Source organism: Mycobacterium sp. 852013-50091_SCH5140682 (assembly GCF_001665685.1).
Classification (GTDB): Bacteria; Actinomycetota; Actinomycetes; order Mycobacteriales; family Mycobacteriaceae; genus Mycobacterium.
On the sequence record NZ_LZTB01000026.1, the window covers coordinates 1 to 41,542 of the forward strand.

The window sequence follows — 41,542 nt, forward strand, 5'->3', positions numbered from 1 at the left end:
CCGCGGGGCCGCCCCCGCCCGGCGCCGCGCCCCCGCGCCCCGCCGCCTCCCGGGCGGTGGGGGGGGGGGGGCGGCCCCCCCCCCCCCCCCCCCCCCCACGACTGCTGGCAGAGAAGGGCGACGAAGCGGCCTTCGCCGAACTGGAACAGATGCTCGACGAGCACATCCCGAAGGATTACCAGTCAGACCGACTGGCCCAGACCACCGGAGATTTTCACCGCCGGGTGGTGGAGCTGTCGGGCAATGCCACCCTGGGCATCATCGCCGGCATGCTGCACGAGATCACCGTGCGCCACCACGCCTTCCTGTTCAAGGAGCGCAGGCCGGTCGCCAAGAACGACTACGACAAGCTGATGCGCTCCTACCGCAAGCTGATTCAGCTCATCCGCTCGGGCGACGGCGACGCCGCCGAGGCGCATTGGCGCAAGCACCTCGACACCGCGCGCGTCCTCATGCTCAAGGACATCGAGAGCGTCAAGGTCCGCGACGTCATGCGCTGAGCGCCGGCTCAGTCCGGCCAGACCGCGAGCCGCGCAGCGGTATCCCGCCAGCCGTCGGCGGTCTTCCATCGCATCGGCAGCAGCCGGTAACGCCAGCTGCCCGGCGGGCCGCCTGCGCCCACATGGTCCACACTGATCGAGATCATTTCGGCCGCGATGAGTTTCGCGTGCGTCTCCAGGTAGATCCCGGCCTCGTCGTCGAGCTCGGACATCAACTCGCCGAACAGCAGTCGCGGCCCCGGCGGCCGATGCACCAGGACGCACTGCGGACGCTGAGCACAGTGGCCCGCCCGAACGGTCGCGTGACATCCCGTGTCGACAGCGCCGAGGTCGCTCATGAGCCGGCCGGCCTCGTCGCGCCAGACCGCAACGGGCTCAGGCGGAGTCATGTCGATCGTCGTACACCGGCACGTCGTCGGCCCACGGCTGGCGCGTCACCATGTCGGCGACCTTGACGTACCCGCTCTCGAACTCGCCGGTCGCGGCGTCGACCAGCCGGTACCGCTGGGTCTGCCGGTGGATGGGCTGGGCGTCGAGCATGACGATGCGGACTTCGCCGGGCTCAAACCCGCACCGCTTCTGCAGCGCGGCAACCAATTGTTCGTTGCTCATGTGCCCGTCGCCGAAGTTCCAACCGATGGCGGTGCTGACGATGCGCTCGCCGTCGGTCAGGGTGTAGTCCTCCTCGTTGTGCCCGGCCATCGCGCGGTGGGCCAAGGTGAACAGCGCCCGGCCGTGAGTGTTGAACGCGCGGAAGGCATATCCCATGTACAGCGGGATCTGCGCGGCTTCCTTGCTGCCGTAGAACCGCTCCAGTTGCGCGGCGGGCATGCTGGCGATCGCGACGATGCCTTTGCTGATCTTCTCGTCGGCCGAACCTTTGATGCACCACAGCGACGTGTCCCAGTTGCCCGCGTAGTACCGCATGCCCGGCAGGAAAGAAACCTTGCGCGGGAACAGGTTTCCCACCACCACTGTGCCTGCCACGACGGCGAACAGCACGACCGGCCACGGCGTCGTGAGGTCACCGAGTCCGATGCCGGCGTGGCCGACGAACAGGGCCAGCACCGAGAACATCATGAAGACATTCCACTCCAGCGGCACCCCCATCGGGATCGAGGACAAGATGCCGAAGTGGAAGCACAGCATGACGAAGGCCGCGATGTACGTCGGCCAGCCTCCACCGGAGAAGAAGAGCACCAACGGCACGAGACCCTCGATCGCCGTGCTGAAATGCGCCAACCAGCGCGACAGCGGGCCCGGCCGCAGATCGTCGGGGAAGTGTTCGAAGAACCTGCGCTTGATCCAGCGGGGACGGAACACCGGATTGTTGCTCATCATCGTCGAGATGACGAACGGAAAGTGCTTGTTGAGCTTGGAGGTGGCCGCCCCCAACCAGATCACGAGGCAGACGAGTTTGGCGGCGATGACGATGTCGGCGCCGGTGAACAGGAAGCACACGGCCAGCGAGCCGTACACCTCACCGCGGGCCGCCAGGAAGATCACCTTGTCGCGCAGGCCGATCGACGCGAGGAGCCCGACGATGGTCGCGGTCTGCCAGACCGGCAGCACGCCGATCTCGGTGCCGAGCGCCGGAATGGGGCCGGTGCCCTGCGAGAACAACGCGACGAGCAGCACAAGCAGAAGCGCGGCGTAGAGCAGCACATCCACCGGTGTGCGACTGTCCCCCGCGGTGAGCGGGATCCGGTTGGGCCAGGGTGGCAACCGAATGGTCTTGGGGCGCAACCAGTACAGCGCCGAGCCCATCGGCGGGAAGAACCGGTTGTTCAGCGGCCCGAAGCCACAGCCGAACCCGACGACCTCGAACAGCATCGTGAAGAACACGACCTTCTGGTACACGATCGGTTCGGCATACCAGTGGGCGACGTTGGTGAAGCCGTTGATGCCGTCGGTGCTGAGGGCGATCAGCCAGGCCACCAGGATGTAGGCGGCGATCTTCGCGACGTAGAACAGGTGCAGTGCGACGGGGGTGCCGAAGCCGACCTCGGCCCAGTGCCGGGCCATCGGCACGATCTTCTCCGCCCGCGTGCCCTTGCTCCACTGCTCGAAGTCGATCTGTGGGGTGTCCTGCTTGAGAAATCCCATGCCGGCAAGACTAGAACGTGTTCTATTCTTGCCTCACGCGAACGCCGAAACTACGGTTTTTGACGCGAAAACACCGAGAATCCAACAAAAACCGTAGCCTCGGCGCTAGGCGCTACCCGCTTTGACCGGCGGACGGAAGAAGATCGCCAATTGGCCGATGCCACCGGCCAACCCGAGCACCACGGCGATCGCCAGCGCACACCATCCATGCAGCAGGTGATAGAGGCCGGACGCGTGGAACAGGGCATAGTCCAAGCTGTAGCGCCCGGCGCCGGTGCCTGCGATCGCGACCGCGGTCACCGCGAGGATCAGGTTGTACTCCCAGCCCTCCTTGACGATGAAGAACCCGTTGTGTCGATGCACGGTCCAGGCCGCGACCAACATCAGCGCGACGAACCCGGCCGCGGGGATCGGCGTCAGCAGACCGAGCGCCAGGCCCAGGCCGGCGGCCAGCTCGGTACTGGCCGCGACCCGGGCATGGAAGGTGCCCGGCTTCATGCCGATGCTCTCGAACCAGCGCGCGGTTCCGGCGATCCGGCCCCCGCCGAAGAACTTGTTGTAGCCGTGGGCGGCCATGGTCAGCCCGAGAACCACCCGCAGAATCAGGATCGCAACGTCAGCAGCCATGTAACAGAATCTAGGTCATCTGTTAAACAGCCGCCCAGCCACCGTCCACACTGAGGATCGCGCCGTGGATGTTGGCGGCTTCGTCGCCGGCGAGGAAGACGATCGCGGCGGCGACCTCTTCGGGCGTGCTCATGCGCCGCGACGGGATGCGGGCCAGCACCGGTGCGACGTGGTCGGCGGCTTCGGCGGCCCGCTCTGTCGCGATCGGGCCCGGCGCGACGGCGTTGACCCGCACACCCGCGGGGCCGTACTCGGCGGCCCAGGATTTGGTCAGCGAATGCACGGCCGCCTTGGTCGAGTTGTACAGCGCGGACTGGTCCCCGCCGATGAGGCCCGTGATGGATCCGATGTTGACGACCGCACCCCGGCCGCGCGCCACCATGCCCGGCGCCAGCGCGCCCGTGAGCAGGAACGGACCGATGACGTTGGCGCGGTAGGACTCCAGCAGTGTGGCTTCGGAGATATCGGCGGTGGGTTCCGGGGAGGACCAGACGCCTGCGTTGTTGACGAGGATGTCGACGTCGCCTGCGGCGGTCGCGAGCCGACGGATCTCGTCCTCGCCCGCACCGAGATCGGCGGCGACGAAGTCCGCGGCCCCGCCCGCGGACCGGATGTCGGCGACGACGGCGTCGCCACGCACCTTGTTTCTGCCCGTGACGATGACGCGGGCTCCCTCGGCGGCCAGCGCTTTGGCGATGGCGACGCCGAGCCCTCCGGTAGACCCTGTGACCAGTGCTGTTCGACCCTGCAATTGCGTATTCTTTGGACTCATGAGTCCAGGTGTACTGCGATGAAAATGGACCTGCAAGTCCAGAAATTCACCGCCAAAGGCGAAGCGACCCGGCAGCGCATCATCGAGGGCGCCGCAGCCGAGATCCGCAGCCGCGGCGTGGCCGAGACCACGCTCGACGACATTCGCGCCCGCACGCACACCTCCAAAAGTCAACTGTTCCACTATTTCCCGGGCGGTAAGGAGCAGCTGCTGCTCGAAGTCGCGTCACATGAAGCCGACCAGGTGCTCGCCGACCAGCAACCGCACCTCGGCGCACTGACCTCATGGGCGGCGTGGCGGCGCTGGCGCGATGCCGTCGTCGATCGCTACCGCCGACAGGGCCAGAACTGCCCGATGAGCATGCTGATGTCGGAGATCGGGCGCACCACCCCGGGCGCGCAGGCCGTCACGGCGTCGCTCGTGCGGCGCTGGAACGACGACATCGCAGCAGGGATCACCGCGATGCAGGCCCAGGGCAAAATCCCGGCACGCGTCGACGCCGGCCGCGCGTCGGCGGCCCTGCTGGCCGGCATCCAGGGCGGCGTCGGCATCCTGCTGGCCACCGGTGACATCTCGTACCTCGAGAGCGCTCTCGACCTCGGCATCGAGAACCTGCGCCCCAGGCCGTAATTCAGTCGGCAGCGCCCGGTCGATGCCGCTTGCCCCACGCACACATGGCGTCGGTGACCGGGCGGAGCGTCTCGCCGTATTCGGTCAGCGAATATTCGACCCGCGGCGGAATCTCCGGAAAGACCTCCCGCCGCACCACGCCGTCGCGCACCAACTCTCGCAACTGGCTGGTGAGCACCCGTTCACTGATCCCCGGCACCTTGCGGCGTAGCTCGGCGAACCTGTGGGTGCCGCCGTGCATCAGGTGGAAGATCAGCACTGCCTTCCATTTGCCACCGATCACCGCGAGCGTGGTCTCCACCGGACACAGATCGAGAGGCTCGGTGGTTGCCGCAGCGCGCCCACTTACCTCCACCTCAGTAACCCACCTCGAAATGCGTTATTGCCGGTCAGTCATCAGAAACCTAGCGTAACGCTCATCATGATCGCGATCATCGGAGCAGGCAATGTCGGTCGGGCACTGGGGAATGCGTGGGCCCGCACCCATGACGTGAGCTACGGGGTACGGACGCCGGACGACGACAAATATGCCGATCTGGCCCCGGCCGTCACCACGAACGCCCGGGCGGTCGAGCAGGCCGACGTCGTCGCGCTGTGCACTCCCTGGCAAGCCACCCGCCAGGCGATTCTCGATTGCGGCGACCTGACCGGCAAGGTGCTCATCGACTGCACCAATCCGCTGACCCCCGATTTCAGCGGACTGGAGGTGGGCCACGACATCTCGGGGGCCGAGCAGGTCGCGCAGTGGGCGCCGGGGGCACTGGTCTGCAAGGCCATGAACCAGATCGGGGCGCCGATGATGGATCAACCGGCGGTGCCGTCCGTGCCGGTGATGTTCATCTGCGGCGACGACGCCGCGGCAAAGCGCCGCACCGCAGACCTGGTCGGTGAATTGGGTTTCCGGACAATCGATATCGGCGAACTCGCATTGGCGCGGCTACTGGAACCGTATGCCCTGCTGTGGATCCATCTAGCACTGCGTTGCGGGTTGGGACCGACGTTTGCGTTCGGGTTGCTGAGCACGCCATCCTGACGATCGTTCAACCACTCTGTTGACTATTTCGATCCTCCGTGCTGTGCTGGGTGGAGAATATTAAACAGAGTTGTTTAACGACTGAAGGGATGGCCCATGGCGACCGCCGACCCCGTCCACGTCTGGACCCTCTACCGCGATACGCGGCAGCGCATCGTCGACCTGATGACCGAGGACGCGTGGGAGGTCAACGTGCCGGCGTGTCCGCTGTGGTCGGTGCGCGACGTCGTCGCGCACATGACTGCGGTCGCCGAAGACTGGGCAGCAGGCACGTTGACGGTACCGCCGTCCGACGCCGAAACCGCAGCGCAGGTAGCACGTTTCGACGGATACGACACCACCGATGTGCTGGCCGCCTGGGACGCGGCGGCTAACCAGCTGCACCACCTCGCTGAGCGGGGAACCGCTCCCCCACTCGGCGACATCGTCGTACACGAGCACGACCTCCGGGGTGCCCTCGGCGCGCCCGGGGCCCGCACCGATGCCGCAGTGGTGCAGGCCTCCGATCAACTGCTCAATATCCTGAAGACGCCGGTGCCGTTACGGGTGACCGTCGAGGACGGCGACTACCGCACCGGTCCGCAGGACGGCAGTGAGATCGGCCTTCGCACCACCCGATTCGAGGTGTTGCGGTGGCGCACCGGTCGACGCAGCCGCGATCAACTCGCCGCCATGGATTGGTCAGCCGATCCCGCGCCGGTGCTCGAGCACCTGTACCTGTTCGGTCCTGCAGAAGCCGATCTCACCGAGTAGGAGGATCCGTGAACACCGAATCATCAAGCCGGCCGGCGATTGTGGACCGGTCGGTGTACGAAGCCGACGTCGCCGCGCTGCGGGTGCGCGAAAAGGCGCACATGCGCGAGGGCGACGCGATCGCCGCGGCGCGCCGACGGCTGCCCATGGTGGAGGTCGACGCGACGTCGGAGTTGATCGGGCCTGACGGTCCCACCACGCTGCTCGACGCGTTCGAAGGCCGGCACCAGCTGCTGGTGTATTACTTCATGTGGCACACCGGACATCCCGCACCGGAGCAGTGCGAGGGGTGCACCTGGGTGACGACGCAGGTCGCGGAACTGTCGTACCTGCACTCCCGCGACATCACCTACGCGGTCTTCGCCCAGGGCCCCTATCCCGAAACGGCGCGGTATCGCGAGTTCATGGGCTGGCAGGTGCCCTGGTATTCCGCGCTGCCCTCACTGGACACCCTCCTGGTCGGGCGCAGCGTCGGAATGATGCACATCGTCTGCTACCTGCGCGACGGCGATCGGGTCTTCGAGACGTACTGGACCACGCGCCGCGGCGTGGAAGCGATGGACTACAGCTACGCGCTCATGGACCTCACGGTGTACGGGCGTCAGGAACCGTGGGAGGACTCACCTGCGGGCTGGCCTCAGCACTGGCAGGTCGACGGTTCCAACACACGCATCGACGGCAGGCCGATACCGCAGTGGTCGCGGTTGGCCGCCGGCCGGTCCGACGACCTCACGGGAGCCGGTTAACTTCTGGCGACAAACCGACGCGGGCATTGCGGCGGTAACCGGACTCCCGGCATAGTGAAGCCCGAGCCTCGGTCGGACGGCTTCTCCTCAGGCGGCCCGCGGGTGTGCGGCCAAAAATGCTTCATATAGGCATGATTGGGCTCGACCCGGAAGGGGCGCGAAGCTGACATGACAGCGGTAGACACCACACTCGGCTCCTTGTCGGTGGATCGCCAAGGTGCGCCAGAACGGCCCGCCGCGTTGCTCTGGCCCAGCCTGTTCACCGATCACCGCATGTGGCGCCATCAGGTCGGCCCGTTGCTCGAAGCGGGCTGGCAGACTCTCGCGCTCGACCCACCAGGCCATGGACTGAGCCCTGGCCCCGGGCGTGGCTTCACCATGGACGAGTGCGCAGAGGCGGCTGTCCAAGTTCTGGACGCAATCGATGTCCGAGCGCCCGTGGTCGTCTTCGGTACGTCCTGGGGTGGATTCGTCGCGCCACGGATTGCGCTGCTCGCACCGAAACGCGTGCACGCGATGGTGTTGACCAACACTTCGGCCGAACGGGGTACCGCGTTTGAGCGGATCAGGGCCACACTGCTGACGCAGCTGTTGGCGATCCGCGCGCTCGACAAGGCGACGGCCGGCATGATCGTGTCGGGTCTGCTCGCACCTGAAACCCAGCGCCGAGAGCCGAGCCTCGGGACCGAGCTGTCAGAACAGTTCCTCGCCTGGGATCGCCGCCGCTTCATCACGACCGTGCGCTCGGTGCTCGTCGATCGCGATCCGATTCTCGACGCGTTGCCTGCGGTGACAGTGCCCGCTCTCATACTGTCGGGCGCGCAGGATCACACCCTCCCGTCAGTCCACAGCCGGCGAATGGCGCAGCAGCTAGCCAATGCTCATCACATCGAGGTTTCCGGCGCTGGGCATCTCGTTCCGCTGGAAGCACCGGACGAGGCCAACCGGCTCATCTTCGACTTCCTCCGAGAACTCCCTGCGGCATAGCGCCGTGGTCAGCGAGGGCCCAGCGCCCGCTCAAGCCGGGCCACATACGCACCGATATCGCCGACCGCCGACTCGGCGGCGTGGACGCTGACCGCGACGGTCGCGCCGATGCCGTGCACGCCGTGCGTCAGGCCCATCATCGGCGACAGCGCCGGGTATCCAGCGGTCATCACCACCGGCGTGGCCCCGAACCGCAGATCCGCCGCACCGCGGTTGACGCTGGACACCACCGTGTTACCGGTGACCGTGGGCGAACGCTGCGAGGAATCGAATTGCGTTATGCCCCAGCGTAACAACGGCGCGGGGGTCGCGGCGTACGCCCGGCTGGCGGCGAGCATCGCGGGATGCTGTGCGCGGCGACGCCGTTGCGCGAGATCATCCACGATCCGTCCGATGCGGGCGTCGCGGTCCAGCATCGGATAAAGCCCGATGCCGACATTGCCGAACTGGTTGTTCGCCGTGCGGGGACCGGCTTTGGCCATCGGCACCTCGGCGCCCAGATCCGAAGGATCGTCGCCGAGTTCACGCAGGTGCTCAGCGAGGGCTGCGGACACCGCGGCGAGCACCGCGACCGTGACGGTCGGACCGCCGAGTTCATCGCGGTTGCGGACGATCGTGCGGACCGAGATCGCCCCGGCCGGTGCGGCGTTACTGCGCAGCGCCGCACGGGAATCCGCCTGCCGCGGCACCCGGCCGCTCTCCTCGTCGTGCACTAGTGCCCGGTGCCACCGCGCCGCTTGCGCTGCGCGCCACGGCAGCCTCGCGGTCACCAACCGGGGTACCTCGACGGCCCGCACACCGCCCGGCCTGCCGAACATCAACCCCGCCAAATCCGCCGACCGGCCACCGTCGGCCAGCGCGTGCGCCGTCTGCATGACGATCACCGTCCCCGCATCGGTAGCTCCGGGAATGTCGTGGACCCGAGGGAAAACGTGCACGCGCCAGGTGGACCGAGTGGCGTCGAGCTGGTCATCGGCCAAAGCAGCCACCGCGGAAAGGCAATCGCTGAAGCCCGGTTCGCCGAGATCGTGCACGACGAACTGGTCGTGGCCGACGTCGCGGGGCACCCACACCGGATATCTCAACCGGTGGTCGTCTCTGATCCGCAGACCCAGTTCGGGGCAGCGCTGGGCTCGTTGACGCACGTCCCGCAACGCGGCGTCCAGTTCCGTTGGTGCACCGGAGAACCCGTACAGGAGGAACTGATCGTTGGGAATCGCGGCCGACATCCAGTAGTTCTGGGCGTCGATGGCCGCCAGCCTGCGCACTATTGCGGCGTCCGGGCGGTGCCGATGAAGTCGAGGATCCGTCCGGCGACCGCGTCGGGCTGTTCGAGTTGTAGAAAGTGCCCGGCCCGCGCGACAATGCCGACATCACTGCCCTCGGGCAGGATCCTCCGTACCCACCGTGCGTAATCCGGTGTGGCACAACCATCGTCGGCCCCGTGCAGGTACAGTGACGGGATCCGCGGTGGGGACATCCAATGCCGGTGCAGGCTCGCGTACCGGGCCGGGGGCGTGGTTCCGCGGAGCATCGCCCGGTAGTAGCCGATCGCGGCCCGCCACCGCGCGGGGGCACCGATCGCGGCGTCGACGTGCCGCAGATCGTCGGCCGCGGCGTATCCCGGCGACCACGAGCGCCACAGCCGGGGCACCACCCAGGACGCGGATCGCTCAGGCAGCCGAGGCAATTGGAAGTACAGCATGTACCAGCTGCGGAGCAGCTGGCGTGGCAGCTGGGCGGCGAGCCTGGCGCCGTCGGGCACTCGCCCCAACGGCTCGAACGACGCAAACGGCGGTACCGACATGATCACGGCACGCCGAAATGGTCCGTCGGGCAGCGCCGAAAGACCGGTGGCCGCCATGGCCCCCCAATCGTGCCCGATGACCACGTCGTGCCCGGTCGGCCCGACCGATTCGAGCAGGCGCAGTGCATCATCCATCAATGCGCCGACGTGGTAGCTGCCGTCGGCCGGGATTCCCGACGGCACATAGCCACGCTGGAACGGCGCCACCACCTTCCAGCCGGCAGCCGCCAAGATCGGAGCGACCGTGCGCCAGCCGTAGGCGGTGTCGGGAAAACCGTGCAGGCACAACGCGATCGGCCCGTCCTGCGGACCCCACACGAGCGCCCGGAGTTGTACGGCAGGGGTGGTGACGTCACACCAGCGGGGCTCGGTCACTGTGCCGTCACCGGCTCGAACTTCGACATCAGCCACCGCCCGTCCTCGTTCACCATGGTGACCCGCACCGTCGACACCGTTTTCTGCGGCGGTTTCTGGGCGACGGTGACGGTCTGGTTCAGGTACAGCAGCACCTCGGCGCGGTCGGGGTTCGCGCTCACCGAGCCGGCCTGCGGCACCTCGGCGACTGCAGTGACCCCCTGCGACTTGGCCCCCGGGATGACGGCGTTCTCGATCATCGCCGTGTAGATGCCGAGAAACTGTCCCGTCATCCTCTCGCGCGCGGCGTGGAGTTGCTGCTCGACCGTGTCGGGTTGGTAGGAGAGCATCTCGACGGTGATGTCCCGAGCCGCCTGGACGGATTCGGTGCGGGCCCGCTCAGCTCCGGTCGACGAGGCAACCTGCCATTTGAAGACCGCGGCGGCCACCGTGAGCAGCAGTGCGGCCGCAGGCAGCACGACCAGCACCAGGATCCGCGACCGCCTCGTCGGCTCGAAAGTGTGTTTGCCGGTCATTGGATGAAATCCACGTTGGACACCTTTGTCACGCCCTGGTTCTGCTGCATCGTCAGCACCATCCGCCAGTACTGCGTCCGGTCGGCCACGCCGGCATTGCTGGAATTGACCGTCATCGCCACCATCACCCGCGCATCGTTGTCCGACGAGGACGCCAGTGCCGAACCGGTGATCGTGCCGACAGCCTTCGATTTGGCCTGCTTGACGACCGCGAGATACGACTGCGACCGTCTCTCGAAATCGTCGTAGAACTGACCGCTGGCTGAGTCGAGCACCCGCTGCACGTCGTCGTCGGCGTGTTCCCAGTCGACATTCGTCAGCGTCAGTGCCGCCTGCCGGCCCGCATCGAGAAACATCTGGCGCTTCTCGTCGGCCAAATGGGTCTGTACGGCGCGAAACCCCAGCCACCCCGTGGCTGCCGCCAGCACGACCACCACCGCCGCTGCGGCGAGGGTCGCCAACCGCTGCTGCGACATCCGCGGCCGCGAGCTCCTGCCGGCATCTGCGGCGTCGGAGTCGGCTGTCTCGGGCTCCGGTTGGGAGTCGGGCTTGTGCCCGACCTCAGCCGACTCGACCGACTCCTGAGCGTCGGCGTTGTCGTCTGCCATGAATGCTCCTCCGCGGGACAGCCACCGTGTGCAAGTTCACACACTCGCCGTCCAACGTAACGTGCCGCAGCGTCGTGCCCGGTGGGCGGCCGCCGACGCGAGGAGCTATGCGCCGTCGGCCGCCGCCTCCAACTCGGCGACCACGAGTTTGCCCATGCCCATCATCGCCTTGGTCGCGGCCTGCGCCCGGGCGGGATCGGGATCACTGATCAGTTCGAACAACCGGTCCGGAACAACCTGCCAGCTCAACCCGTAGCGATCTTTCAGCCAGCCGCACTGCGACTCCTGCCCGCCGTCGGTGAGGCGGTTCCAGTAGTAGTCGACTTCGTCCTGGTCCTTGCAGCCGATCATGAACGACACCGCCTCGGTGAACGGGAACTGCGGGCCGCCGTTGATGCCGATGAACCGGTGACCGTCCAGCACGAAAACCACCGACATGTCGTTGAGCTCTTCGATCGACGAGTTGGGGAACACCGAGAGGTAGAACTCGGCGGCTTCTGCGAGATGACCGTCGAACCAGAGGGCGGGCGTGATGGGTGGCATTGGGGCCTCCTTGGCGTGCTCGGCAGGTGTCGTTTCCAGAACAGACCCTCCCTGCGCCCGAAACTCACCGCGGCCCTGGGTAACGTGACGCACGGGGGCGGCCGAGAGGAATGTCCGTGAGCACCGGGAAACACAGCGAATCGCGCGTCGTCACGTTCCGCGGGGTCGACGACCTCAGCTTGGTGGGCGACGAATGGAACGCCGACGCACCCGCCGACCGGCCTGCCGTGCTGCTGCTGCACGGCGGCGGGCAGAACCGGCACTCGTGGAAGAACACCGGCCAGATCCTGGCCGACCAGGGGTTTCGGGTCATCGCAATGGATTCGCGCGGCCACGGCGACAGTGACCGCTCCCCCAACGCGAACTATTCGATCGAAGCACTGTGCGGCGATGTGCTGCAGATCCTCAACCAACTGGCCCGGCCGGTGGTGTTGATCGGCGCGAGCATGGGCGGGTTGACGGGGATCCTCGCCGCGCGCGAGGCAGGGCCGGACCTGGTGACCAAGCTGGTGCTCGTCGACGTGGTGCCCCGATTCGAGAAGAGCGGCAGCGCTCGCATCCGCGACTTCATGTTCAATCACGTGCACGGCTTCGACTCGCTGGAGCAGGCGGCCGACGCAGTCGCCGAGTACCTGCCGCACCGCACCAAACCGCGCAGCCCCGAGGGGCTGAGGAAGAACCTGCGGCTGCGCGACGGCCGATGGTACTGGCACTGGGACCCGGCATTTTTGACCAAACCCGAAGACGACCCGTTCGTGCGGGTGGACAAACTGGAGCGTGCGGCGATGAACCTGACCATTCCGATCCTGCTGATCCGCGGAAAGCTGTCCGATGTGGTGAGCACCCAGGGGGTTCGGGACTTCCTGGACAAGGTGCCCGCCGCGGAGTTCGCCGAGCTTTCCGAAGCCGGTCACACCGCAGCAGGCGACGACAACGACGCATTCACCGAAGTTGTCGTGGAGTTCGTGAACCGATGACCATTGAGCGTGTGAACACCGTCGGATTCAACTTCCTCACCGAGCCGGAACTGCCCGCGCCCCAGGTCACCGAGGCGCAGGCCGAGGAGCTGCTCGCAACCCACTTCGGCATCGAGGCGCAGGCGAAATCGCTGGGCAGTCAACAGGACAAGAACTTCCTGGTGACGCAGGGCGACGAGGTCGTCGGCGTGCTCAAAATCGCCAACCCGGCATTCAACGAGACCGAGCTGACCGCTCAGGATCTGGCAGCCGAACTGATCGCCACCACCGAGCCGGGGCTGCGGGTTGCGGTGCCCCAGCCGAACATCCGTGGCGAGATACGCACTGCGGTAACGGGATTGGTCGAGGGCACGGCGTACCTGCGGCTGCTGCGCTACCTCCCCGGAGGCGCACTGCTCGACGCGGGGTACCTGTCCCCGGACACCGTCGCCGAACTGGGTGACGTCGCCGGCCGCGTAACGCGCGCGCTGGCCGGGTTCAGCCACGAGGGCTTGGACCGCATCCTGCAGTGGGACCTGCGCTACGGAGCCGAGGTGGTGACGACGCTGGCCTCCCACGTCGCCGACGAAGGCGCCCGCGACCGCATCCTGGCCGCGGCCCAATCTGCCTGGGCCCGTGTCGAACCGCACGCCGACGCGCTGCCCCGACAAGCCATCCACATGGACCTGACCGATGCCAACATGGTGGTGTCGCACGCGCCAGGCGGGGCCGTGCGTCCGGACGGGATCATCGACCTCGGCGACCTGACCGACAGCTGGGCGGTCGGTGAACTGGCGATCACCTTGTCCTCGGTGCTGCAGCATCCCGGCAACGGCCCGGCGCACATCCTGCCGGGGGTACGGGCATTCCACCGGATCCGCCCCTTGACTGCCGCCGAGGCGGAAGTCTTGTGGCCCTTGCTCGTTCTGCGGACGGCGGTGCTGATCGTCAGCGGCGCGCAACAGGCGGCGCTCGACCCCGACAACGACTACATCACCGAGCAGTCCGACGGTGAATGGCGGATGTTCGAGCAGGCCACCTCGGTGCCCATGGACGTGATGACCGAGCTGATCAAGGCCGATCTGGGACTCAGCGCCCCGGTTGCCCAACTGAACGCCGCCACTCCCCTGATCACCGGACTCGATCCCGCGACCGTGACGACGTTGGATCTGTCGGTGACCTCGGATGCGCTCGATTCCGGATTCGTACCGGGCGCCTGGCTACGGCCCGACCTCGAAGACGAATTCGCAAGGGCCGCAGTGGCCGACGGGGCCCGACTTGTCGTCACCCCGTTCGGCCGGCCCCAGATCACCCGGGCGCCCGCACTCAGCCAGGACGAACCCGCCGTGGTGCCGACCGGGATCAGCCTGTGGCCCGCCGAATCTGTATCGCTGGTCGCGCCGTTCGATGGTGAAATCGTCGTCCGCACAGCGGATTCCGCGACTTTCCGCGGCCGCGACGTCGAGTTGACGGTCTCGGGGATCACCACCGCGGCCGACGACGGCACGCTCGGCATCGCCGAGGCCGGCCGATGGGTGCAACTGGCTGCACGGCCCATCGGAGCGCCCGAGGCACCGCCGCTGACCACACCGGCGCTGGCGCCGGGATGGCTGGCGCTCAGCCGCGACCCTCGTCCCCTGCTCGGCCTGCCCGCGCTTGCCGCCTCGACGGACGGCGACCTGATCGCGCGCCGCGACCAGTCGTTCGCACCGGTGCAGGAGCACTACTACCGCAAACCACCGCAGATCGAACGTGGCTGGCGGCACTTCCTGATGGCGACCAGCGGTCGCTGCTACCTCGACATGGTCAACAACGTCACGGTGCTCGGGCACGCGCACCCGCGGATCGCCGCGGCCGCGGGCCGGCAGTTGCGCAGGCTCAACACCAACTCGCGCTTCAACTACGCCGCTGTCGTGGAATTCAGCGAGCGCCTCGCCGGCCTGCTGCCCGAACCCCTGGACACCGTGTTCCTGGTGAACTCCGGGTCGGAGGCCAGCGACCTCGCGTTGCGCCTGGCCATCGCAGCAGCCGGTCGCCCTGACGTGGTGGCGATGCGCGAGGCCTACCACGGCTGGACCTACGGCACCGACGCCGTATCGACGTCGACCGCCGACAACCCGAATGCGCTTGCCACCCGGCCGAATTGGGTGCACACCGTGGAATCGCCCAACAGCTTCCGCGGCAAGTACCGGGGTGCTGATGTCGGGCGGTACGCCGACGAGGCGGTGGCCCAGATCGAACAGCTGGCCGGCGAGGGACGAGCGCCCGCCGCGTTCATCTGCGAGACGGTCTACGGCAACGCCGGCGGCATGGCACTGCCGGACGGTTATCTGGAGAAGGTGTACGGCGCAGTGCGCGCAAACGGCGGATACGCGGTCGCCGACGAAGTGCAGGTCGGCTACGGCCGTCTGGGCCATTGGTTCTGGGGCTTCGAGCAGCAAGGCGTCGTGCCCGACATCGTGTCGATGGCGAAGTCGCTCGGCAACGGCTATCCACTGGGGGCGGTCGTCACCAGCCGCGAGGTCGCCGACGCGTTCCGCAGCCAGGGCTACTTCTTCTCCTCTACCGGCGGTAGTCCGCTGTCGTGCACCATCGGCATGACGGTGCTCGACGTGCTCCACGATGAAGGCTTGCAGCAGAACGCCGTTGACGTCGGAGCACATCTCAAGTCACGCTTGCAGGCCCTCGCCGCCAAGCATCCGATCATCGGCACCGTGCACGGCGTCGGCCTGTACCTGGGTGTCGAGATGATCCGGAACCCCGAGACCCTCGAACCCGCCACCGAGGAAACCACGCTGATCTGCAATCGCATGCTCGAGCTCGGCGTGATCATCCAACCCACCGGCGATCACCAGAACATCCTGAAAACGAAGCCTCCCTTGTGCATCGACATTGCGGGCGCGGACTTCTACGTCGACGCCCTGGACCGGGTCTTGTCCGAAGGGTGGTAAGGACGCCCGGCCGAGTGGCCAGTTATGGCACGCAAAATCGCAGGAAGCGTGCACCAACTGGCCACTGGGCCGCATGGTCGTCGCGGTATCCAATACTGGTGCTGTGAGCCTCGCCCTCATTGCCATCGTCCTACTGGGCCTTGTCGCGGCAGCCGAAGCCGTTGCACTGATCGTGCTGTCGCGGCGGCTGCAGGCCAGCCGTGAGGAAGCCGAGGCGCTGCGGCGGCGCACCGACACGCGAGCCATGCTGCTGTCCGGCAGCCGCGAGGCCGTCAAGACCGTCTGGCAGACCGCGAACATCCTGCGCAAAGAGGGGTTCGGCGCCGCGGTGCGCTCTTCCATCGAGGATTTGGCCGACTGGGCCGAGGTCGAACGGCCCGACCTGGCCCGGTTGGCACTCAACGGCAAGGTGACCATCCTGTTCTCCGACATCGAAGGGTCCACCGCGCTCAACGAGCAAATGGGCGACCGGGCCTGGGTCAAACTGCTGGGCCGGCACGACCGACTGGTCCAGAAGTGCGTCAAGAACCACTCCGGTCATGTGGTCAAGAACCAGGGAGACGGGTACATGATCGCGTTCGCCCAACCGGTCGAGGCCGTGCGCTGTGGCGTCGACCTGCAGCGCGCGATGCGGCGCGAGCCCGACGGCATTCGCGTCCGCATCGGCATCCACAGCGGCCGGTCGGTGCGACGCGGCGATGATCTGTTCGGCCGCAACGTGGCGATGGCCGCACGGGTGGCCGCGCAGGCGCAGGGCGGCGAAACGCTCGTCAGCGAAGCGGTCCGCGATGCCATTGGCGATCAGGACGATATCGCGCTCGACGACGGCCGCGACGTGGAGTTGAAAGGCTTCGCCGGACAACACCGGCTGTACGCGATTCGGTGAACCTCAGCCTGCGACGTCAGGAGTTACGTCCAGGCCGAAGGCAACTCGCCGCGAATCAGCTCGCAGGCTTGGCGTCGACGTCGGCCAGCCGCTGATGCAGCCGGGCCCTAATGTCGTCGGGCGTGTACGCGTTGCGCTTGCGTTGGTCGCGGGCGACCAGTACGCCACCGGCCACCACTCCAGCGACACCGGCCAAGCCAATCCACTTCCAAAGACTTTTCATGACGCGATTCTGCATAAGCTGCCCGGGTGAACGCACACACGGTCTCCCTCAGCCGGGCCTTGCAAGAGACGCGGACCGGCGACATCTGGCTGTTCCGAGGCGGCTCCGGGCCGGACCGCGCCATCCAGACGCTGACCAACGCCCCGGTGAATCACGTCGGGATGACGGTGGCCATCGACGATCTGCCGCCGCTGATCTGGCACGCCGAGCTGGGCCAGAAGCTGGTGGACCTCTGGACGGGCACCCATCACCGCGGGGTGCAGCTCAACGACGCCCGCGAGGTGGTCGAGCAGTGGATGAACCACTACAGCCAGCGCTGCTGGCTGCGTCAGCTCACGCCGTTCGCCACCCGCGAGCAGGAAGACCGACTGCTGAAGGTGGTGGCCCGGATGAACGGCACGGCGTTTCCGACCACCGCACGGCTGACAGGCCGGTGGATGCGTGGGCGACTGCCGATCGTGAGCGACTTCACCCGGGGAATGCCGTTCGTGCACAAGAAGATTCGCGAAACAGCTCAGCGGGACAAATCCCGTAGACGCGAAGCGGGTCTGGAGACCGCGTACTGCGCGGAGACCGTCGCCATCACCTACGAGGAAATGGGCCTGATCAACACCGAGAAGCGGGAGAACTATTTCGACCCCGGCTCGTTCTGGAGCGGTGACCGGTTGCCGCTCACGCGCGGTTACCAACTCGGGAATGAGATCTCCGTCACTCTCGACTGACCCTCGCTATACCTGCTGGCAGGTATAGCGGATTGGGGCCAGCACCGAGGAATTCCTCCGTGCCCGCGGGAAGGCTGGTTTCAGCTACCCAACCGGAGGTGTCGGATGCTGACTGTCGAGCGCCCGAGCGATCAGATGATGCAGCTCTACCATCACCACGCCGCTCCGTTGCGCCGCTATGCCTTCCGGCTCACCAACAATCACACCAGGGCCGAGGACGTCGTACAGGAGACCTTGCTGAGGGCGTGGCGGCACATGTTGTCCACCGACGGCGAGCCACCCGTAGGAGCCTGGCTTTTCACTGTCGCCCGTAACATCGTCATCGACGGCAGCCGTCTGGCCCGATTTCGCTGTGAGATCAGTTCTCCCGAGGTGCCCGAGCTGCCCGATCAACTGGGAGGCGATGAGGTGAACGCCGCCTTGGACCGTATGTTGCTTGCCGAGGCGCTGACGCAACTGCCCGAAACCCACCGCGCCGTGCTCAGCCGATCCTTCTATCTCGGCTGGACCACCCGCCAGATCGCCGATGACCTCGGCATCGCCGAAGGCACCGTGAAATCGAGGCTGCACTACGCGCTGCGGCGGCTGCGGCTCATCCTGCTCGAAATGGGGTGCGGCACCAACACCTGAACCCGCTCCCGACAGCCGTGCAAGGTACATACTCATCCGGACCTGACGGATACGTTCGCGTGGCCTGGAGTGGGACATGAATCGGATACTGCCCTTGCTGACGCTCGTTCTGATCGCCGGGTGTTCGGCTTCGCCCGAAAACGCCGCGACGCCAACCTCATCGACGTCGCCGCCCTCATCGCCCGCGTCGGAATCCGTGGCGAGTTCGACCGCGCCGGGTTCATCGACACCGGCTCCACCGTCGCCATCGGCGACCGACGTGCCCGCAGTGCTCGGCCTGTGCACCGACGCCGATCTCGCGATCTCCAACGGCGACGTCGCATCGGCCGACACCCTGCGCCGGCTGACTGTGTCTTTCAGGAACACCTCGACGCACCCCTGCACGCTCGTCGGCTACCCGGGAGTCGATCTGGTGACCGCGGCCGGCGGCGTCCTCGTTCACGTCGACCGGCGTCCCGCAGCAGCGGCACACCGACTGACGTTGAACCCCGGGGACACCGCGAATGCGGACATTCAGGCGTCCGCGATCGACACGGCATCCGGCAAGGCGTGCCCGCGCATCGGAACCGTGGTCGTCACCGCGCCGGGCGTTGATGTCGCCCACACCATCAACGCCGCACTGCCCATCTGCAGCGCGACGGTCAGTTCAGTCGACTGAGCCTCCTCACACCGTCCCGCGTGCGGCCCAGGCGGTGGCCGTCACGGTGAACGGCCCATCACCCAGACGTTCACGGGCGGCGGTGGCGAGCCGTGTTCGCCCGTCCTCGTCGAGTCGTTGGACGTAGTCACCGGCCGGCCCGACGCCGTAGGTGTACGGCTCCCACCACTCGTCAAAACTGGGGTGCACGACGTCGACCGAAATCGCGCCCTCCGTTACGTCGCGCAACCCTGCGGCGTCGAACAGTTCGGTCAGGTGCCCTCTGTGTGCTCCGGACAGTAGCGCTTCATCCTGAGCCCCGGGGTCGATCGTGTGCACGACGTCCCAGAAGGGCGCCAACGCTCCCGTCGGCCCGTCCCACACGCACGCCGCGATCACGCCCCCGCGCCGGGTCACCCGCGCCATCTGTCTGATCCCGCCCACCGGATCAGTCATGAAATGCACCACCAACTGCGCGAGCGCCGAGTCGAAAGTTCCACTGTCGTAAGGCAATTCCTCGGCCGTACCGAGACGCACGGCGACGTTCGGGAAGCGGGTACGTATCGCGTCGACGAACGGCGGTGACGGATCGATGGCCTGGACCTGGGCGCCGACCGACAACAGACGCGCAGTCAATGCTCCCGGGCCGCAGCCGACGTCGAGCACGTTGTCGCCCATTTCGACCCCGGCATAGGACACGAACACCTCCGCCAGGGGCCCGGCATACCGACCCATGTACCGCCCGTAGGCCTCCGGCGAGACGTCAAAACCCACCGGAAAATGCTACGTCGCCGATGCCGCCGTGACGGGGCCATTCGCCGTCGCCGTCAGCGCAGATCGAGCCGATCAGCCCTTCGGTCTCGGCGGTCTGACGTAGAAGCTCAACGGAGATGCCAGTCAGCGGGAGACTTAGCGTCATGAACGATAGCGACATACGGGGCGCGCTCGAAGCCCATTGGTCAGCCTCGGACGTCAACGACTTCGATACCGAACATCGCATCTACCGAGCTGACGCGGTCCTCGAGTATCCACAGTCGGGTGAGCGGATCCGCGGTCGCGACAACATACGACGCTCGCGACAAGCTCAGCCAAATGAGAAGCGGTTCACCATCCGACGGATCCTCGGTGGCGGCGATCTGTGGGTCAGCGAGCTTGTGCTGACCTACGACGGGCAACCGTTCTACGTGGTAAGCATCATGGAATTCGAGGATGGCGAAGTCGCCCGCGAGACACAGTATTTCAGTGATCCGTTCGAACCCGGGGCCTCGCGGGCCCAGTGGGTGGAACGGATGGAATGACACTGCCGTGGTGCGGCGGGTGAAGGGGCATCAATGCGTGTCTCGCCCGTGACCCTCCTGCGACCACGAACCGTCAGGCTCACGTCATGGTGGCCCTCGAACTGATCTGCGTCGCAGTCGCAGCGATGTGGCTCGGCTATCGACTGGGCCGTCACACCGCCAAGCCCGTACCGACCTGGTTGCGACGCGTGCGCCGGTCGCCGCTGGGGCAGCAGGCAGGTGCGCTGATCGTCCTGGTGGCGGCCACTCAGGTCCAGCGGTCGATGCGTCGCAAACTCCGGGGCCGTTCGTCACTTGGGCTGCCTGCTAAACCCCGAACTTTGCGCGTGCCGCATCGGTGACCGGCGTGAACAGATTGACGAGGTTGCCGTCCGGGTCTCGGAACAGCAGCGCACGGTTGCCCCACGGCATCGTCGTCGGCTCAGTCACCACCTCGGGAACCTGATCGCCAAGCCGCTCGTACTCGGCGTCCACGTCGTCGACGATGAACTCGATGATTGCCGTGTGGTTGGCCGCCGGCTCGGCCGACCCCGCTCCGAACAACGGAACGGTCTTGTCGCTCCCGATCGCCAAAGTGCCTACGGCCGTGGGGATTTCCGCGAAAAGCTCATTAGCCCAGACCGCAGCGGACCCCGTCACCAACTCGTAGAAGGTGACCAGCCGATTCACATCGGCGGTGATGATCCGGGTCGAAACAAATTTCATGCCGCGCACGCTAGACCCGACCACTGACAAGGTGAGCGGGCCGTAGCATCGAACGCCGTGACTGCCCGGAAATCGAAGCCGGTGCTCGTCGTCCTTTCGGGACTCCCCGGGGTCGGCAAGACGACTGTCGCCCGGCGCGTGAGTTCAGCGGTCCGCGCGGTGCATGTACGGCTCGACACGATCGAGGCTGCGCTCACCGCCTCCGGGGTGGTCGACAGGGCCGGCGGGTGGGAGGCCGTTCCCGACGCCGGTTATCGGGTCGCCTACGCCGTCACAGCAGATCTCTTGACCGCTGGCCATGACGTCGTGGCCGACAACGTGAATCCGCTCGCCGTCACGCGGCAGGCCTGGGCCGACACGGCGCGAGCGGCTGAGGCACTGCTCATCGAGGTCGAGGTGATCTGCAGTGACCGAGAGCTGCACAGGCGGCGTGTCGAGTCACGGTCCTCAGACATTGCCGGATTGACCGTGCCCACGTGGCAACAAGTCGAAGACCGGGCCTATGAACCCTGGAACCGCCAGGTTCTTCGGGTCGACACCGCAGCCGGAATCGAGCAGGCCACCGACGCTGTCGTCGCCGCGTTCATGCGCGGGCAGGCGACAATTGCGGGATGAGCGCTGCCGACCTCGGACCGGAACACCGACTCGCCACGTACGGCACGCTCTCCCCCGGACGCTCGAACGCCCATGTGCTCGAGGAACTCGCCGGCACCTGGGTGCAGGGGTCGATCAGAGGTCACTTTCACGAACGCGGCTGGCACATCTATCCGGGCATCGTTTTGGACGACTCAGGTCCGGAGGTAGCAGTACACGTCTTCGTCTCCCGTGATCTATCGGCACATTGGCGGCGCCTCGACGAGTTCGAGGGACCGGGCTATCGCCGCGTCCCGGTTTCCGTCAGCAGCGATACCGGCGAAGTGGCCGCCTACGTGTACGCGTTGGTCGATGATCCGGCGCGGGGATCAGAGGCCCAAAGCCATTGACTCTGCGATCGCGGCGCAGAAGTTCGAGAGCTCCTCGCCGTAGCCGCAGAGTCAACGACGAACGCTCACATCGTCGCCGCTTTGAAGGCCTCAAACAGTACCGTGTCGGCGCCGATCAAGACCTGGACCGCGTAGTTGCTACCACTGAGGACGAACTGGTGCGCGCCGCCGGCAGCACATGATCCAGCGCTGGCCGCACCGCCCGAGTAGGCCAACACACCGCAGTTCTTGCACCACCGCCAGTTGGCCTGATGTTCGGTATCGCTCTGACCACTCTGGCTCAGCACGAACGTGTTGCCCGTAGGCGTATGACGGCCGCCGGCCTTGCAATTACTTGGGTCGGTCGACCCGGGCTCGTAACACAGCGCCGCGCATTTCGAGCACTGACGCCAACCACTTTGGCCACCAGGCTGTTGGGCGGTACTGAGGATGTATTGACCGCCCGTTGTGTGCGCTTTTCCATTGGCAGGGCACAGGTTTCCGCCGGATTGCGAGGTGAAGAGCGTGTTGCATTTCTGGCAGTAGAACCAGGCGTTGTTTGCGCCCGGCCCTCCCGAGATATCCGAATTGACGCACAACGCGGCGTAGAACGGTCCGTTGTCCGGGTTCGACGTGGGCTGCATCGAGCCGAAGAACGCCACCGACGCCGACAGCGAACCCCCGCCCGAGCTGACAAACCAGCCAAGGCCACCGTTCTTCTCGACCCACCGATATTGGTTGCCGTTCACATTCACGCTGAGTTGATCGATGCCCATGCCCAAACCCTGGTATCCACTGGGCACGCCGATGCCTTGCATGTGCTCCCACTGCTCAAGGGTGAGGAGGCGCTGATCGATCTTGTTGATGCTGTCCAAGACCGGAGCAAACCAATCGATCGACACCCAGGCGGTTCCTGCCCCGGCACACAGCGGCTGCCCCTCACCGGGCGCGGTCTGTCCGGGGTACTTCCACTGACTCCAGTCGTAGCCCGAGGTATTGCCCGGGTAGGTGTACATGAACGCGTGATTGTTGCCTGCGGGGGTGCCTTGCGAGGGCCCGGTGATATTGAGCTGTCCCCAGATGTTGTCGTTCAAGATTGCCTGATACTGGAGGGCGTACTGGGTAGCACGTTGCTGCTCGTACTGTCCCGGATCATCGGTAGGAACCAGGCCGACGATGTTCGGCAGCAGCAATCGGAAAAGACCGAAGCCGAAGTTGCTGTACGCGGCGGAGCCTCGGGGTCCCAGTGGCGTCGAGCCTGCCGGCGGGTTCGGGGACAAATACTTCTTGAGACTGAAGTAGTCCTGCCCCGGCTCCCCTTGGGCACCTTCGGCCGGGAGGCCGCTGGTATGCGTGAGCAGGTCACGGAAGGTGATCTGCTGGATGTCGTTGCGCAGGGTCCAGTACGGGGGCAAGGCCTTGTACATCGGAGTATCGAGATCCGCGTTGAGGACGTTCCAGCCCTGGACACCGCCCGCGTCGGGACGATCCAGTAGTTGCACGGCTGCGATGGCCGTGATGAATTTCGAGACGCTGCCGACGCCGGTGGGCGTAGACGTCAGGAACGGGAGTGCCGGAGCATTGGCGGCCGTTCGCGCTGAGCCCGCACTGTGTTTCACGGCGGGAACGGCGGCGCCTCCGACGACGAACGAATAGCCAACTACTGAGTTGTTGAGTCGCGCCTCAATAGCGCTGGCAAACTTGCCGACGTTAACCACGGGAGTGCCCATATTCATTCGCCTCCAAGCGATTGACTAGGGAGATGAGGGCCTGACGAGGTTTCATCCTCCTCTTCGTCGGACGGCAGAGAATATCCTTTCAGCTAACTGACAGGATGAACGGCCGGTGTCGTGCTGGCGACGAAAGCGGGTAGCTGCGCCATCGCAAATCCGCTACTCAACGACACTCACGCCGAGGCGCTCAGCCGGACGGTCGCCATGAACGTCAACGAATTGCGAGCCCACTGGGCGCTAGAACGCGTCAGCCGGCATCTTGCGCCGCCGCCAACCGGCGACCTCACTGCTGAGCAGTCGACTAGCACATCGTCCAAAGCCATTGACTCTGCGATGAGGGCGCAGACGTTCGAGAGCATCTCGCCGTAGCCGCAGAGTCAACGACTGACCACCACATTTCCAGCACCGATGAATGTCGTCCCCGTTTGTAACCTGTCGAGATGGACGAGGTTATGGACGACGGGCCTTTCTTTCACGGCACAAAGGCCGAACTGCGGGTGGGAGACCATCTCACCGCCGGCTTCCGTTCCAACTACCGGCCCGAGATCGTGATGAACCACATCTATTTCACCGCGCTGCGCGATGGTGCAGGCCTCGCGGCAGAACTCGCCGCAGGCGACGGGGCCCCGCGAGTCTATGAAGTGGAACCGACCGGGGAGTTCGAGAACGATCCCAACGTCACCGACAAGAAGTTCCCCGGCAATCCCACCCGGTCCTATCGCAGCACGGAGCCGCTGCGGATCGTCCGCGAGATCACCGATTGGACGCGCCTGACACCTGAAGCTCTTCAGATGTGGCGAGACCGGCTGGCGGCAGTCCGTGCCGACGAGCGCGGCGAAATCATCAATTAGTTCGGATTCGCCAGACGATTGCGAGAATCCGCAGAACTCGCAATCGTCGTCACGCCCGCTCAGGCCCTACACGTTGAAGCGGAACTCCACCACGTCGCCGTCGGCCATGACGTAGTCCTTGCCTTCCATGCGGACCTTGCCTGCCGCTTTGGCCGCGGCCATCGACCCTGCCGCGACGAGGTCGTCGAACGACACCACCTCGGCCTTGATGAAGCCTTTCTCGAAGTCGCTGTGGATGACGCCTGCGGCCTTCGGTGCGGTGTCGCCTTGGTGGATGGTCCAGGCGCGTGCCTCTTTGGGCCCTGCGGTCAGATAGGTCTGCAGGCGCAGCGTGTGGAACCCGGCCCGGGCCAGTCCGTCGAGCCCGCGCTCGGTCTGCCCGATCGACTCAAGCAGCTCGGCCGCGGACTCGTCGTCGAGCTCGAGCAGTTCCGCCTCGATCTTCGCGTCGAGGAACACCGCGTCGGCCGGCGCGACAAGCTCACGCAGTTCGTTCTTGCGGGCCTCGTCGGTCAGGACGCCCTCGTCGGCATTGAACACGTAGAGGAACGGTTTGGTGGTGAGCAGGTTGAGCTCACGTAGCAGCGACGCGTCAGCGCGCGCACTGAAGAGCGTCTTGCCACTGTTGAGCACCTCTTGGGCAGCGACCGCGGCGTCGTAGATGGGCTTGCGGTCCTTGTGGGTGCGGGCTTCCTTCTCCAGCCGCGGCACCGCCTTCTCCAGCGTCTGCATGTCGGCGAGGATCAGCTCGGTCTCGATGACCTCGATATCCGAGCGCGGATCGACCCGCCCGTCGACGTGCACCACGTCGTCGTCGGTGAACACCCGAACGACCTGGCAAATCGCGTCGCATTCGCGGATGTTGGCCAGGAACTTGTTCCCCAGCCCCGCTCCCTCGGATGCGCCTTTGACGATCCCGGCAATGTCGACGAACGTGACCGGCGCCGGAACCAGCTTCTCCGAGCCGAACATTTTCGCGAGTTCGTCCAGGCGCGGATCCGGCAACGGCACCACCCCCTCGTTGGGCTCGATGGTCGCGAAGGGGTAGTTGGCCGCCAACACGTTGTTGCGTGTCAGGGCATTGAACAGAGTCGACTTACCGACGTTCGGCAAACCGACGATTCCCAGGTTCAGGCTCACAGGAACCACAGTCTGCCAGAGTGTCGGGGGCACGCCAGCGCGCGCTGGCGGCACGCGGTGCCGTCGAGCCGGTACGGTCTACCTGTGTCCGGACAGCGCGCACAGTCGGCAGTGCCGGCTGACCATCGCTCTGTGTACCCCAAATGGCCTGGTGTGCCGTGGTGGGGTGCTGTGCTGCTGGCTGTGACGGCTACCGCGATCGGCTTCGCTTTCGACGCCGGATCCGGTGACCGGGAACTCAGCACATTCTTCGCGGTCTGCTACGTCCTCGGCTGCCTCGGCGCGGTGCTCGCGGTGCGGCAATCCGGGGTGTTCACGGCGGTGATCCAGCCGCCGTTGATCCTGTTCGTGGCGGTACCCGGGTCGTACTTCCTGTTCCACGGCGGCCAGTTGGGCGGGGTCAAAGACCTGGCCATCAACTGCGGGTATCCGCTGATCGAACGTTTCCCGCTGATGCTGTTCACCACGGCCGCGGTGTTGCTGATCGGCCTGGCCCGCTGGTATTTCGCCCTGGCCACCCGACACAGCGCCGCCAAGGCCGCGAAGGCCGAGGACACAGAGAGCGCCAAGACGCGCAATACGACCGTCGCCGCGACCAAAACCGGAATTGTGGCAGTCGTCACAACGAAGCTGTCAGGCCTGATCCTCCGCAAACCCGCAACGCGACGATCCTCGGCGCAGGCGTCTGCCGATGAGGCACCACCGCGGCGGCGGACCACTGACCGTTCACAGCGGGCCGAGCGCGCGAGCCGAACCAGCCGTGCGGACCGCACCGCCGATAGGCCTGACCGGCCCGACCGCACCGACCGGCCCAGGCGGCGTCGTCCCGCGGCAGCCGAAGAGGCGGGTACCGAGCGCCGGGCGACCAAACGGACCGCCGCTCCGCGGCCTCGGCCCAGCCGCCCGCCGCTCGATGAGTTCGGCGAGCCACTGCCTGAGCGGCCCCGCAGGCCGCGGGCGCCACGAACCTCCGAGCCGCCTTTGGTGCCACCGGCCGAAGCCCGCCGCCGGGTGCGTACCCAGCCGCGTGAGCCTCGTAAACAGCCCCCGCCGGAACGCCACAGCGCCGCCGCCCAAGAGCGGCAGCCGCGCCGGCGACGGTTCGACGACTATCAGCCGTTCGAGGACCCGTTCGAAGCACCCCGCAACGGCAACGGCAACGGCAGTTCGAACGGCCACCCGACCCACCACCCGGTCTCGCGGGTGCGTTACCGCGGCGCCGAGGACGAAGACGAGCGCAGGGAATACAGGAGCCGGCCGCGCTCATCTACGCGCGGCCGGGACAACACCTGGGAGTACGACGGCTGAACGCGCTCAGGCGCGCGGCGGACGGATTTCCCGCGGAAGCGCGAACACGAGCGTCTCGTTGGCCGTGGTGACGGGCTGGACGGTGTCGAAGCCGTAGTCGGCGAGCCGCTCCAGCACACCGCGGACCAGGACCTCGGGCACTGACGCCCCGGACGTGACGCCGACGGTGGTGACGCCATCCAGCCAGGTCGGGTCGATGTCCTCGGCGTAGTCCACGAGGTGAGCGGCGCGGGATCCGGCGCCGAGCGCCACCTCGACCAGCCGGACCGAGTTCGACGAGTTGCGCGAGCCGACCACAATGACCAACTCGCATTCAGGTGCCATGGCCTTGACCGCCACCTGGCGGTTCTGCGTGGCGTAGCAGATGTCGTCGCTCGGCGGATCCTGCAGCTTGGGGAACTTCTCCCGCAGCCGCTGCACGGTTTCCATCGTCTCGTCGACGCTCAGCGTGGTCTGCGACAGCCAGATCACCTTGTCCTCGTCGCGGACGATGACGTTGTCCACCGAGTCGGGGCCGTCGACGAGCTGGACGTGGTCGGGCGCCTCGCCGGCGGTGCCGATCACTTCCTCGTGGCCCTCATGGCCGATCAGCAGAATGTCGTAGTCGTCACGGGCGAACCGCTTGGCCTCGTTGTGCACCTTGGTGACCAGCGGGCACGTGGCGTCGATGACCTTGAGATCGCGGTCGGCAGCGGATTCGTGCACCGTCGGCGCGACACCGTGCGCGGAGAACACGACGATCGAGCCCTCCGGCACCTCGTCGGTCTCGTCGACGAAGATGGCGCCCGCCTTGGCCAAGGTCTGCACCACGTGCACGTTGTGAACGATCTCGTGACGGACGTACACCGGCGCCCCGTGCTTTTCGAGCGCCCGCTCGACGGTTTCCACGGCGCGGTCGACGCCTGCGCAGTAGCCCCGCGGCTCAGCCAGCAGGACGCGCTTGCCGGCCACGCCGGAACTCACCGAGCTGGAGGCACCCGGGATACCCATATTCACTGTTGGCGGCATGTCACCAGGGTACGGGGAGCCGCCTTGAGTGAGCCAGCCGTAGTCTGGTGGCCATGGGAACTGCACCGTATGGGGTCCGGCTGCTCGTAGGCGCGGCGGTGACGGCGATCGAGGAGACCCGCAGGCTGCCCCACACCATTCTCACGTACCCGATGACCGTGGTCAGCCAGGCCGCCAACCTCTTCATGCACGTGCAGCAGAACCTCGCCGAGCTGGTCATCAAGGGTGACGAGACGCTCGAGCAGCTGTTTCCGCCCAAGGATGAACAGCCCGAGTGGGCGACGTTCGACGAAGACCTCGACACCGGTATCGGCGACGACCAAGGCCCGCAGACCGAAGGCGAACGTCGTACCGAAGGCAGGTTCGCCCTCTACAGCACGGGCGAGCCGGGCGCGGGCAGCGTCGCAGGCAATGGCCGGGCCGCCGCTCCCAATCCGGCCGCGACGAGCACCGTGCCCGCGATCGTCGGCGAGGTGGACTACGACGCTCTGACGCTCGCGCAGCTGCGGGCTCGGCTGACCTCGCTGCGCGTCGCGGATCTTGAGGCTCTGCTGGCCTATGAGGAGGCCGGCCGGGCCCGCGCACCGTTCGTCACGCTGCTCACCAACAGGATCACCCGCGCGACCGCGAAGTGACCGAACCCGGCCAGTCACCGGAGAACCCGTGGCCGGTTCGTGCTGTCGCGACGCGCGTCGCCAAGTGGATCGACCGGCTCGGGGCGGTGTGGGTCGAGGGTCAGCTCACCGAGCTGAAGGTGCGTCCTGACTCCAAGACCGTGTTCATGGTGCTGCGCGACCCGGCCGCCGACATGTCGCTGACCCTGACCTGCCCGCGAGATCTGGTGCGCAACGCCCCGGTCAGACTCACCGAGGGCACCCAGGTGATCATCTGCGGCAAGCCCAACTTTTACACCGGCCGCGGCTCATTCTCGTTGCGGGTCAGCGAGATTCGCGCCGTCGGTATCGGTGAGCTACTCGCCCGCATCGACCGGCTGCGCCGCCTGCTGGATGCCGAAGGGTTGTTCGACCCGCGACTCAAACGGCCAATCCCCTTCCTGCCCAACACCATCGGGCTGATCACCGGGCGCGCGTCGGCAGCCGAGCACGATGTCACCACGGTCGCAGCCGGGCGCTGGCCCGCCGTGCGGTTCGACATCCGCAACACCATCGTGCAAGGCCCCAACGCCGTGCCGCAGATCGTCGAGGCACTCGCAGCCCTCGACGGGGATCCCGCCGTCGACGTCATCGTGCTGGCCCGCGGCGGGGGCAGTGTCGAGGATCTGCTGCCGTTCTCCGACGAAACCTTGTGCCGGACCATATCCGCCTGTCGCACACCGGTGGTCAGCGCGATCGGCCACGAACCGGACAACCCGCTGTGCGATCTGGTCGCCGACCTGCGCGCGGCCACACCGACTGACGCCGCCAAGCGCATCGTGCCCGATGCCGCCGCAGAGCAGGCCCTGGTCACCGACCTGCGCAGGCGCAGTGCGCGCGCGCTGCGCAACTGGGTACATCGCGAACAGCACCACCTCGATCAGCTGCGCAGCCGTCCGGTGCTGGCCCTGCCACTGTCCTCGCTGGCTGCCCGCGAGGACGAGATTCAGCGGGCGCGGGCCACCGCACAACGCGACATCACCCGGTTGATCTCGGCCGAGAGCGAGACGATCGGCCACCTGTCGGCCCGGCTGACCACCCTGGGCCCGGCCGCGACGCTGGCGCGCGGCTACGCGGTGGTTCAGACCGTGCCGGCCACGGGCGATCCCTCGGTGTTGCGTTCAGTCGCCGACGCTCCGCGGGGCACCCAGTTGCGGGTTCGAGTGTCCGACGGCGTGGTCGCTGCGGTAAGCGACGGCCCCGAAAACAGCACGGCAGAAGGATCGAAATGAAGCCCATTAGTGAGCTGGGGTACGAAGAGGCCCGCGACGAACTGATTGCCGTCGTGCAGCAACTCGAACAGGGCGGGCTCGATCTCGACGCTTCGCTGAATCTCTGGGAAAGAGGCGAAGCCCTGGCTAAACGTTGCGAGGAACACTTAGCCGGAGCCCGCAACAGGGTGGAGCAGGCCCTCGCCGCAAGAGATGGTGACGACGATTGATTGAGCAAGCGACATTGCTGAACGCGCTCGAAACTGGAACATGTTTCAGTTATGCTCTCCGCCATGGGTGACGCATCTCTCAAGAGCGGGGATTCTTCTGCTCCTCGCATCCGCGGTGAACTGGGCCGCGTGCTGGTTACCGGCGGCTCCGGCTTCGTCGGCGCCAACCTGGTGAGTGAACTGCTCGACCGCGGATACAGCGTGCGGTCCTTCGATCGGGCCCCGTCGACGTTGGGCGACCACGCCGGCCTGGAGGTGCTGCAGGGCGACATCTGCGATCCGGAAACGGTGGCCCAAGCCGTCAAAGACATCGACACCGTGTTCCACACCGCGGCCATCATCGATCTCATGGGCGGCGCCTCGGTGACCGACGAGTACCGGAACCGCAGCTTCGCCGTCAATGTCGAGGGCACCAGAAACCTCGTGCACGCCGCACAGGCGGCCGGCGTCAAACGGTTCGTCTACACGGCGTCCAACAGCGTGGTGATGGGTGGCCAGAACATCGTCAACGGCGACGAGACCCTGCCGTACACCCAACGGTTCAACGACCTCTACACCGAGACCAAGGTCGTGGCCGAGAAGTTCGTGCTCAGCCAGAACGGCGAGCACGACATGCTCACATGCTCGATCCGCCCCAGCGGCATCTGGGGGCGCGGCGACCAGACGATGTTCCGCAAGGTCTTCGAGAACGTGCTGGCAGGGCACGTCAAGGTGTTGGTCGGCAACAAGAACATCAAGCTGGACAACACCTATGTGCACAACCTGATTCACGGTTTCATCCTCGCCGCCGAACATCTTGTGCCGGGCGGCACGGCTCCCGGCCAGGCCTACTTCATCAACGACGGCGATCCGATCAACATGTTCGAGTTCGCCCGCCCGGTGATCGCGGCGTGCGGGCGCCGGCTTCCCAACGTCCGGGTGTCGGGCCGGCTCGTACACAAGGCCATGACGCTGTGGCAGCGGTTGCACTTCAAATTCGGCATCCCCGAGCCGCTGATCGAACCCCTTGCCGTGGAACGGCTTTACCTCAACAACTACTTCTCGATCGCCAAAGCCAAGCGCGACCTGGGGTACACGCCGCTGTTCACCACGCAGCAGGCAATGACCGCGAGCATGCCCTACTACGTCGAGTTGTTCCGCCAGATGGAGGCCGGGCTGGCCAAGCAGCCGGCGCTCGCCTGATTCAGCGATACAGGTGCACCGGGTGGTGGGTGCCCTGCTCGATCCGGGCTGACGCCAGGTGCAACAGCTCGGTGCCCAGTGCGATCAGCGCGCGGGCAGCCGCGATGTCCTCACCGACCGTCGGCGCGCTCGGGTCCTTGGGATTGCGGTAGGCGTCCCCGGTTGTCGTGACGACGCCGTCTGGCAGCTGTGCGTGCGCTGAGGCGTGGGTGTGAATGTCGTCCTCGGAGAACTCGATTTCGACGATCCACTTGTTGGACAGATCTTTGTCGTACATGTCGATCAACCTCCGCATTCCAGCGTGCGCCGTCGCCGTCCGCAACGCCAGAGTGGACATTGGCGTAAATTTCTCTTCCCGCAGTCTCCAACCCGCCGCGCTGGTCGTCCGCACCGCATAAAGTCCAACGGAGACAGGTTGATCCGCTACGAAGGGGCTTTCATGCCTGACGGCAAACCGAACATCCTGGTCATCTGGGGCGACGACATCGGCATCAGCAACCTGAGTTGCTACAGCGACGGGCTGATGGGCTACCGGACCCCGAACATCGACCGCATCGCCAACGAGGGCATGCGCTTCACCGACTCATACGGCGAGCAAAGCTGCACCGCCGGTCGGGCGGCATTCATCAGCGGGCAGAGCGTGTACCGCACCGGGATGAGCAAAGTAGGCGTACCCGGCGTCGACATCGGTTGGGCCGCAGAAGACCCCACGATTGCCGAATTGCTCAAACCGCTCGGCTACGCCACCGGACAGTTCGGCAAAAACCACTTCGGCGATCTCAACAAATACCTCCCTACCCTGCACGGGTTCGACGAGTTCTTCGGCAACCTGTATCACCTCAACGCCGAGGAGGAGCCGGAGAACTTCGACTACCCACACGAGGACCGGTACCCGCGGCTCTACAACCTGGCCAAGCCGCGCGGCGTGCTGAAGTGCAAGGCCACCACCGAGGTGTCGACCGAACCTGACGACCCGAAATTCGGCCCGGTCGGTAAGCAGACCATCGAGGACACCGGCCCGCTGACCACCAAGCGCATGGAGACCATCGACGAGGACATCGCCGACGCGACCGTCGACTACATCAAGCGTCAGCACGACGCAGGCAACCCGTTCTTCGTGTGGTGCAACTTCACCCATATGCACCTCTACACCCACACCAAGCCGGAAAGCCGTGGGCAAGCGGGACTTTGGCAGTCGCCGTACCACGACACCATGATCGATCACGACCGCAACGTCGGCACAGTGCTCGACGTGCTCGACGAACTGGGCATCGCCGAGGACACCATCGTCATCTACTCCACCGACAACGGCCCGCACCGCAACAGCTGGCCCGACGGCGGCACCACCCCGTTCCGCAGCGAGAAGGACACGACGCCGGGCGGTATCCAGGTCCTCGAAATCATCCGCTGGCCCGGAAAGATCGAGGCGGGCACGGTCTCGAACGAGATCGTGCAGCACCACGACTGGTTGCCGACGCTGCTGGCCGCCGCAGGCGAGCCAGACATCATCGAGAAGCTCAAGAACGGCCACAAAGCCGGCGCCGACGGACAAACCGAGTACAAGGTGCACATCGACGGTTACAACCTGCTGCCCTACCTCACCGGCGAAGTAGCCGAGAGCCCTCGGCGCGGGTTCTTCTACTTCTCCGACGACGCCGACCTGGTCGCGATGCGGTTCGAGAACTGGAAGATCGTGTTCCTCGAGCAACGCTGCCGGGGCACGCTGCAGGTGTGGGCCGAACCGTTCACGCATCTTCGGGTGCCGAAGATCTTCAACCTGCGCACCGACCCGTACGAGTACGCCGACATCACTTCGAACACCTACTACGAGTGGCTGCTGCGACACGACTTCTTCATCTTCTACGCCACCGCGATGGCAACGAAGTTCCTCGAGACCTTCAAGGAGTTCCCGCCGCGGCACCCACCAGCGAGCTTCAGCGTCGACCAAGTGGTCGAAAAGCTGCACGAATACCTAGCAAAGGATTGAGCCATGCCGAACTCACAACCGAACGTTCTCGTCATCTGGGGCGACGACATCGGGATCTGGAACTTGAGTTGTTACAGCCGAGGCATGATGGGCTATCAGACCCCCAACATCGACCGGATCGCCAATGAGGGAATGCTTTTCACCGACTCGTACGGTGAGCAGAGCTGCACCGCGGGCCGCTCGTCGTTCATCACCGGCCAGAGCGTCTACCGCACCGGCATGAGCAAGGTGGGCATGCCCGGCGTCGACGTGGGCCTGCAGAAGGAAGACCCGACCATCGCCGAGCTGCTCAAACCGTTGGGTTATGCCACAGGGCAATTCGGCAAGAACCATCTCGGCGACCTGAACAAGTACCTCCCGACCGCACACGGCTTCGACGAGTTCTTCGGCAATCTCTACCACCTCAACGCCGAGGAGGAACCCGAGCACGACGACTATCCCACTGCGGAGGAAGCCCCGCTACTGCGCAAGGCGCTCCTACCCCGCGGCGTGATCCACTCCTGGGCCACCGAGGAGGATTCCGGCGACGTCGACCCGCGGTACGGGCCGGTAGGCAAACAGCGCATCGAGGACACCGGCCCGCTGACGAAGAAGCGGATGGAGACCATCGACGACGAGACCACTTCGGCCTGCGCGGATTTCATCAGACGCCAGCACGAGTCCGGCACGCCGTTCTTCGTGTGGATGAACATGACCCACATGCACTTCCGGACCCACACCAAGCCGGAGAGCAAGGGGCAGGCCGGGCGCTGGCAGTCGCCGTACCACGACACGATGATCGACCATGACCGCAACGTCGGCACGCTTCTGGACCTCGTCGACGAACTCGGCATCGCCGAGGACACCATCGTCATCTACTCCACCGACAACGGCCCGCACGCCAACAGCTGGCCCGACGGTGCGACGACCCCGTTCCGCAGCGAGAAGAACACCAACTGGGAAGGCGCGTTCAGAATCCCCGAGGTGATTCGGTGGACGGGCAAGATCGCGCCGGGATCCGTATCGAACGAGATTGTGCAACACCATGATTGGTTGCCGACATTTCTCGCGGCGGCGGGAGACCCGGACATCGTCGAGAAACTGAAAGCCGGACACAAGGCCGGCGCGGACGGCGAGACCGAGTACAAGGTCCACATCGACGGGTACAACCTGCTGCCGTATCTCACCGGCGAGGTCGACAAGTCGCCGCGGCGCGGGATGATCTACTTCTCCGACGACGGTGACGTGCTGGGCATCCGGGCGGACAACTGGAAGATCGTGTTCATGGAGCAGCGCTGCCAGGGCACGCTTGAGGTGTGGTTCGAACCGTTCACCAAACTGCGCGCGCCGAAGCTGTTCAACCTGCGCACCGACCCGTTCGAGCATGCCGACGTCACCTCGAACACCTACTGGGACTGGCTCATCGATCGGTTGTACCTGATGTTCTACGGCAGTGCGATCGTCAACCAGTTCCTGCAGACCTTCAAAGAGTTTCCGCCGCGGCAGAAGCCGGCGTCGTTCACCATCAACAACGCCGTGGAGGAACTCGAGAAGTTCCTGGCTTCCCGGGGCGGGTGAGCGTGGCCGAACTGCAGTCGTGGAACGACGGGCCGGTGAAGGAGGCGATCGTCGATTTCACCGGCCGGGCCACGGCCGAAGTCGCCCCCGAGGACCGGGTCGCGGTGTTCGACAACGACGGCACGTTGTGGTGTGAGAAGCCCGCCTACATCCAATTGGATTTTCTGGTGCGCAGGCTGGCCGAACAGGCCGCGGCCGATCCGGCACTCGCCGCCAAGCAGCCCTACGCCGCGGCGGCATCCGGCGACCTCGGCTGGTTCGGCGACGCCGTCACCAAGCATTACAACGGTGACGACTCGGCATTGAAAATCCTTGCCGGCGGCATCCTTTCGGCCTATGCCGGGCTGCCGGTCGAGGACCACGCCGAGTGCGTGAAGGCGTTCTTCGCCGACGCGCAGCATCCGACGCTGAAGCGGCCGTACACCTCGTGTGGCTACGGCCCGATGGTCGAGCTGCTGCGTTACCTCGAGGCCAACGGCTTCACCACCTACATCGCATCCGGCGGCGGCCGCGACTTCATGCGTCCGGTCACCACGGTGATGTACGGCATTCCGCCGGAACGGGTGATCGGCAGTTCGGTCGGGCTCGACTTCGTCGACGGGCACCTCAAAACCACGGCGACACCGGAGTTTCTGGACGACGGGCCGGTCAAGCCGGTACGTATCTGGGGACGGGTGGGCAGGCGCCCGATCTTCGCGGCAGGCAACTCCAACGGCGACATCGAGATGCTCGAGTACACCAGTGCGGGTGCCGGTCCGTCGCTGAGCTTGCTGCTGCGCCACGACGACGCCGAACGCGAATTCGATTACACCGCAGGCGCGGAGCGCGCCCTGGCGCTGGCCGGTGACCGCGGCTGGGCGGTGGCGAGCATGCGTGACGACTGGGCTCGGATCTTTGACTGAACCGGCCAGCGACCTGGTGTGGATACCGGCGCAGACCACCCTGCTCGGCTCCGATCGGCACTACGCCGAGGAAGGCCCGGTGCGGCAGGTCGAAACTGCCGGATTCTGGATCCAGTCCCACCAGGTGACCAATGACCAATTCGCACAGTTCGTTTCAGCCACGAACTATGTGACGGTTGCCGAACGCGCACTGAACCCCGCCGACTTTCCCGATGCGCCGCCGGAGAATCTGGTGCCCGGCTCGATGGTGTTCCAACGGACTCCGGGCCCGGTGGACCTGCGGCACCTCAACCTGTGGTGGCGCTGGACCCCGGGCGCGTGCTGGAACCACCCGCGCGGTCCGCGGTCGTCGCTGCGCGGGCGTGAGACCCACCCTGTGGTGCACGTCGCGTACGAGGATGCTCAGGCCTACGCAAGCTGGGCCGGCCTGGCACTGCCCACCGAGGCCGAATGGGAGACCGCCGCCCGCGGCGGACTCGCCGGTGCGGCCTACACGTGGGGCGACGAACCGGAGCGGCCCGGGCAGCAGCTGGCCAACTATTGGCACGGCGAATTCCCGTATCTGCCCGAAACCGGTTACGGCACCACCAAACCGGTGGGGAGCTTCCCACCCAACGGCTACGGACTGTTCGACATGGCAGGCAATGTCTGGGAGTGGACCAGCGACTGGTACGGCGCTGACCGGTCGACGCAAACCTGCTGTGCCGCAGACAGTTACGATCCGAATCAACCGCAGTTCCAGATCGGCCGCAAGGTGATCAAGGGCGGATCGTTCCTGTGCGCCGACAGCTACTGCATGCGCTACCGGCCCGCCGCGCGGCGCCCTCAGATGGTGGACACCGGCATGAGCCACATCGGTTTTCGCTGCGTCAAACGCCCCTAGCCGAACGCGGGAACGACGAACCGGCGCAGCATCTCCTCCTCGGCGTCCGCGTCGGCGCCCGGCCACACCAGAAGCGACAACACCAGGCGCACGATCCAGGCCGCTGCAACCGGATCGTCCTCGGCAAGGCCGTTCAGTTCGGTGGCAAATGCCGCGGGCACGCGTGATTCGGTCAACCCGCCTGTACTGCCGCTGCGCAGCGAGGTCAGGAGCAAGTCGGCCATGGGATCCGACCGGATGAGCCGCAGCGCCACCACGATTGCCGTCCGAACGCGGTCCGGCCCGGCGAGCCCGTTCACCTGACGCCGGACCTCGCCGACGATCCGGGCCGCCAATCGCGACAGCACGGCGTCCCGGATCTCGGATTTGCCGCCGGCGTGCCGGTACACCGTCGCCCGCGAGCAGTGCACACGCGCGGCGATGGCGTCGATGTCGAGGGAGTCGAGACCGTCGCGGGCGACCAACTCGGTGGCGGCGGCATATATGCGCTCGGCGGCATGCGCACGCCGATCACCCCCGACCAGCCAGTCGTCACCACGCGGAGACATGGCCGCCAGATTATCTCATCTTGAGACGAAAGTGCATGTTCATCGCAGCATCGTCGCAGCGTGCCGATGGGCGCTGAGACGGCAGCCGCCACCCGTCGCCGGATCGGCATATCAACTTCGGTCCAGCCCGTTGACGACGCCCGAAACAGGCCGTCAACCTGGGCTGATGCTCCTGGCACACGACCTATTCGACCGGGCCTGCTTGCAGGACCCCTATGCCCTCTACGACCGCATGCGCGCCGCGGACCCCGTGCAGCGCATCGGCGAATCGACGTTCTACGCCGCGACGTCATTCGAAGCCGTCGTCGAGGCCACCGCGCGCCCGCAGGACTTCTCGTCGAACCTGACCGCCGCCATGTGGCATCAACCGGACGGCACGGTCGCCGAGTTCGCCATGGAGGGTCCGGGCGGCGCGACGCACGTGCTGGCGACCGCTGACGATCCGATCCACGCCGTCCACCGCAAGCTGGTAGTGCCGCGGCTGGCGGCCAGACGGATGCGCGAGCTCGAGCCGTTCATCGCCGCGACCGCGGCGGACCTGATCCCGACCGGAGACTTCGACTGGATGGCCGACGTGGCCGACCGGTTGCCGATGCTGGTGGTGGCACGGTTGCTCGGGTTGCCCGCCGCCGACGTGGACCAGCTGGTCACCTGGGCGTATGCCAGCACCCAGCTGCTGGACGGTGTGGTCGACCAGGAGCACCTGATGGCAGCCGGTGTCGCAGCAGTCGAACTCGGGGGCTACCTGGTCGAACAGTTCGGGCGGGCTTCGGCCAACCCGGGCGACGACCTGATGGGCGATTTCGCGACGTATTGCGCGACGGAGCGGCTCGGCACCGATACCGCGGCGTTCATGCTGATCCAGTTGGTCAGCGCAGGCGCGGAGTCCACCGCGTCGCTGATCGGCAGCGCCGTGCAGGTCCTGGCGCAACGGCCTGACGTCGCCGACCGGCTCCGCGGCGACGCGGGCCTGATCCCGGTGTTCCTGGAGGAAGTGCTGCGGTACGAGTCACCGTTTCGAGGCCACTTCCGCCACGTACTGGCAGATACGACGCTGGCGGGGACGACCATGCCTGCCGGATCGCATCTGCTGTTGCTGTGGGGTGCGGCCAACCGGGATCCGGCGGCGTTCCAGAATCCGCACGATTTCCGAATGGATCGTGCCAACGCCAAGGGCCACGTGGCGTTCGGGAGAGGTGCTCATTTCTGTGTGGGCGCCGCGCTGTCGCGGCTGGAGGCGCGGGTCGTGTTGACGCATCTGTTGGGGGCCGCAGGCGTCATCGAGCCGGCCGGGGACGCGGAATGGCTCCCCAGCCTGCTGGTGCGCCGGTTGAGTCGGCTGCCGCTGGCTGTGCGGTGAAGCTCAGGCCACTTGTGGGTCGGCGGCGATGCTGTCGTCGTCGACGAACACCAAGCCACCGTCATCGAGGTTGACGGCCCACCGTCGAGCCGGTCCCACGATCCGCTCGCCGGCGATCTCGACGGCGGTGCCTGCCAGATCCGCGAAGTCCTCGACGACGACCCCATGCAGGGCATCGTCGGTTCCGGGATACACCGTGACCGGTGTGCCCACAGCTATCTGACCGGCAACCTGTTCCGATCCGCTGTCGTTAACCCCCGCTACGACATCTTCTGACATTCCGCACCTCCCCAATTGTCGACGAGTGCAACCGAGTACATCACAATCACCTGCGATCTGCTCGTTTTCTTTTCTTCTCCACAGCCACAATGCAGACCCATCAGGCAAACTGACAAATCGAAATATGAATGGTCGTCGGGCAAATCGTCACAGAATCGACGGCCGGGGACGGGCCATCACATTCTGGCCCTGATAGTGATCTAGATCTCATGCAACTACGGCAACGTCACCCGCATTCGCCGTACGGATCTCCTGCCCAGTGCAGTCCATCTCGACAGGTTGCTGGCAAGGGGTAAGCGAATCGCTGCTCGACGGCCGGCGGAATCGGCGGCCTTGATGGTGACGCGTACCACAGCACGGTTCGCTACTGTTGCAACACGTTCTAGCGAGGAGCCTCATGTCGGGAGACACCGTTCTTGTGACCGGAGCGTTCGGGCTGGTCGGGTCAAAGGTCGTGCAGACGCTGGCCGCCGCGGGATGCGAGGTCGTGGCGACGGACCTCGACGTACCGCCCAACCGGAAAGCCGCCGCCCAGCTACCTCCCGACGTGCGGGTGCGGTGGGCCGATCTGACCGACGCCGCGGCAGTCAATGCACTCGTCGCCGAGGTCTCCCCCGCCGCCATCATTCACCTCGCGGCGATCATCCCGCCGTTCTGCTACATGCGGCGGGGACTGGCCCGCAAGGTCAACGTGGACGCCACCGCAGCACTGTTGCGAGCGGCCGAGGCGCAGGCCCGACCGCCACGCTTCGTGCAGGCCTCCAGCATCGCGGTCTACGGTGCCCGCAATCCGCACCGAATCACCGATGTGCTGACCGCGGACACCCCGACCAACCCGTCCGATATCTACGGCGCCCACAAGGTGGAGGCCGAAGCCCTGGTCCGAGCGTCCACGCTGGACTGGCTGATCCTGCGCCTGGGCGGGGTGATGAGCTGCGAGTTCAGCCTCGACATGGATGTCGACCTGATCTCGTTCGAAAGCGTGCTGCCCGCGGACGGACGGCTGCAGACCGTCGACGTGCGCGACGTCGCGGAGGCCTTCGCAAAGGCCACCACAACCCAGGACGCCAACCGGGAAGTGCTGCTGATCGGCGGCGACCCCGAGACGCATCGGCACACCCAGTCGGCAGTCGGCTCCCAGGCGGCCGCGGCCATGGGAATCAGGGGCGGTCTGCCGCTCGGGAGGCCGGGCGATCCGGACAGTGACACGGCGTGGTTCGCCACCGACTGGATGGACACCACCCGCGCGCAGGAAGTGCTCGGCTTCCAGCATCACTCGTGGAGTCAACTGCTGGCAGATACCAGCGCCAACGCGGGATGGAGGCGCTTCCCGATCGGCGTGGTCGCACCGCTGATCCGCAGGTTCCTGCGGTCGAAGTCCGTATACAAGAACTATCCCGGGCAGTACGCCGACGTGTGGAAGGCGATAGCCAGGAAGTGGGGCGACCCGAGCCCGGATATGGCCGACGCATGACCGCCGCTGAGCTGGGCCACGTCAGGAAACTCGCCGGAGCATAGCCGCCGAACGACGAGCCCGCCGGACGATAAGGTCAGCGCAACGGCGGGAAGGCGGCATGGACAACCAATTCACGCTCACCCAGAGACGCGCTTTGGCGGTCACCACCATCATCGCACTGTTGCTCGGGGCCTACTTCCTCCGCAGTTTCTTCATCCTGATCGTGATGGCCGCCGTCGGCGCCTACCTGTTCTCTCCGCTGTATCACCGGCTGCTGCGCCGGTTCGGCACCGGGCTGTCGGCCACCCTGACACTGCTGTGGGCGCTGCTGCTGTTGATCGTGCCGGTCTCGCTGCTGGTATTCCTCGGCATCGTGCAGGTCACCCAGATGGTCAACGCAGTCAGCAACTGGGTGGCCGCCACCGACCTCAGCACGTTGGGCACCCGCACCCTCGATCTGGTCAACTCCCTGCTCGAGCGCGTGCCGTTCCTGCACATCCACGTCACCGCGGAATCGTTGCGCGGCACCATCGTCTCGGTGTCGCAGCGGATCGGCGAGTGGCTCCTCGCGGTCCTGCAGGGCGCGGTCGGCGGGATGGTCGGCGCCATCACCTCGTCGATCATCGCCCTCTACGTGTTCATCTCGCTGCTGGTGAACCAGGACGAGGTTCTCACGCTGATCCGGCGGCTCAACCCGCTCGGCGAGGACATCACCGATCTGTACCTGGCCAAGATCGGTGCCATGGTGAAGGGCACGGTCAAGGGGCAGTTCGTCATCGCGCTGTGCCAGGGCGTCGCCGGCGCGGCCTCCATCTACATCGGCGGCTTCCACGAAGGGTTCTTCATCTTCGCGATCCTGCTGACCGCGCTGTCGGTGATCCCGCTCGGTGGCGGCATCGTCACCATCCCGTTCGGCATCGGCATGGTGTTCTTCGGCAACGTCACCGGCGGCATCTTCGTGGTGGTGTGGCATCTGCTGGTCGTCACCAACATCGACAACGTGCTGCGCCCGTTCCTGGTACCGAGGACCGCGCGACTGGACCCCGCGCTGATGCTGCTGGCGGTCTTCGCAGGCATCTCGATGTTCGGCTTCTTCGGCCTGGTGATCGGCCCCGTGCTGATGATCATCATCGTCACCACCGTCAGCGTCTATCTGGCGGTCTACAAGGGCGTCGAACTCGAGGTGCACGAGGCCGAGGCGCCCCGCAAGCGGTTGTGGTCTCGGTTGCGCCCCCCCGCCACCCAGACCCGGTGTCGTTTAAACAAGAACGAGCCCCCCCGC

General features: G+C 66.1%; 46 protein-coding genes and 1 pseudogene. 28 read left to right on the plus strand and 19 right to left on the minus strand.

Annotated features, from left to right (window positions below):
- Positions 1-86: 86 nt before the first annotated feature.
- Positions 87-500: pseudogene (locus tag A5784_RS08725) on the plus strand (FadR/GntR family transcriptional regulator); the annotation flags it as partial.
- A gap of 8 nt (positions 501-508) precedes the next feature.
- Here A5784_RS08725 and A5784_RS08730 read toward each other — a convergent pair.
- The 4 genes from A5784_RS08730 to A5784_RS08745 form a co-directional block, all read right to left on the minus strand.
- Positions 509-889: a hypothetical protein gene (locus tag A5784_RS08730; RefSeq protein ID WP_064944333.1), complete on the minus strand. Its 381-nt coding sequence runs from the start codon at positions 887-889 to the stop codon at positions 509-511.
- Complete coding sequence (locus A5784_RS08735) at positions 876-2,606, minus strand: DUF3556 domain-containing protein (protein ID WP_064944335.1); 1,731 nt, start codon at positions 2,604-2,606, stop codon at positions 876-878. Before A5784_RS08735 ends, A5784_RS08730 begins: the two co-directional genes overlap by 14 nt.
- 105 nt (positions 2,607-2,711) lie before the next feature.
- Positions 2,712-3,233 carry a DoxX family protein gene (locus A5784_RS08740; RefSeq protein WP_064944337.1) on the minus strand — a complete coding sequence of 174 codons (522 nt, stop codon included), beginning with the start codon at positions 3,231-3,233 and terminating at the stop codon, positions 2,712-2,714.
- A gap of 22 nt (positions 3,234-3,255) precedes the next feature.
- On the minus strand, positions 3,256-4,005 hold the full coding sequence (locus A5784_RS08745; RefSeq protein WP_064944339.1) for an SDR family NAD(P)-dependent oxidoreductase: 750 nt from the start codon (positions 4,003-4,005) through the stop codon (positions 3,256-3,258).
- A 24-nt stretch (positions 4,006-4,029) separates the two neighbouring features.
- On the opposite strand from A5784_RS08745, the gene A5784_RS08750 reads away from it, so the two are divergent.
- On the plus strand, positions 4,030-4,635 hold the full coding sequence (locus tag A5784_RS08750; RefSeq protein ID WP_064944341.1) for a TetR/AcrR family transcriptional regulator: 606 nt from the start codon (positions 4,030-4,032) through the stop codon (positions 4,633-4,635).
- Position 4,636: 1 nt separating this feature from the next.
- Here the strand turns inward: A5784_RS08750 and A5784_RS08755 are convergent, their stop codons facing one another.
- Positions 4,637-4,990, minus strand: coding sequence for a winged helix-turn-helix transcriptional regulator (locus A5784_RS08755; RefSeq protein WP_064944343.1), 354 nt, complete (start codon positions 4,988-4,990; stop codon positions 4,637-4,639).
- Between the two features lie 66 nt (positions 4,991-5,056).
- On the opposite strand from A5784_RS08755, the gene A5784_RS08760 reads away from it, so the two are divergent.
- The 4 genes from A5784_RS08760 to A5784_RS08775 all read left to right on the plus strand — a co-directional run bounded on the left by A5784_RS08760 (position 5,057) and on the right by A5784_RS08775 (position 8,154).
- Complete coding sequence (locus tag A5784_RS08760) at positions 5,057-5,668, plus strand: NADPH-dependent F420 reductase (protein WP_232005985.1); 612 nt, start codon at positions 5,057-5,059, stop codon at positions 5,666-5,668.
- A 96-nt stretch (positions 5,669-5,764) separates the two neighbouring features.
- A complete protein-coding gene (locus A5784_RS08765; RefSeq protein ID WP_064944345.1) occupies positions 5,765-6,421 on the plus strand; it encodes a maleylpyruvate isomerase N-terminal domain-containing protein in 657 nt (218 codons plus the stop codon).
- Between the two features lie 8 nt (positions 6,422-6,429).
- Positions 6,430-7,167, plus strand: a complete 738-nt coding sequence (locus A5784_RS08770) for a DUF899 family protein (RefSeq protein ID WP_064944347.1) — start codon at positions 6,430-6,432, stop codon at positions 7,165-7,167.
- 168 nt (positions 7,168-7,335) lie between these two features.
- Positions 7,336-8,154, plus strand: a complete 819-nt coding sequence (locus A5784_RS08775; RefSeq protein ID WP_064944349.1) for an alpha/beta fold hydrolase — start codon at positions 7,336-7,338, stop codon at positions 8,152-8,154.
- An 8-nt stretch (positions 8,155-8,162) separates the two neighbouring features.
- Here A5784_RS08775 and A5784_RS08780 read toward each other — a convergent pair whose 3' ends face one another.
- From A5784_RS08780 to A5784_RS08800, 5 genes are all read right to left on the minus strand, one after another.
- A complete protein-coding gene (locus A5784_RS08780; protein WP_064944352.1) occupies positions 8,163-9,422 on the minus strand; it encodes a WS/DGAT/MGAT family O-acyltransferase in 1,260 nt (419 codons plus the stop codon).
- Positions 9,422-10,336 (minus strand): alpha/beta fold hydrolase, encoded by a 915-nt coding sequence (locus tag A5784_RS08785; RefSeq protein ID WP_064944354.1) that lies wholly within the window; start codon positions 10,334-10,336, stop codon positions 9,422-9,424. The genes A5784_RS08780 and A5784_RS08785 overlap by 1 nt, the downstream gene beginning before the upstream one ends.
- Positions 10,333-10,851: a hypothetical protein gene (locus A5784_RS08790; protein WP_064944356.1), complete on the minus strand. Its 519-nt coding sequence runs from the start codon at positions 10,849-10,851 to the stop codon at positions 10,333-10,335. The genes A5784_RS08785 and A5784_RS08790 overlap by 4 nt, the downstream gene beginning before the upstream one ends.
- Positions 10,848-11,459, minus strand: coding sequence for an Rv1363c family protein (locus tag A5784_RS08795; RefSeq protein WP_064944358.1), 612 nt, complete (start codon positions 11,457-11,459; stop codon positions 10,848-10,850). The genes A5784_RS08790 and A5784_RS08795 overlap by 4 nt, the downstream gene beginning before the upstream one ends.
- A gap of 105 nt (positions 11,460-11,564) precedes the next feature.
- Positions 11,565-12,002, minus strand: a complete 438-nt coding sequence (locus tag A5784_RS08800) for a VOC family protein (RefSeq protein WP_064944360.1) — start codon at positions 12,000-12,002, stop codon at positions 11,565-11,567.
- Between the two features lie 110 nt (positions 12,003-12,112).
- On the opposite strand from A5784_RS08800, the gene A5784_RS08805 reads away from it, so the two are divergent.
- The 3 genes from A5784_RS08805 to A5784_RS08815 all read left to right on the plus strand — a co-directional run bounded on the left by A5784_RS08805 (position 12,113) and on the right by A5784_RS08815 (position 16,795).
- A complete protein-coding gene (locus A5784_RS08805; RefSeq protein ID WP_064944361.1) occupies positions 12,113-12,979 on the plus strand; it encodes an alpha/beta fold hydrolase in 867 nt (288 codons plus the stop codon).
- Positions 12,976-15,909, plus strand: a complete 2,934-nt coding sequence (locus A5784_RS08810) for an aminotransferase (RefSeq protein WP_064944363.1) — start codon at positions 12,976-12,978, stop codon at positions 15,907-15,909. Before A5784_RS08805 ends, A5784_RS08810 begins: the two co-directional genes overlap by 4 nt.
- 73 nt (positions 15,910-15,982) lie before the next feature.
- Positions 15,983-16,795: an adenylate/guanylate cyclase domain-containing protein gene (locus A5784_RS08815; protein WP_064944365.1), complete on the plus strand. Its 813-nt coding sequence runs from the start codon at positions 15,983-15,985 to the stop codon at positions 16,793-16,795.
- 55 nt (positions 16,796-16,850) lie between these two features.
- Here the strand turns inward: A5784_RS08815 and A5784_RS38740 are convergent, their stop codons facing one another.
- Positions 16,851-17,018, minus strand: coding sequence for a hypothetical protein (locus A5784_RS38740; RefSeq protein ID WP_197514673.1), 168 nt, complete (start codon positions 17,016-17,018; stop codon positions 16,851-16,853).
- A 26-nt stretch (positions 17,019-17,044) separates the two neighbouring features.
- Between A5784_RS38740 and A5784_RS08825 the strand changes: the two genes are divergently transcribed.
- The 3 genes from A5784_RS08825 to A5784_RS08835 all read left to right on the plus strand — a co-directional run bounded on the left by A5784_RS08825 (position 17,045) and on the right by A5784_RS08835 (position 19,028).
- A complete protein-coding gene (locus A5784_RS08825; RefSeq protein ID WP_064944369.1) occupies positions 17,045-17,740 on the plus strand; it encodes a hypothetical protein in 696 nt (231 codons plus the stop codon).
- 105 nt (positions 17,741-17,845) lie between these two features.
- The gene (locus A5784_RS08830) at positions 17,846-18,370 is read left to right on the plus strand and encodes a sigma-70 family RNA polymerase sigma factor (RefSeq protein ID WP_082944721.1); all 525 of its coding nucleotides are present in this window, start codon (positions 17,846-17,848) and stop codon (positions 18,368-18,370) included.
- A 76-nt stretch (positions 18,371-18,446) separates the two neighbouring features.
- A complete protein-coding gene (locus A5784_RS08835; protein WP_082944722.1) occupies positions 18,447-19,028 on the plus strand; it encodes a DUF4232 domain-containing protein in 582 nt (193 codons plus the stop codon).
- 6 nt (positions 19,029-19,034) lie between these two features.
- Here A5784_RS08835 and A5784_RS08840 read toward each other — a convergent pair whose 3' ends face one another.
- Positions 19,035-19,781 carry a class I SAM-dependent methyltransferase gene (locus A5784_RS08840; protein WP_064944373.1) on the minus strand — a complete coding sequence of 249 codons (747 nt, stop codon included), beginning with the start codon at positions 19,779-19,781 and terminating at the stop codon, positions 19,035-19,037.
- Between the two features lie 143 nt (positions 19,782-19,924).
- Between A5784_RS08840 and A5784_RS08845 the strand changes: the two genes are divergently transcribed.
- The gene (locus A5784_RS08845) at positions 19,925-20,305 is read left to right on the plus strand and encodes a nuclear transport factor 2 family protein (protein ID WP_064944375.1); all 381 of its coding nucleotides are present in this window, start codon (positions 19,925-19,927) and stop codon (positions 20,303-20,305) included.
- Positions 20,306-20,611: 306 nt separating this feature from the next.
- Here A5784_RS08845 and A5784_RS08850 read toward each other — a convergent pair whose 3' ends face one another.
- Positions 20,612-21,010, minus strand: coding sequence for a VOC family protein (locus A5784_RS08850; RefSeq protein ID WP_064944377.1), 399 nt, complete (start codon positions 21,008-21,010; stop codon positions 20,612-20,614).
- A gap of 57 nt (positions 21,011-21,067) precedes the next feature.
- Between A5784_RS08850 and A5784_RS08855 the strand changes: the two genes are divergently transcribed.
- Together A5784_RS08855 and A5784_RS08860 are read left to right on the plus strand one after the other, a co-directional pair.
- A complete protein-coding gene (locus tag A5784_RS08855) occupies positions 21,068-21,625 on the plus strand; it encodes a P-loop nucleotide/nucleoside kinase family protein (protein WP_156750459.1) in 558 nt (185 codons plus the stop codon).
- The gene (locus A5784_RS08860; RefSeq protein WP_064944379.1) at positions 21,622-21,993 is read left to right on the plus strand and encodes a gamma-glutamylcyclotransferase family protein; all 372 of its coding nucleotides are present in this window, start codon (positions 21,622-21,624) and stop codon (positions 21,991-21,993) included. Before A5784_RS08855 ends, A5784_RS08860 begins: the two co-directional genes overlap by 4 nt.
- A 65-nt stretch (positions 21,994-22,058) precedes the next feature.
- Here the strand turns inward: A5784_RS08860 and A5784_RS08865 are convergent, their stop codons facing one another.
- Positions 22,059-23,702 carry a serine hydrolase domain-containing protein gene (locus tag A5784_RS08865; protein WP_064944381.1) on the minus strand — a complete coding sequence of 548 codons (1,644 nt, stop codon included), beginning with the start codon at positions 23,700-23,702 and terminating at the stop codon, positions 22,059-22,061.
- Positions 23,703-24,145: 443 nt separating this feature from the next.
- On the opposite strand from A5784_RS08865, the gene arr reads away from it, so the two are divergent.
- A complete protein-coding gene (gene arr / locus A5784_RS08875; protein WP_064944385.1) occupies positions 24,146-24,556 on the plus strand; it encodes an NAD(+)--rifampin ADP-ribosyltransferase in 411 nt (136 codons plus the stop codon).
- Positions 24,557-24,622: 66 nt separating this feature from the next.
- On the opposite strand, the gene ychF is transcribed toward arr, so the two are convergent.
- Complete coding sequence (ychF, locus tag A5784_RS08880) at positions 24,623-25,696, minus strand: redox-regulated ATPase YchF (RefSeq protein WP_064944387.1); 1,074 nt, start codon at positions 25,694-25,696, stop codon at positions 24,623-24,625.
- Between the two features lie 84 nt (positions 25,697-25,780).
- On the opposite strand from ychF, the gene A5784_RS08885 reads away from it, so the two are divergent.
- Entirely contained in the window at positions 25,781-27,004 is a 1,224-nt protein-coding gene (locus A5784_RS08885; protein WP_064944389.1) for a DUF6542 domain-containing protein, read from the plus strand.
- Between the two features lie 6 nt (positions 27,005-27,010).
- Here A5784_RS08885 and A5784_RS08890 read toward each other — a convergent pair whose 3' ends face one another.
- Positions 27,011-28,012: a 4-hydroxy-3-methylbut-2-enyl diphosphate reductase gene (locus A5784_RS08890; RefSeq protein WP_064944391.1), complete on the minus strand. Its 1,002-nt coding sequence runs from the start codon at positions 28,010-28,012 to the stop codon at positions 27,011-27,013.
- 53 nt (positions 28,013-28,065) lie between these two features.
- On the opposite strand from A5784_RS08890, the gene A5784_RS08895 reads away from it, so the two are divergent.
- Genes A5784_RS08895 through A5784_RS08910 form a run of 4 tightly spaced genes read left to right on the plus strand, consistent with a single transcriptional unit; the run spans position 28,066 to position 31,288 of the window.
- Positions 28,066-28,647, plus strand: a complete 582-nt coding sequence (locus tag A5784_RS08895; protein ID WP_064944393.1) for a lipid droplet-associated protein — start codon at positions 28,066-28,068, stop codon at positions 28,645-28,647.
- Positions 28,644-29,897, plus strand: coding sequence for an exodeoxyribonuclease VII large subunit (gene xseA / locus A5784_RS08900; RefSeq protein ID WP_064944395.1), 1,254 nt, complete (start codon positions 28,644-28,646; stop codon positions 29,895-29,897). Before A5784_RS08895 ends, xseA begins: the two co-directional genes overlap by 4 nt.
- Complete coding sequence (locus tag A5784_RS08905; protein WP_064944397.1) at positions 29,894-30,106, plus strand: exodeoxyribonuclease VII small subunit; 213 nt, start codon at positions 29,894-29,896, stop codon at positions 30,104-30,106. Before xseA ends, A5784_RS08905 begins: the two co-directional genes overlap by 4 nt.
- A 51-nt stretch (positions 30,107-30,157) precedes the next feature.
- Positions 30,158-31,288 (plus strand): 3-beta-hydroxysteroid dehydrogenase, encoded by a 1,131-nt coding sequence (locus A5784_RS08910; RefSeq protein ID WP_156750461.1) that lies wholly within the window; start codon positions 30,158-30,160, stop codon positions 31,286-31,288.
- A 1-nt stretch (position 31,289) separates the two neighbouring features.
- Here A5784_RS08910 and A5784_RS08915 read toward each other — a convergent pair whose 3' ends face one another.
- Positions 31,290-31,565 (minus strand): dsRBD fold-containing protein, encoded by a 276-nt coding sequence (locus tag A5784_RS08915; protein WP_064944399.1) that lies wholly within the window; start codon positions 31,563-31,565, stop codon positions 31,290-31,292.
- A 162-nt stretch (positions 31,566-31,727) separates the two neighbouring features.
- On the opposite strand from A5784_RS08915, the gene A5784_RS08920 reads away from it, so the two are divergent.
- From A5784_RS08920 to A5784_RS08935, 4 genes are read left to right on the plus strand one after another with little or no spacing between them, the layout of a single operon-like run.
- Complete coding sequence (locus A5784_RS08920) at positions 31,728-33,275, plus strand: arylsulfatase (protein ID WP_064944401.1); 1,548 nt, start codon at positions 31,728-31,730, stop codon at positions 33,273-33,275.
- 3 nt (positions 33,276-33,278) lie between these two features.
- Positions 33,279-34,832 (plus strand): arylsulfatase, encoded by a 1,554-nt coding sequence (locus tag A5784_RS08925; RefSeq protein ID WP_064944403.1) that lies wholly within the window; start codon positions 33,279-33,281, stop codon positions 34,830-34,832.
- The gene (locus A5784_RS08930) at positions 34,829-35,734 is read left to right on the plus strand and encodes an HAD family hydrolase (protein ID WP_064944405.1); all 906 of its coding nucleotides are present in this window, start codon (positions 34,829-34,831) and stop codon (positions 35,732-35,734) included. The genes A5784_RS08925 and A5784_RS08930 overlap by 4 nt, the downstream gene beginning before the upstream one ends.
- The gene (locus A5784_RS08935; protein ID WP_064944406.1) at positions 35,727-36,617 is read left to right on the plus strand and encodes a formylglycine-generating enzyme family protein; all 891 of its coding nucleotides are present in this window, start codon (positions 35,727-35,729) and stop codon (positions 36,615-36,617) included. Before A5784_RS08930 ends, A5784_RS08935 begins: the two co-directional genes overlap by 8 nt.
- Here A5784_RS08935 and A5784_RS08940 read toward each other — a convergent pair.
- Positions 36,614-37,165, minus strand: a complete 552-nt coding sequence (locus A5784_RS08940) for a TetR/AcrR family transcriptional regulator (protein ID WP_064944408.1) — start codon at positions 37,163-37,165, stop codon at positions 36,614-36,616. The two genes, A5784_RS08935 and A5784_RS08940, sit on opposite strands and share 4 nt — an antisense overlap.
- A 166-nt stretch (positions 37,166-37,331) precedes the next feature.
- On the opposite strand from A5784_RS08940, the gene A5784_RS08945 reads away from it, so the two are divergent.
- Positions 37,332-38,525, plus strand: a complete 1,194-nt coding sequence (locus A5784_RS08945) for a cytochrome P450 (protein WP_064944413.1) — start codon at positions 37,332-37,334, stop codon at positions 38,523-38,525.
- A gap of 3 nt (positions 38,526-38,528) precedes the next feature.
- Here the strand turns inward: A5784_RS08945 and A5784_RS08950 are convergent, their stop codons facing one another.
- Entirely contained in the window at positions 38,529-38,804 is a 276-nt protein-coding gene (locus A5784_RS08950) for a hypothetical protein (protein ID WP_197514674.1), read from the minus strand.
- Positions 38,805-39,201: 397 nt separating this feature from the next.
- Between A5784_RS08950 and A5784_RS08955 the strand changes: the two genes are divergently transcribed.
- Positions 39,202-40,278, plus strand: coding sequence for a cholesterol dehydrogenase/isomerase (locus A5784_RS08955; RefSeq protein ID WP_064944417.1), 1,077 nt, complete (start codon positions 39,202-39,204; stop codon positions 40,276-40,278).
- Positions 40,279-40,378: 100 nt separating this feature from the next.
- On the plus strand, positions 40,379-41,542 hold a 1,164-nt coding region (locus A5784_RS08960), incomplete at its 3' end, for an AI-2E family transporter (protein ID WP_082944724.1).

What these genes read in the sequence shown, in the direction of transcription:
- A5784_RS08730 (WP_064944333.1), bottom strand. Translation starts at nt 889, where the DNA reads ATGACTCCGCCTGAGCCCGTTGCGGTCTGGCGCGACGAGGCCGGCCGG.
- A5784_RS08735 (WP_064944335.1), bottom strand. Translation starts at nt 2,606, where the DNA reads ATGGGATTTCTCAAGCAGGACACCCCACAGATCGACTTCGAGCAGTGG.
- A5784_RS08740 (WP_064944337.1), bottom strand. Translation starts at nt 3,233, where the DNA reads ATGGCTGCTGACGTTGCGATCCTGATTCTGCGGGTGGTTCTCGGGCTG.
- A5784_RS08745 (WP_064944339.1), bottom strand. Translation starts at nt 4,005, where the DNA reads ATGAGTCCAAAGAATACGCAATTGCAGGGTCGAACAGCACTGGTCACA.
- A5784_RS08750 (WP_064944341.1), top strand. Translation starts at nt 4,030, where the DNA reads ATGGACCTGCAAGTCCAGAAATTCACCGCCAAAGGCGAAGCGACCCGG.
- A5784_RS08760 (WP_232005985.1), top strand. Translation starts at nt 5,057, where the DNA reads ATGATCGCGATCATCGGAGCAGGCAATGTCGGTCGGGCACTGGGGAAT.
- A5784_RS08765 (WP_064944345.1), top strand. Translation starts at nt 5,765, where the DNA reads ATGGCGACCGCCGACCCCGTCCACGTCTGGACCCTCTACCGCGATACG.
- A5784_RS08775 (WP_064944349.1), top strand. Translation starts at nt 7,336, where the DNA reads ATGACAGCGGTAGACACCACACTCGGCTCCTTGTCGGTGGATCGCCAA.
- A5784_RS08790 (WP_064944356.1), bottom strand. Translation starts at nt 10,851, where the DNA reads ATGACCGGCAAACACACTTTCGAGCCGACGAGGCGGTCGCGGATCCTG.
- A5784_RS08795 (WP_064944358.1), bottom strand. Translation starts at nt 11,459, where the DNA reads ATGGCAGACGACAACGCCGACGCTCAGGAGTCGGTCGAGTCGGCTGAG.
- A5784_RS08800 (WP_064944360.1), bottom strand. Translation starts at nt 12,002, where the DNA reads ATGCCACCCATCACGCCCGCCCTCTGGTTCGACGGTCATCTCGCAGAA.
- A5784_RS08805 (WP_064944361.1), top strand. Translation starts at nt 12,113, where the DNA reads ATGTCCGTGAGCACCGGGAAACACAGCGAATCGCGCGTCGTCACGTTC.
- A5784_RS08810 (WP_064944363.1), top strand. Translation starts at nt 12,976, where the DNA reads ATGACCATTGAGCGTGTGAACACCGTCGGATTCAACTTCCTCACCGAG.
- A5784_RS08815 (WP_064944365.1), top strand. Translation starts at nt 15,983, where the DNA reads ATGGTCGTCGCGGTATCCAATACTGGTGCTGTGAGCCTCGCCCTCATT.
- A5784_RS38740 (WP_197514673.1), bottom strand. Translation starts at nt 17,018, where the DNA reads ATGAAAAGTCTTTGGAAGTGGATTGGCTTGGCCGGTGTCGCTGGAGTG.
- A5784_RS08830 (WP_082944721.1), top strand. Translation starts at nt 17,846, where the DNA reads ATGCTGACTGTCGAGCGCCCGAGCGATCAGATGATGCAGCTCTACCAT.
- A5784_RS08835 (WP_082944722.1), top strand. Translation starts at nt 18,447, where the DNA reads ATGAATCGGATACTGCCCTTGCTGACGCTCGTTCTGATCGCCGGGTGT.
- A5784_RS08845 (WP_064944375.1), top strand. Translation starts at nt 19,925, where the DNA reads ATGAACGATAGCGACATACGGGGCGCGCTCGAAGCCCATTGGTCAGCC.
- A5784_RS08850 (WP_064944377.1), bottom strand. Translation starts at nt 21,010, where the DNA reads ATGAAATTTGTTTCGACCCGGATCATCACCGCCGATGTGAATCGGCTG.
- A5784_RS08860 (WP_064944379.1), top strand. Translation starts at nt 21,622, where the DNA reads ATGAGCGCTGCCGACCTCGGACCGGAACACCGACTCGCCACGTACGGC.
- A5784_RS08865 (WP_064944381.1), bottom strand. Translation starts at nt 23,702, where the DNA reads ATGGGCACTCCCGTGGTTAACGTCGGCAAGTTTGCCAGCGCTATTGAG.
- arr (WP_064944385.1), top strand. Translation starts at nt 24,146, where the DNA reads ATGGACGAGGTTATGGACGACGGGCCTTTCTTTCACGGCACAAAGGCC.
- A5784_RS08890 (WP_064944391.1), bottom strand. Translation starts at nt 28,012, where the DNA reads ATGCCGCCAACAGTGAATATGGGTATCCCGGGTGCCTCCAGCTCGGTG.
- A5784_RS08895 (WP_064944393.1), top strand. Translation starts at nt 28,066, where the DNA reads ATGGGAACTGCACCGTATGGGGTCCGGCTGCTCGTAGGCGCGGCGGTG.
- A5784_RS08905 (WP_064944397.1), top strand. Translation starts at nt 29,894, where the DNA reads ATGAAGCCCATTAGTGAGCTGGGGTACGAAGAGGCCCGCGACGAACTG.
- A5784_RS08910 (WP_156750461.1), top strand. Translation starts at nt 30,158, where the DNA reads ATGCTCTCCGCCATGGGTGACGCATCTCTCAAGAGCGGGGATTCTTCT.
- A5784_RS08915 (WP_064944399.1), bottom strand. Translation starts at nt 31,565, where the DNA reads ATGTACGACAAAGATCTGTCCAACAAGTGGATCGTCGAAATCGAGTTC.
- A5784_RS08920 (WP_064944401.1), top strand. Translation starts at nt 31,728, where the DNA reads ATGCCTGACGGCAAACCGAACATCCTGGTCATCTGGGGCGACGACATC.
- A5784_RS08925 (WP_064944403.1), top strand. Translation starts at nt 33,279, where the DNA reads ATGCCGAACTCACAACCGAACGTTCTCGTCATCTGGGGCGACGACATC.
- A5784_RS08940 (WP_064944408.1), bottom strand. Translation starts at nt 37,165, where the DNA reads ATGTCTCCGCGTGGTGACGACTGGCTGGTCGGGGGTGATCGGCGTGCG.
- A5784_RS08945 (WP_064944413.1), top strand. Translation starts at nt 37,332, where the DNA reads ATGCTCCTGGCACACGACCTATTCGACCGGGCCTGCTTGCAGGACCCC.
- A5784_RS08950 (WP_197514674.1), bottom strand. Translation starts at nt 38,804, where the DNA reads ATGTCAGAAGATGTCGTAGCGGGGGTTAACGACAGCGGATCGGAACAG.
- A5784_RS08955 (WP_064944417.1), top strand. Translation starts at nt 39,202, where the DNA reads ATGTCGGGAGACACCGTTCTTGTGACCGGAGCGTTCGGGCTGGTCGGG.